Source organism: Streptomyces sp. NP-1717, assembly GCF_022695985.1.
In the GTDB taxonomy this organism is placed as follows: Bacteria; Actinomycetota; Actinomycetes; order Streptomycetales; family Streptomycetaceae; genus Streptomyces.
Genome location: NZ_JAAPBF010000013.1, coordinates 1 through 57,095 on the forward strand (window position 1 = coordinate 1; position 57,095 = coordinate 57,095).

General features: G+C 71.4%; 49 protein-coding genes, 1 tRNA gene, 1 pseudogene and 1 riboswitch (1 of these 52 running past the window's edge). Of the genes and pseudogenes, 21 read left to right on the forward strand and 30 right to left on the reverse strand.

The window, feature by feature from the left end; translation table 11 throughout:
- Positions 1-147: 147 nt before the first annotated feature.
- Complete coding sequence (locus GXP76_RS04625; protein ID WP_242570164.1) at positions 148-1,224, reverse strand: GNAT family N-acetyltransferase; 1,077 nt, start codon at positions 1,222-1,224, stop codon at positions 148-150.
- A 460-nt stretch (positions 1,225-1,684) separates the two neighbouring features.
- Here GXP76_RS04625 and GXP76_RS04630 point away from each other — a divergent pair, with 460 nt between their 5' ends.
- The 7 genes from GXP76_RS04630 (at position 1,685) to GXP76_RS04660 (ending at position 8,708) form a co-directional block, all read left to right on the forward strand.
- The gene (locus GXP76_RS04630) at positions 1,685-3,187 is read left to right on the forward strand and encodes an ATP-binding protein (RefSeq protein ID WP_242570117.1); all 1,503 of its coding nucleotides are present in this window, start codon (positions 1,685-1,687) and stop codon (positions 3,185-3,187) included.
- A gap of 8 nt (positions 3,188-3,195) precedes the next feature.
- Positions 3,196-3,642, forward strand: a complete 447-nt coding sequence (locus GXP76_RS04635) for a roadblock/LC7 domain-containing protein (RefSeq protein ID WP_242570165.1) — start codon at positions 3,196-3,198, stop codon at positions 3,640-3,642.
- Positions 3,639-4,001 carry a DUF742 domain-containing protein gene (locus tag GXP76_RS04640; protein ID WP_242570118.1) on the forward strand — a complete coding sequence of 121 codons (363 nt, stop codon included), beginning with the start codon at positions 3,639-3,641 and terminating at the stop codon, positions 3,999-4,001. Before GXP76_RS04635 ends, GXP76_RS04640 begins: the two co-directional genes overlap by 4 nt.
- Positions 3,979-4,629 carry an ATP/GTP-binding protein gene (locus tag GXP76_RS04645; RefSeq protein WP_374359820.1) on the forward strand — a complete coding sequence of 217 codons (651 nt, stop codon included), beginning with the start codon at positions 3,979-3,981 and terminating at the stop codon, positions 4,627-4,629. Before GXP76_RS04640 ends, GXP76_RS04645 begins: the two co-directional genes overlap by 23 nt.
- A 30-nt stretch (positions 4,630-4,659) precedes the next feature.
- Entirely contained in the window at positions 4,660-5,958 is a 1,299-nt protein-coding gene (locus tag GXP76_RS04650) for a cytochrome P450 (RefSeq protein ID WP_242570119.1), read from the forward strand.
- Between the two features lie 76 nt (positions 5,959-6,034).
- The gene (locus GXP76_RS04655) at positions 6,035-7,246 is read left to right on the forward strand and encodes a cytochrome P450 (RefSeq protein WP_242570167.1); all 1,212 of its coding nucleotides are present in this window, start codon (positions 6,035-6,037) and stop codon (positions 7,244-7,246) included.
- Between the two features lie 217 nt (positions 7,247-7,463).
- Positions 7,464-8,708 carry a family 16 glycosylhydrolase gene (locus GXP76_RS04660; RefSeq protein ID WP_242570120.1) on the forward strand — a complete coding sequence of 415 codons (1,245 nt, stop codon included), beginning with the start codon at positions 7,464-7,466 and terminating at the stop codon, positions 8,706-8,708.
- Positions 8,709-8,858: 150 nt separating this feature from the next.
- Here the strand turns inward: GXP76_RS04660 and hutI are convergent, their stop codons facing one another.
- The 4 genes from hutI to hutU all read right to left on the reverse strand — a co-directional run bounded on the left by hutI (position 8,859) and on the right by hutU (position 14,516).
- Entirely contained in the window at positions 8,859-10,046 is a 1,188-nt protein-coding gene (gene hutI / locus GXP76_RS04665) for an imidazolonepropionase (protein WP_242570121.1), read from the reverse strand.
- 17 nt (positions 10,047-10,063) lie between these two features.
- Positions 10,064-11,431 (reverse strand): formimidoylglutamate deiminase, encoded by a 1,368-nt coding sequence (locus GXP76_RS04670; RefSeq protein WP_242570122.1) that lies wholly within the window; start codon positions 11,429-11,431, stop codon positions 10,064-10,066.
- Entirely contained in the window at positions 11,422-12,612 is a 1,191-nt protein-coding gene (locus tag GXP76_RS04675; protein WP_242570168.1) for an allantoate amidohydrolase, read from the reverse strand. The genes GXP76_RS04670 and GXP76_RS04675 overlap by 10 nt, the downstream gene beginning before the upstream one ends.
- A gap of 230 nt (positions 12,613-12,842) precedes the next feature.
- Positions 12,843-14,516, reverse strand: coding sequence for a urocanate hydratase (gene hutU, locus GXP76_RS04680; RefSeq protein ID WP_242570123.1), 1,674 nt, complete (start codon positions 14,514-14,516; stop codon positions 12,843-12,845).
- Positions 14,517-14,631: 115 nt separating this feature from the next.
- Between hutU and GXP76_RS04685 the strand changes: the two genes are divergently transcribed.
- From GXP76_RS04685 to GXP76_RS04710, 6 genes are all read left to right on the forward strand, one after another.
- On the forward strand, positions 14,632-16,074 hold the full coding sequence (locus GXP76_RS04685; RefSeq protein WP_242570124.1) for a diaminopimelate decarboxylase: 1,443 nt from the start codon (positions 14,632-14,634) through the stop codon (positions 16,072-16,074).
- A 109-nt stretch (positions 16,075-16,183) separates the two neighbouring features.
- Entirely contained in the window at positions 16,184-17,596 is a 1,413-nt protein-coding gene (locus tag GXP76_RS04690) for an APC family permease (RefSeq protein ID WP_242570125.1), read from the forward strand.
- 180 nt (positions 17,597-17,776) lie between these two features.
- Positions 17,777-18,211 carry a hypothetical protein gene (locus GXP76_RS04695; RefSeq protein ID WP_242570126.1) on the forward strand — a complete coding sequence of 145 codons (435 nt, stop codon included), beginning with the start codon at positions 17,777-17,779 and terminating at the stop codon, positions 18,209-18,211.
- Positions 18,208-19,050, forward strand: a complete 843-nt coding sequence (locus GXP76_RS04700; RefSeq protein ID WP_242570127.1) for a transcriptional regulator — start codon at positions 18,208-18,210, stop codon at positions 19,048-19,050. The genes GXP76_RS04695 and GXP76_RS04700 overlap by 4 nt, the downstream gene beginning before the upstream one ends.
- Positions 19,047-19,505, forward strand: a complete 459-nt coding sequence (locus tag GXP76_RS04705) for a roadblock/LC7 domain-containing protein (protein ID WP_242570128.1) — start codon at positions 19,047-19,049, stop codon at positions 19,503-19,505. The genes GXP76_RS04700 and GXP76_RS04705 overlap by 4 nt, the downstream gene beginning before the upstream one ends.
- 108 nt (positions 19,506-19,613) lie before the next feature.
- Positions 19,614-19,988, forward strand: a complete 375-nt coding sequence (locus GXP76_RS04710; protein ID WP_242570129.1) for a hypothetical protein — start codon at positions 19,614-19,616, stop codon at positions 19,986-19,988.
- A 106-nt stretch (positions 19,989-20,094) separates the two neighbouring features.
- Here GXP76_RS04710 and GXP76_RS04715 read toward each other — a convergent pair.
- The 3 genes and pseudogenes from GXP76_RS04715 to GXP76_RS04725 all read right to left on the reverse strand — a co-directional run.
- Positions 20,095-20,661 (reverse strand): annotated as a pseudogene (locus GXP76_RS04715) (hypothetical protein); the annotation flags it as partial.
- 95 nt (positions 20,662-20,756) lie between these two features.
- On the reverse strand, positions 20,757-21,593 hold the full coding sequence (locus GXP76_RS04720; RefSeq protein ID WP_242570130.1) for a MurR/RpiR family transcriptional regulator: 837 nt from the start codon (positions 21,591-21,593) through the stop codon (positions 20,757-20,759).
- Entirely contained in the window at positions 21,590-23,158 is a 1,569-nt protein-coding gene (locus GXP76_RS04725; RefSeq protein ID WP_242570131.1) for an aromatic amino acid ammonia-lyase, read from the reverse strand. The genes GXP76_RS04720 and GXP76_RS04725 overlap by 4 nt, the downstream gene beginning before the upstream one ends.
- A 193-nt stretch (positions 23,159-23,351) precedes the next feature.
- Between GXP76_RS04725 and GXP76_RS04730 the strand changes: the two genes are divergently transcribed.
- Positions 23,352-23,777, forward strand: coding sequence for a hypothetical protein (locus GXP76_RS04730; protein ID WP_242570132.1), 426 nt, complete (start codon positions 23,352-23,354; stop codon positions 23,775-23,777).
- A 287-nt stretch (positions 23,778-24,064) separates the two neighbouring features.
- Here the strand turns inward: GXP76_RS04730 and GXP76_RS04735 are convergent, their stop codons facing one another.
- Positions 24,065-25,462: a cystathionine beta-synthase gene (locus GXP76_RS04735; protein WP_242570133.1), complete on the reverse strand. Its 1,398-nt coding sequence runs from the start codon at positions 25,460-25,462 to the stop codon at positions 24,065-24,067.
- Positions 25,463-25,651: 189 nt separating this feature from the next.
- Here GXP76_RS04735 and GXP76_RS04740 point away from each other — a divergent pair, with 189 nt between their 5' ends.
- The 3 genes from GXP76_RS04740 (at position 25,652) to GXP76_RS04750 (ending at position 29,735) form a co-directional block, all read left to right on the forward strand.
- The gene (locus GXP76_RS04740; RefSeq protein WP_242570169.1) at positions 25,652-26,662 is read left to right on the forward strand and encodes an SGNH/GDSL hydrolase family protein; all 1,011 of its coding nucleotides are present in this window, start codon (positions 25,652-25,654) and stop codon (positions 26,660-26,662) included.
- Between the two features lie 366 nt (positions 26,663-27,028).
- The gene (locus GXP76_RS04745) at positions 27,029-28,249 is read left to right on the forward strand and encodes an acetyl-CoA C-acetyltransferase (RefSeq protein WP_242570134.1); all 1,221 of its coding nucleotides are present in this window, start codon (positions 27,029-27,031) and stop codon (positions 28,247-28,249) included.
- 400 nt (positions 28,250-28,649) lie between these two features.
- A complete protein-coding gene (locus GXP76_RS04750; protein ID WP_242570135.1) occupies positions 28,650-29,735 on the forward strand; it encodes a hypothetical protein in 1,086 nt (361 codons plus the stop codon).
- Here GXP76_RS04750 and GXP76_RS04755 read toward each other — a convergent pair.
- Entirely contained in the window at positions 29,719-30,051 is a 333-nt protein-coding gene (locus tag GXP76_RS04755) for a hypothetical protein (RefSeq protein WP_242570136.1), read from the reverse strand. The two genes, GXP76_RS04750 and GXP76_RS04755, sit on opposite strands and share 17 nt — an antisense overlap.
- Before the next feature lie 101 nt (positions 30,052-30,152).
- Between GXP76_RS04755 and GXP76_RS04760 the strand changes: the two genes are divergently transcribed.
- Positions 30,153-30,383, forward strand: a complete 231-nt coding sequence (locus tag GXP76_RS04760; RefSeq protein ID WP_078079724.1) for a DUF4287 domain-containing protein — start codon at positions 30,153-30,155, stop codon at positions 30,381-30,383.
- 207 nt (positions 30,384-30,590) lie between these two features.
- Here GXP76_RS04760 and GXP76_RS04765 read toward each other — a convergent pair whose 3' ends face one another.
- Positions 30,591-31,481 carry a Bax inhibitor-1/YccA family protein gene (locus tag GXP76_RS04765; protein WP_242570137.1) on the reverse strand — a complete coding sequence of 297 codons (891 nt, stop codon included), beginning with the start codon at positions 31,479-31,481 and terminating at the stop codon, positions 30,591-30,593.
- A gap of 435 nt (positions 31,482-31,916) precedes the next feature.
- Positions 31,917-32,000 (reverse strand) — tRNA-Leu (locus GXP76_RS04770).
- A gap of 436 nt (positions 32,001-32,436) precedes the next feature.
- On the opposite strand from GXP76_RS04770, the gene GXP76_RS04775 reads away from it, so the two are divergent.
- Together GXP76_RS04775 and GXP76_RS04780 are read left to right on the forward strand one after the other, a co-directional pair.
- Entirely contained in the window at positions 32,437-33,195 is a 759-nt protein-coding gene (locus GXP76_RS04775) for an ABC transporter ATP-binding protein (RefSeq protein ID WP_277992995.1), read from the forward strand.
- Positions 33,196-33,351: 156 nt separating this feature from the next.
- Positions 33,352-35,892, forward strand: a complete 2,541-nt coding sequence (locus tag GXP76_RS04780) for an ABC transporter permease (RefSeq protein WP_242570139.1) — start codon at positions 33,352-33,354, stop codon at positions 35,890-35,892.
- 143 nt (positions 35,893-36,035) lie between these two features.
- On the opposite strand, the gene GXP76_RS04785 is transcribed toward GXP76_RS04780, so the two are convergent.
- From GXP76_RS04785 to GXP76_RS04850, 14 genes are all read right to left on the reverse strand, one after another.
- Positions 36,036-37,328 carry a cyclopropane-fatty-acyl-phospholipid synthase family protein gene (locus GXP76_RS04785; protein WP_242570140.1) on the reverse strand — a complete coding sequence of 431 codons (1,293 nt, stop codon included), beginning with the start codon at positions 37,326-37,328 and terminating at the stop codon, positions 36,036-36,038.
- A 255-nt stretch (positions 37,329-37,583) separates the two neighbouring features.
- Entirely contained in the window at positions 37,584-39,020 is a 1,437-nt protein-coding gene (locus tag GXP76_RS04790; protein WP_242570141.1) for an NAD(P)/FAD-dependent oxidoreductase, read from the reverse strand.
- A gap of 422 nt (positions 39,021-39,442) precedes the next feature.
- A complete protein-coding gene (locus tag GXP76_RS04795) occupies positions 39,443-40,369 on the reverse strand; it encodes a Ppx/GppA phosphatase family protein (protein ID WP_242570142.1) in 927 nt (308 codons plus the stop codon).
- On the reverse strand, positions 40,366-40,914 hold the full coding sequence (locus tag GXP76_RS04800) for a DUF501 domain-containing protein (protein WP_242570143.1): 549 nt from the start codon (positions 40,912-40,914) through the stop codon (positions 40,366-40,368). The genes GXP76_RS04795 and GXP76_RS04800 overlap by 4 nt, the downstream gene beginning before the upstream one ends.
- Positions 40,915-40,937: 23 nt before the next feature.
- Positions 40,938-41,411 carry a septum formation initiator family protein gene (locus tag GXP76_RS04805; RefSeq protein WP_242570144.1) on the reverse strand — a complete coding sequence of 158 codons (474 nt, stop codon included), beginning with the start codon at positions 41,409-41,411 and terminating at the stop codon, positions 40,938-40,940.
- Between the two features lie 177 nt (positions 41,412-41,588).
- Positions 41,589-42,875 carry a phosphopyruvate hydratase gene (gene eno / locus GXP76_RS04810; RefSeq protein ID WP_242570145.1) on the reverse strand — a complete coding sequence of 429 codons (1,287 nt, stop codon included), beginning with the start codon at positions 42,873-42,875 and terminating at the stop codon, positions 41,589-41,591.
- Positions 42,876-43,150: 275 nt separating this feature from the next.
- On the reverse strand, positions 43,151-43,828 hold the full coding sequence (locus GXP76_RS04815) for a transglycosylase family protein (protein ID WP_242570146.1): 678 nt from the start codon (positions 43,826-43,828) through the stop codon (positions 43,151-43,153).
- 3 nt (positions 43,829-43,831) lie between these two features.
- A riboswitch (cyclic di-AMP (ydaO/yuaA leader) is annotated at positions 43,832-44,008 on the reverse strand.
- 258 nt (positions 44,009-44,266) lie between these two features.
- Positions 44,267-45,232, reverse strand: coding sequence for a transglycosylase family protein (locus GXP76_RS04820; RefSeq protein WP_242570147.1), 966 nt, complete (start codon positions 45,230-45,232; stop codon positions 44,267-44,269).
- Positions 45,233-45,373: 141 nt separating this feature from the next.
- On the reverse strand, positions 45,374-46,627 hold the full coding sequence (locus GXP76_RS04825; RefSeq protein WP_242570148.1) for a cytochrome P450: 1,254 nt from the start codon (positions 46,625-46,627) through the stop codon (positions 45,374-45,376).
- Between the two features lie 200 nt (positions 46,628-46,827).
- The gene (locus GXP76_RS04830; protein ID WP_242570149.1) at positions 46,828-47,307 is read right to left on the reverse strand and encodes an NUDIX domain-containing protein; all 480 of its coding nucleotides are present in this window, start codon (positions 47,305-47,307) and stop codon (positions 46,828-46,830) included.
- Positions 47,308-47,481: 174 nt separating this feature from the next.
- Positions 47,482-48,462, reverse strand: a complete 981-nt coding sequence (locus GXP76_RS04835; protein WP_242570150.1) for a nucleoside triphosphate pyrophosphohydrolase — start codon at positions 48,460-48,462, stop codon at positions 47,482-47,484.
- A 69-nt stretch (positions 48,463-48,531) separates the two neighbouring features.
- The gene (locus tag GXP76_RS04840) at positions 48,532-49,191 is read right to left on the reverse strand and encodes a SurA N-terminal domain-containing protein (RefSeq protein ID WP_242570151.1); all 660 of its coding nucleotides are present in this window, start codon (positions 49,189-49,191) and stop codon (positions 48,532-48,534) included.
- 142 nt (positions 49,192-49,333) lie between these two features.
- A complete protein-coding gene (locus tag GXP76_RS04845; protein ID WP_242570152.1) occupies positions 49,334-49,765 on the reverse strand; it encodes a GtrA family protein in 432 nt (143 codons plus the stop codon).
- A complete protein-coding gene (locus GXP76_RS04850) occupies positions 49,762-50,766 on the reverse strand; it encodes a glycosyltransferase family 2 protein (RefSeq protein ID WP_242570170.1) in 1,005 nt (334 codons plus the stop codon). The genes GXP76_RS04845 and GXP76_RS04850 overlap by 4 nt, the downstream gene beginning before the upstream one ends.
- A gap of 124 nt (positions 50,767-50,890) precedes the next feature.
- Between GXP76_RS04850 and GXP76_RS04855 the strand changes: the two genes are divergently transcribed.
- Positions 50,891-53,371 carry a YfhO family protein gene (locus GXP76_RS04855; protein WP_242570153.1) on the forward strand — a complete coding sequence of 827 codons (2,481 nt, stop codon included), beginning with the start codon at positions 50,891-50,893 and terminating at the stop codon, positions 53,369-53,371.
- Here GXP76_RS04855 and GXP76_RS04860 read toward each other — a convergent pair.
- From GXP76_RS04860 to GXP76_RS04875, 4 genes are all read right to left on the reverse strand, one after another.
- A complete protein-coding gene (locus GXP76_RS04860) occupies positions 53,312-54,886 on the reverse strand; it encodes a serine/threonine-protein kinase (protein WP_308354095.1) in 1,575 nt (524 codons plus the stop codon). The genes GXP76_RS04855 and GXP76_RS04860 overlap by 60 nt on opposite strands.
- Positions 54,883-55,500: a hypothetical protein gene (locus GXP76_RS04865; protein ID WP_242570154.1), complete on the reverse strand. Its 618-nt coding sequence runs from the start codon at positions 55,498-55,500 to the stop codon at positions 54,883-54,885. The genes GXP76_RS04860 and GXP76_RS04865 overlap by 4 nt, the downstream gene beginning before the upstream one ends.
- Before the next feature lie 116 nt (positions 55,501-55,616).
- Positions 55,617-56,363, reverse strand: a complete 747-nt coding sequence (locus GXP76_RS04870) for an N-acetyltransferase (RefSeq protein WP_242570155.1) — start codon at positions 56,361-56,363, stop codon at positions 55,617-55,619.
- Positions 56,364-56,528: 165 nt separating this feature from the next.
- Positions 56,529-57,095 carry the 3' portion of a glycoside hydrolase family 6 protein gene (locus GXP76_RS04875; RefSeq protein ID WP_242570156.1) on the reverse strand. The gene runs 837 nt beyond the window's last position, so only the last 567 of its 1,404 coding nucleotides appear in the window; the start codon falls outside the window, past its right edge; its stop codon occupies positions 56,529-56,531.

Consider the following 57,095-nt stretch of genomic DNA (forward strand, 5'->3'; position numbering starts at 1 on the left):
GATCCAGGTCCAGATCCAGGTCTGCCACGCCGATGTCGCGGAGCGGCGAACGCGGACCCGGCTTCGGCGTCGAGGTCGGTCGAGGGGACGTGCTCGGAGTGTGCGGCATCATGCCTCCGCTCGTGTGCGCTGCGTACGACTCGCCGGTCACCGGTCCCGGAGCCGGCCCACCTGGTTCAGGGCGCGTTGGGCGTATCCGGCCAGCCTGGGCCGGTTCCGTACGAAGCTGTGCGCGCGGCGCGACGGTTCGCGGCCGAGCCGGTACAGGGCGGCCCGTGGCCCCGGCCTCACCGAGGCCCCCTCACCGACCCGCAGGTTCCCGGTCTTGAGCGCGTCCTTGTACTCGGCGGCGCCGCGTCCCAGGTCCAGCAGGCGGATCCCGGCGCCGGCCGCGGCCTCGGCCATCCGCAGATGAAGGACGAGACCCGGCGAGTACTTGGCGAAGTCGGTGTCGTACGCGGGGAACCAGCAGGAGAGGACCGTGCGCGAGCGGAGCCCGAAGTGCGCGGCGACCGGGCGGTCCCCGACGTACAGGACGGAGAGCACCCCCGAGCAGCCGGGCGTGCGCCCGGGAGTGTGGTCGGCCGCCAACTGCCGTACCAGCGTGCTGATCCACTCCTTCGCGAAGCGGTCGCGGCGGCCCGTCCTGCGGTACTGCGCCGACTTCCACTCCATGAGCGTGCGCAGCGCCGCCGGGTCGCGCTCGTCGAAGACGAATCTGACCTCGCCGGCCTGCCGGGCCAGTCTGCGTTCCTTGGCGGTCGTCGTCCGGAAGAACTTGGGCGATCCGGCGCGCAGGGCCTTCTCGTACGCCGCGTACCCCTGGCCGATGTCGAGGACAGGGGAGTCGAACTCCTCGGTGGCGTCCGGGGCGAACAGCGTCTGTCCCGCTTCGAGGTTGTCGAACTCCCAGCTGGCGAGCGAGCAGGCGCGCAGCAACTCCCGTGCGGTGAGGCCGTGTTCGGGGGCCAGCACCGGCCCCTGGCAGTCGGACACCCCGAGCCCGATCGCACGGCCCTGCCCCAACGGCCCTCTCTCGTACGGGAAGAAGCCCAAGACGGTATCTCCCGCCCCCTCGACGACCGCGACCCGGGCGCCCGGCCGGACGCGTCCGACGGCCCGGGTGAACTCGGGTTCCATGAACGGGTTGGCGGGCGTGCCGGACAGCGCCCGTAACTCCCGCCAGCGTTCGATGTGGCCCGCGTCCAGCGCCCCCGGCCGCATCACCCGGATGCGCGCGGCTGCCCCGCCACGTACACGTACGTCGCTCAACTCGACCCCCCGGTCACTCGAACAGGACGGTACCGGGCCAAATCACTCCGGTACAGGGCCAGTCGGCCATGTCATGACGGATACGAAACGCGACCGACATCGCGGAGCGACCTGTACACGGGGCGGGTGAGGTGGGGGATTCCGGTGTGCGGGACGGGTTCACACGCGCGGCCAGCACATATGCCCGGCGGCCGGTCTCCGGCACGTGTGCGGATGGTGCCCGGCTCGTGCCGTCGAGTGACAGGAGTTGCGCAACTCCTGCCCTAATCACGCTTATTGCTCGTAGTATCTGGGTGCTCACGATCACGCGAGTCGATCAACCCTCGCCACCCCCACGTGTCCGACGAGTCCCTGGAAGAGGCCCGGTCCCCGTGTCAGCCCTAGCCACGCCTGCCATGTCGGGGTCACCGTGTTGAGCCGGCAGCCGAACAGACGGAAACAACAGGCGCTCTGGTGGCTGGGGGCCCTCGTGGCCGCCGCCGTCGCCGCGGTGCTGATCGGACAGGCGTCCACGGCGGAGTGGCGACAGACACTCGCGAGCGCCTGCGCGGCCCTGGCGGTGCTGCTCGTGGCCTGGGTCCTGGTGCTGCACCGGCGGCTGGGCGCGGAGCGCGCCGAGCGGGACCGGGAGCGGCGGACCGCGACCGCGCGGGGCGCCGAGGTGGCCCATCTGGCCGCCGTACGTGTCCCCGCCATCGCCGAACGGGTGCGCACGGGACGGCGGTTGGACGGAGTCCCCGGACCTGTCGCCCCCGAGGCCGACACCGGCGAGGACTTCGCGCGGGCGCTGGCCGCGGTTGTCGCCGCGCTCGGCTCGGACGAGGGTGTACGGCGCGAGCGCGGGCTGCGCGACTCGGTGCAGACGGCCTTCGAGTCGGTCGCCCGCAACATGCACGCGATGGCCACGGTGCAGCAGCAGGTGCTCGACCACGTGGAGCGCGCCATCGACGACCCGCGTCTGATGGCGGACGTGATGAAGGCCGACCACGCGGCCTCGCAGATGACCCGCAAGGCCCAGACACTGCTGGTGATGTGCGGGATCTGGCCGGCCAGGCGCGAGTCGCAGCCGGTCTCCCTGTACGACTGCGTGCGCGGCGCACAGTCGCGGATCGTGGAGTTCGGGCGGGTGGAGGTGCACGGCGGGCAGACGCTGTTCGTGGTGCCCCCGGCCGTCGAGGGGCTGATGCACGCGATCGCCGAACTCCTGGAGAACGCGACCGTGTTCTCGCCCTCCCGCACACAGGTGATCGTGACGATCCGCGAGGTGGGCGCGGGGGCCGTCGTGGAGATCGACGACGCGGGCCTCGGTATGCCGCCGGACGTACTGCACCAGGCGATGTCCCAGCTCAGGGACGAGCTGGACCTGACACGGCTCGGGGCCGTGCCCCGGCTTGGGCTGGCGTGCGTGGGGCGCTGGAGCCGGGAGATGGGCTTCAACGTGGAGCTGACGGGGGCGTCGGCGTACGGCGGGACCCGGGCCGTCACCTTCGTACCGCACCGGCTGCTGACCGAACCGCTGTCGCACTTCCCGGCGGAGCCGGTGCCGGTACGGGAGACGGCGCCCGCGACGGCGGGCGACCCGGTGGCGCGAAAGTCGTCCGCGGGCGCTTCGCCGTCGGGCGGCGAACGCGAGCACGAGCGGCCGGGCGTCGCCGTACCCGCGGAGGACGAGCCCGGCGCGCTGCCGCGCCGCCGCAGCCGGCGCCGGACCCCCGCCACCGCAGCGGACCAGGACCGGACGCAGGAGCGGGACGCGCAGGAGCAGCAGCCGCAGCAGGCACCGCCCGACCGCCCCTGGACCCCCGAAGCGGCGCGCGCCTCGATCACCAGCGTGCTGTCCGGCTCGCGTCGTGGCCGTGCCGAGGCCGTCCAGGACACCGAAGTGCCCGACCAACACGACGGAGGCCGGCAGTGACCGGAAGAGTGACCGGAACGATCTCCCGACTGCCCGACCTGGGATGGATGCTCCGCCCCTTGACGGACATCCCCGGGGTCAGACACGCGGTGGTCGTCTCCGAGGACGGGCTGCGGCTCGGCCACGCGTCCGCCGAGAATCTGAAGGGCGCCGTGTCCGAACTGAGCGTCGCGGAGGCGGAATCGCTCGCCGCCGCGTCCGCCGCGCTGACCATGACGGGCCGGTCGACGGCGGGACTGATGTTCGGCGGCGGAGCGGGTGTACGGCAGCTGATGCTGGAGTCCGACCACGGCTTCATCCTCTTCACGTCGGCGGGCGTGGGCGCGCAGTTGGGCGCCGCGACCGAGACCGACGCCGATGTGGGCCTGGTGGCCCAGCAGATGCAGCTCCTCGTCGTGAAGATCGGCAGCCACCTGAGCAGCCAGCCCCGGGATCCGGTGAGCCCGTCGTCATGACGGAGCGTTCCGACGACCGGGCCACCACGTCGGCGGTACGCCCGTACGTGATCACGGGTGGCAGGACGGACGCCGGCGGCGAGCCACTGTCCCTGGAGTCGCTGGTGGTGGCCAGGGAAGCGGACCCGCCGACGACGCTCCAGCCCGAGCACCGGACGATACTGACGCACTGTCAGGGGCTGCTGTCGGTGGCCGAGGTGTCGGCCCATCTCGGCCAGCCCGCTTCCGTCGTCCAGGTGCTGCTCGCCGATCTCATCGACTGGGGACTCATCGTCACCCGTCCGCCCATACCGCCGGCCGAACGTGCCGATGTGACCATGCTGAGAAAGGTCCTCCATGGCCTCGAAAGCCGCCTCTGAGGCCGAGGCGTCCGCGCTGAACACCGCCGGCGACACCGCCGCCGGCCAGGTCGACACGGCCGGCAAGTACGTCAGGTCCAGCGTCGCCGGCGCGGCCAAGATCATGGTCGTCGGGCCGCTGGGCGTCGGCAAGACGACGTTCATCGGTACGGTCTCCGAGATCAAACCGCTCAGCACCGAGGCGGTCATGACCCGGGCCGGCGCCTCGGTGGACGTACCGGTCGACCGGACCAAGGCCACCACCACGGTCGCCCTGGACTTCGGCCGTATGACACTCGACGGCGAGCTGGTCCTCTACCTCTTCGGTACGCCGGGGCAGCAGCGCTTCCTGCCCGCCTGGCGTGATCTGGCGCACGGCGCGCTCGGCGCGCTCGCCCTCGTGGACACCCGCGACCTGACGGCGTCGTTCGACGCGCTCGGTCATCTGGAGGACCTGGGGCTGCCGTTCGCGGTCGCCGTCAACGTCTTCCCGGGCAGCCCCCTGCACAGCGACGGCGAACTGCGCGCGGCGCTCGACCTGCTGCCGGAGACACCGCTGGTCTCCTGCGACGCGCGGGACGAGCGGTCCTCGGTCATGGCGCTCATCGCCCTCGTACGCCACCTCGTCCTCGCCGCCGAGTCCTCATGACGACGGAGCCCGCATGACCACGGAGTCCACATGACCACGCCCACGCCCACCCCGGCACCCGCGCACGGGAACGGGTACGCGCCCACGCCGCTGTCGCCGGACTCGCCCGCGACGGCGATCTACGGGGACCAGCTCGACGGTGACGGGATGCCGCGCCTGTACGAGCGGCTGCGCGCCGAGCACGGTTCGGTGGCCCCCGTCACCGTCGCGCCGGGCATCGAGGCGTGGCTGGTGCTCGGGCACCGCGAGGTGCTGCGGCTGACCCGTGAGGAGCAGGACTTCTCGCACGACCCGCGCCGCTGGAGCCTGTTGCGCGAGGGCCGGGTGCCAGCGGACTCGCCGATCCTGCCGATGGTCGGCTGGCGGCCGGCGCTGCTGTTCGCCGACGGTCAACAGCACCGCCGGATGCGGGCGGCCGTGTCGGACGCGCTCGGCCGGATCAACGGTCACGAACTGCGGCGCGGCGTACGGGCGACGGCCGAGCGGCTCATCGCGGAGTTCGCCGACGGCAGGCAGGCGGATCTGGTGTCCGACTACGCGCGCAAGCTGCCGCTGATGGTGATCACCGGTCTGCTCGGGCTCGACGGGCCGACCGGGGAGAAGCTCGTCCAGGCGATCGCGGGGCTGGTCGTGGCGAACGCCGACTCCGCCGACGCCAGCAAGCGGATGGGCGCGATCCTGCTCGCCCTGATCGAGGAGAAGCGGCACCGTCCCGGCAATGACGTCACGTCCGCGCTGCTGCACCATCCGGCGCGGCTGACGGACGAGGAGGTGCTGCACAACCTGGTGGTGATGTTCGTCGCGGGCAACCAGACCACGGTGAACTGGATCGCCACCACCCTGCGCATCCTGCTGTGCGACCCCGCGTTCCGGTCCTCGCTCAGCGGCGGTCATCTGAGTGTCGACGACGCGCTGGACCTGGTGCTGTGGCGCTTCCCGCCGACACAGAACTTCCCCGCCCGGTACGCCACCCGCGATCTGCGCTTCGGCGGCCGTGACATCCGGTCCGGGGACATGCTGATCCTCGGTCTGGCGGCGGCGAACGCCGACCCCGACATCCTGCCGGAGGACGGTACGCCCGTCGTCGGCAACCGGTCCCATCTGGCGTTCGGGGCCGGGCCGCACACCTGCCCGGCCCAGGACCCGGCCAGGCTGATCACGCGAACCGCGGTCGACACGATCAGGCACCGGCTGCCGGATCTCGAACTGGCCGTCCCCGAGAGCGAGTTGGCCTGGATCAAGTCGCCCTGGAGCAAGGGCCTGGCGGCCCTGCCCGTCCGCTTCACCGAGCCGCAGTTGCCGCGTGACCCGCGGGCGACGCGGAATTGAGGAGAGCCTGTTGAGCCCCGAGCCGAGCACGACCCCCGACACGTCCCCGGACGTTTCCGCCGCGGCCCCGCACCGGATGGATCCGGCCGGCGGCTGCCCGCACGCCGCCAACGCGCGCCTGCTCGCGCGGGGCGCGGTGGCCCCCGTCGTACTCCCCGGCGACGTCGAGGCCATGGCCGTCATCGGGCACGACGCGCTGAAGGAGTTCCTGTCGCACCCCGATGTCGCGAAGGGCGCCACACACTTCACCGCCCTCCAGGAAGGGCTGATCCCCGACGGATGGCCGCTGAAGACGTTCGCCACCGTGCAGGGCATGACGACGGCGGACGGCGACGACCACCGGCGGCTGCGCTCACTGGTGAGCAAGGCGTTCACGACGCGGCGGGTGGAGGCCCTGCGCGGCCGGGTGGAGGAGGTGACGGCGGAGCTGCTGGACGGTCTGGAGGCGGCCGGCGCCAAGGACGGGGGGCACGCCGTCGATCTCCGCGAGCACTTCGCGCTGCCGCTGCCGATGGGCGTGATCTGTGAACTGCTGGGCGTGGACCCGCAGTACCAGGACCAGCTGCACCATCTGTCGAACCAGATCGTCGCGACCGACATCTCCCCCGAGGACGCGATGGCGGCCAACCGGGACATCGTGGCCGTACTGGGCGCGGTGGCCGCCTCCCGTACCGAGCGGCCCGGCGAGGACCTGACGAGCGCGCTGATCGCGGTGCGCGAGGAGGACGGCGACCGGCTGAGCGGGCACGAACTCATCGGCACCCTGCTTCTGATGATCATCGCGGGGCACGAGACGACGCTGAACCTGATCACCAACGCGGTGCGCGCGCTGTGCCGCCACCGCGATCAGCTCGAACTCGTCCAGAACGGCAAGGCGAGCTGGGCGGACGTGGTCGAGGAGACCCTGCGCTGGGACAGCCCGGTGAGCTTCTTCCCGTTCCGCTACCCGACCCGGGACCTGACCGTGGACGGCACGGTGATCCCGCAGGGGACGCCGGTCCTCGCGGGCTACTCGGCGGCGGGCCGCGACAAGGCCGCGCACGGCGCGGACGCGGACGTGTTCGACCTCACCAGGTACACGGGGCCCGCCACCCGTCATCTCTCGCTCGGGCACGGCGCCCACTTCTGTCTGGGGTCGTCGCTGGCCCGGATGGAGGCGACGATCGCGCTGGAGCGGCTGTTCACGCGCTTCCCGGACCTGGACGTCGCGGTCACGGAGGCGGAACTGCCGCGCCACGCGAGCTTCGTGGGCAACAGCGTGCAGCAACTTCCGGTGACTCTGGGGTAGTTGGCCGGGGCGCCGGAGGCCGCCCCGGTGGCAGTCGGTGACGAGCCGTCAGGACTTTGGTCCATACCAACGCCTTGACGGCCCCACCCGCCCTCCCTTAAATCAAGTATTGAAATAACCGCGTCGAACTCCGTGTTCCGTTGTCCCGAATGTCATGCTCATGCCTCCACACGAAGTGAAGTGATGACCTGTGCGAACCCCCCTGCGGCGTCGTGTGATGCTGTACGCCCTGGCTCTCCTCTGCTGTACGAGCGTGGCCACCGCCGTGCCCGCCGGAGCGGCGGCGCCCTCCCCCGAGCCCCGTACCGGCGCCGCGAGCGCCGCGCCCATGGCCGTGACGTTCGACGAGAACTTCGACGGACCCGCCGGATCGGCCGTCAACAGCGGTAGATGGCAGATCGAGACCGGCGACAACGTCAACAACCACGAACGGCAGTACTACACGCCGGGCAACAACAACGCCGCCCTCGACGGCCAGGGCAATCTCGTCATCACCGCCCGCAAGAACAACCCCGGCAACTACCAGTGCTGGTACGGCCGTTGCGAGTACACCTCCGCCCGGCTCAACACGGCCGGCAAGTTCACGGCACAGTACGGCCGGGTCGAGGCCCGTATGAAGATCCCGCGCGGCCAGGGCATGTGGCCCGCGTTCTGGATGCTCGGCAACAACATGGGCCAGGTCGGCTGGCCCAACAGCGGCGAGATCGACATCATGGAGAACGTCGGCTTCGAGCCCGGCACGGTGCACGGCACCCTGCACGGCCCCGGTTACTCGGGCTCCGGCGGCATCGGCGCCGGCTACAGCCTCCCCGGCGGCCAGGCGTTCGCCGACGCCTTCCACACCTTCGCCATCGACTGGTCGCCCAACTCCATCCGCTGGTCGGTCGACGGAAACGTCTTCCAGACCCGTACGCCCGCCGATCTGGGCGGCCGGGAATGGGTGTTCAACAAGCCGTTCTTCCTGATCCTCAACCTGGCCGTCGGCGGCTACTGGCCCGGCGACCCCAACAGCAGCACACCCTTCCCGAGCACACTGACCGTCGACTACGTGCGGGTCACCACCGACGGCGGCGGGGGCACGGGCGGCTCGATCACCGGTCTCGGCGGCAAGTGCCTGGACGTCGCGGGGGCGAATCCCGCCAACGGGACGGCCGTTCAGCTCTACGACTGCAACGGCTCCGCCGCGCAGCAGTGGAGCAGGGGCGCCAACGACTCGCTGCGGGCGCTCGGCAAGTGCCTGGACGTGAAGGACAACAGCACCGCCGACGGCGCGCAGCTCCAGCTCTGGGACTGCGCGGGCACGGGTAATCAGCGCTGGGCCGTGTCGGGCGCCAACGATGTCGTGAACATCCAGGCGAACAAGTGCATGGACGTGACCGGCGGCAGTTCGGTGAACGGGGCGCGGGCGCAGATCTGGACGTGTACGGGCGCCCCCAACCAGAAGTGGTCGGTGAACGCGTAACACCCCGGCTCCATCCGCTCACGGACCCCGGCGGCGCGGCAAGTCCCTTGCCCGCCGCCGGGGTTCGCGCGTTCCGGATCCCTAGGGCCTGTCTTCAAAGTCCCGCCTGGCCCACCCTGCGGGCGGACGGCGCTACTTTGAAGTCAGGCCCTAACGCACGCGTTCGCCGGCCTTCCAGACCGCGTGTGTCAGCGGGACTCCCGGCCGGTAGGCGAGATGGACATGGCTCGGGGCGTCGAGCAGGACGAGGTCGGCCCGGGCGCCGGGGACGAGGCGTCCGACGTCGGTGCGGCGCAGCGCGGCGGCGCCGCCCGCCGTGGCCGACCAGATCGCCTCGTCGGGTGTCATCCCCATGTCGCGTACGGCGAGGGCGATGCAGAAGGCCATCGACGAGGTGAAGGACGAGCCGGGGTTGCAGTCGGTGGACAGCGCGACGGTGGCGCCCGCGTCGAGCAGGCGACGGGCGTCCGGCCACTGGGCGCGGGTGGAGAACTCGGCGCCGGGCAGCAGCGTGGCGACCGTGCGGGAGTGGGCGAGCGCGTCGACGTCCGCGTCGGTGAGGTGGGTGCAGTGGTCGGCGGACGCGGCGTCCAGCTCGACGGCGAGCTGGACGCCGGGCCCGTACGACAACTGGTTGGCGTGCACGCGCGGGACCAGGCCCTTCGCCCGGCCGGCGGTGAGGATCGCGCGGGCCTGGTCGCCGTCGAAGGCGCCCTTCTCGCAGAAGACGTCCACCCAACGGGCGTACGGGGCACAGGCGTCGAGCATGTCGCCGGTGACGAGTGCGACGTAGGCGGCGGGGTCGTCGGCGAGTTCGGGCGCGACGATGTGGGCGCCGAGGTAGGTGACCTCGTCCGTGTGCCGGGCCGCGACGCGCAGCGCGCGTGCCTCGTCGGCGACGGTGAGGCCGTAGCCGGACTTGGTCTCCTGGGTGGTGGTGCCCTGGCGGAGCGCTTCCGCGAGGTACTTCGCGACGTTGGCGCTCAGCTCGTCGTCGGTGGCGGCGCGGGTCGCGGCGACGGTGGTGCGGATGCCGCCGGCGGAGTAGGGGCGGCCCGACATGCGGGCGTTGAACTCCTGCGTGCGGTCGCCCGCGAAGACGAGGTGGGAGTGGGAGTCGACGAAGCCGGGGACGGCGGCCCGGCCGCCCGCGTCGACCGCGTTGTCAGTGGCGGGTGCTTTGCTTGACTCACCGACCCAGATGACACGGTCGCCGCCGATGACGACGGCCGCGTCCTGGATCAGACCGATGGGGGATCCGTCACCGAGGGAGGGATCGTTGGTGACCAGAGCGGCGATGTTGGTGACGGCGGTGGTGGGCGCGTTGGTGGGCGTCATCGTGGGGGCGCTCTCCTTCAGCCGCGTACGGCCGCGATGGACCGGGCGAGGGCTTCTGGTACGTCGGGGATCAGGGTGTGCGCACCGTCGCGTACGAGATGGCGGCCGGCGACGACCGTGTGGCGCACGTCGGCGGCCGTCGCGGCGAATACGGCGGTCTCCGCGGCCAGTCGGGGTACTTGCCCCACTGTTCTGACGGAGTCCAGGGCGACGGTGACGAGGTCGGCGAGCGCTCCCCGCTCGATCCGGCCCCCGTCGGGCCTGCCGAGGGCCGCGTGACCGTCGGCCGTGGCGGCGGTGACGAGCGCGGCGGCCGTCCAGTGGCCGCGCGTGCGGGAGCGCAGGCGTTCGTTGAGTTCCAGGGCGCGGGCCTCTTCGAGGATGTCGATCACGGCGTGGCTGTCGCTGCCCAGCGACAGCGGGGAGCCGGCCTGCTGGAGGCGCGCGGCGGGGCCGATGCCGTCGGCGAGGTCGCGTTCCGTGGTGGGGCACATGCAGGTGCCGGTGCGGGTGGAGCCCAGCAGGGTGATGTCGTCGTCGGTGAGGTGGGTGTTGTGGACACCGGTGGTGCGGGGGCCGAGGACGCCGTGGTCGGCGAGGAGCGCGGCGGGGGTGCGGCCGTGCGTGGCGAGGCAGGCGTCGTTCTCGGCGGTCTGTTCGGAGAGATGGACATGGAGCGGGGCCTGCCGGTCCTCGGCCCATTCGGCGACGGTGGACAGCTGCTCGGCGGGCACGGCGCGTACGGAGTGGATGGCGGCGCCGATCCGCACGAGGCCGTCGTCCTTGGCGTACCGGGCGGCGAGGTCGGACACGCGTTCCGCCCAGGCGTGCGCGGTGCCGTCGGAGAAGCGGACCTGGTGCCGGTCCGGGGGCTTGCCGCCGCGGCGCTTGGAGATGCCGGAGGAGAGATAGGCGGTGTCGAGGAGGGTGATCCGGATCCCGGCGTCGGCGGCGGCGGCGATCAGCGCCTCGCCCATCGCGTTGGGATCGTCGTAGGGCGTTCCGCCGGGGGCGTGGTGCAGATAGTGGAATTCGCCGACGGAGGTGATACCGGCCAGCGCCATCTCGGCGTACACGGCGCGGGCGAGCGCGTGGTAGTTGTCCGGGGTGAGCCTGGCCGCGGCCCGGTACATCATCTCGCGCCAGGTCCAGAAGGTGCCGGAGCCGACCTGGACCTTGCCGCGCAGCGCGCGGTGGAAGGCGTGCGAGTGGGTGTTGGCGAGGCCGGGGAGCGTGATCCCGCGCAGGACGGTGGCGCCGGGCGGCGGGGTGTCGTCCCCGGTGCGGACGCCGGTGATCCGGCCGTCGGCGACGGTCACGCTCACGCCGGGTTCGACGTGCGTGCCGAGCCAGGCGTGCTCCAGCCAGTACGTGGTCACGTGCACGCCAGCCCTTCCAGTACGTCGGCGAGTGCGAGGACCCCGGCCACGCAGTCGTCCTCGGCCGCGAACTCGGCCGGGGAGTGCGAGACGCCGGTGGGGTTCCGTACGAACAGCATGGCGGTCGGAATGGATCCGGACAAAATACCCGCGTCGTGACCGGCACCCGTGCCCAGCACAGGGATCCCGCCGCCGAGGATCCTGCCGAGTTCGTCGCGCAGGGTGTGCGCGAATTCGACGACGGGCGTGAAGGACTCCCGTACGACGCGCAGGTCGATGCCCGCGCGTTCGGCGTGCTCGTGGGCCGCCGCCTCGATCGCGGTGACGACGGTGTCCAGGGTGGCCTGGTCTGCGGCGCGGGAGTCGAGCCAGCCGCGTACCAGGGAGGGGATGGCGTTGACACCGTTGGGCTCGACGGCGATCTTGCCGAAGGTGGCGAGGGCACCGGCGAGTTCCGCCTCGCGGCGGGCGGCGAGGACGGTCTGCGCGTAGCTGAGCATCGGGTCGCGGCGGTCGGCGAGGCGGGTGGTGCCCGCGTGGTTGGCCTCGCCGTGGAAGTCGAAGCGCCAGCGGCCGTGCGGCCAGATGGAGGAGGCGATACCGACGGGGTCACCGGTCAGGTCGAGCGCGCGCCCCTGCTCGACGTGCAGCTCGACGAACGCGCCGATCCGGGCGAGGCGTTCGGGGTCGGGTCCGATGGCGTCCGGGTCGTATCCGGCGGCCTCCATGGCGCGCGGCAGCGGGACGCCGTCGCCGTCGCACAGGGCGTGGGCCTGCGCGACACCGAGCTGTCCGGCGGTCAGCCGGGAGCCGACGCAGGCGAGCCCGAAGCGGGCGCCCTCCTCGTCACCGAAGTTGGTGACGGCGACCGGACGGGTGAACCGGACGCCTCTGCGGCGGAGTTCGTCGAGGGCGGCGAAGGAGGACACCACGCCGAGCGGCCCGTCGAAGGCGCCGCCGTCGGGCACGGAGTCCAGATGCGATCCGACGACGACGGCGTCCCCGCCGTGGGGGTCACCGAGCCACCCCCACTGATTGCCGTTCCGGTCGGTCTCGTACACCAGCCCGCGCGCCTCGGCCTGCCCCCGGAACCACTCCCGGCAGTCCCGGTCCGCACCGCTCCAGGCGTAACGCCGGTACCCGCGAGTTCCGGCGTCCCGCCCGATGGGCGCCAGCTCCCGCCACATCTCCTGGAAGGACACCCCGGCAGGAACCGGCCTGGCGTCCGGCGCCGGGCCGGCCGCCCGACCGCCCGGCAGGGATCGCCCGGAACCCGCGCCGGGCCCGGCGCCCGGGGCTCCGGCCCCGGCGTCGGCGTCCCGCCCCGCCGCCGCAGCGCCCGAAGCGTGGTCCGAGGCCGTCGGCGCGGCCGGGCGCCCGTCCGGGGCGGGGGACGGGCCGGGGGCGCCCGGCGTCGTCACTCGCCCTCCCGCATCGGGACGCGGACACCGCGGTCGGCGGCGGCGGACTCCGCGAGGTCGTAGCCCGCGTCGACGTGGCGGATGACGCCCATGGCCGGGTCGTTCGTCAGGACGCGGCGGATCTTCTCGCCGGCCAGTTCCGTGCCGTCCGCGACCGTCACCTGGCCGGCGTGGATCGAGCGGCCCATGCCGACACCCCCGCCGTGGTGGACGGAGACCCAGGTGGCGCCGGAGGCGACGTTCACCATGGCGTTCAGCAGCGGCCAGTCCGCGATCGCGTCCGAGCCGTCGAGCATCGCCTCGGTCTCGCGGTACGGGGACGCGACCGATCCGGCGTCCAGGTGGTCGCGGCCGATGACGACCGGCGCGGCGAGTTCCCCGCTCGCGACCATGTCGTTGAAGCGCTCACCGGCCTTGTCGCGCTCGCCGAGGCCGAGCCAGCAGATGCGCGCGGGCAGACCCTGGAAGTGGACGCGTTCGCCGGCCATCTTGATCCAGCGGTGCAGGGACGCGTTCTGGAGGGAGTCGCCCTCGGGGAAGAGCTCCAGGATCGCCTTGTCGGTCTTGTGGATGTCCGACGCCTCCCCGGACAGCGCCGCCCAGCGGAACGGTCCCCGCCCTTCGCAGAACAGCGGCCTGATGTACGCGGGTACGAACCCGGGGAAGGCGAACGCCCTGTCGTATCCAGCCAGTTGGGCCTCGCCCCGGATGGAGTTGCCGTAGTCGAAGACCTCGGCCCCCGCGTCCATGAAGCCGACCATCGCCTCCACGTGCCGCGCCATGGACTCGCGGGCCCGCAGCGTGAAGTCGGCCGGCTTCTCCGCGGCGTACGACGCCATGTCGTCGAAGTCGACGCCGAGCGGCAGATAGGCCAGCGGGTCGTGCGCCGACGTCTGGTCGGTGACGATGTCGATCGGCGCGCCCTGCGCGAGCATCCGGGGCAGCAGTTCCGCCGCGTTGCCGAGCAGCCCGATCGACAGCGGCCTGCGTGCGTCACGGGCCTCGGTGGCGAGCTGGAGCGCGTGCTCCAGGGAGTCGGCCCGCACGTCCAGGAAGCGGTGCTCGATACGGCGCTCGATGGCGCGCGGGTCGCAGTCGATGCAGATCGCGACGCCGTCGTTCATGGTGACGGCCAGCGGCTGCGCGCCGCCCATCCCGCCGAGCCCGGCGGTGAGCGTGATCGTTCCCGCGAGGGTGCCGCCGAACCTCTTGGCGGCGACGGCCGCGAACGTCTCGTAGGTGCCCTGGAGGATGCCCTGCGTGCCGATGTAGATCCAGGAGCCCGCGGTCATCTGGCCGTACATGGTGAGGCCGAGCTGTTCCAGCCGGCGGAACTCCTCCCAGTTGGCCCAGTCGCCGACGAGGTTGGAGTTGGCGATCAGCACGCGCGGCGCCCACTCGTGGGTCCGCATGACGCCCACCGGGCGGCCGGACTGGACGAGCATCGTCTCGTCCTGCTTCAGGGTCCGCAGCGTGCGCGTCATCGCGTCGAACGAGCGCCAGTCCCGGGCGGCCTTGCCCGTGCCGCCGTAGACGACGAGCTGGTCGGGGTGTTCGGCGACCTCGGGATCGAGGTTGTTCTGAAGCATGCGGAGGGCGGCTTCCTGCTGCCATCCCAGGGCGCTCAGTTCCGTACCGCGCGGTGCCCGTACGGGCCGGGGTCCTGACATGGCGGTGCCTCCTCCGTCGCTGCTCCACTGTTGGTCAAACTATTCACATCCTCGCCGGGTGAATAGATGTAGTCAACAGTGGAGTAACCGGCGGCCGGATGATTGGCTGACACGCATGGTCGAGTACACCGGCAGGGACGCGGAAGCAGGCGACGACTCCGAGGGACAGGGGCGAGCGCGAGCCGCCGGCAGGCGCGATCTCGCCGTACGGGCGGCCGTCGAGCAGGGGCTCCTCACCGAGGCCGCCCCCGTCGTCGCGCTCTTCGACGTGGCGGGCATCCGCGCCTCGGCCGCCGCGCTGCACGCCGCGTTCGCCGCCGTCGGCGCACCCGGCACCCGCGTGCTGCACGCCTTCGCCGTGAAGGCGTCGCCCCTCGTTCCCGTCCTGCGCCTGCTGCACGCCGAGGGCATCGGCGCCGAGGTCGCGAGCCCCGGCGAGCTGGGGCTGGCCCGCGCCGCCGGGATCCCGGCCGGGAGCACCGTCCTCGACTCGCCCGCCAAGACGCCCGCCGAACTGCGCGAGGCGCTGGCGCTCGGTATCGCCGTCAACGCCGACAACCCGCAGGAGCTCACCCGCCTCGACTCGCTCGCGCGCTCGGCGCCCACCCGCTCCCCGATCGGTCTGCGGGTCAACCCGCAGACCGGCAGCGGCTCCATCGGCGCCCTGTCGACGGCGACGGCGACCTCGAAGTTCGGCGTCGCGCTGCGCGACGAGGGTGCCCGCGCGTGGGTCGTACAGGCGTACCTGGACCGGCCCTGGCTGACCCGGCTGCACGCCCACTCCGGTTCCCAGGGCGTCCCGCTCGCCCTGATGGCGGAGGGCGTCCGCGCCGTCTACGAGCTGGCCGAGGAGATCAACGCGGCGGCCGGCCGGCAGCAGGTCGACACCGTCGACATCGGCGGCGGCCTCCCGGTCAACTTCGCCTCCGACGACGAGACCCCCACCCACGCCGAGTACGCGCGGCTGCTGAAGTCCACCGTCCCCGGCCTGTTCGACGGCCGCTACGGGCTCGTCACCGAGTTCGGCCGCTCCCTGCTCGCCAAGCACGGCACGGTGCTGGCCCGCGTCGAGTACGCGAAGTCCGCCGGCGGCCGTCCCATCGCCGTCACCCACGCGGGCGTGCAGGTCGCCACCCGCACCGTCTACAACCCGGAGTCGTGGCCGCTGCGCATCGCCGCGTACGGTGCCGAGGGCCGGCCCAAGGACGGCCCGGACGTCGCCCAGGACATCGCGGGCCCGGCGTGCTTCGCGGGCGACGTGCTGGCCACGGACCGGCCCCTGCCGCTGCTGGAGCGGGGCGATCTCGTCGCGGCGCTGGACACCGGCGCGTACTACTTCGCCAACCACTACGCGTACAACAGCCTCGCCCGGCCCGGCGTCTACGGCTTCACGGCGCCGGCGACGGACACGGGGACGCCCACCGGCACGGACATCCCGACGGACACGGACAGGGCGGCGCGGGGCGTGCGGTTCGCCACCGTACGGGCGCCGCAGACCGTGGCGGAGATCGTCGCCGAGTCGGGCGGCGGGCACCCGGACGCGCTCGTGCGGGACTGACCACCGGGCCCGGTTGAGGCGAATGGGGGGCGGAGCGGGACGGGAGAGGAATCAGACCGGCCGCACCGGGCAGAACACTTCCCACCATCGATCGGGGGAAGGTCATTCCATGTCCGCATCCGAAACACCGACGGCGTCGGACACAGCGGCACCGGCACCGGCACCGCCCGGCGAGACGCCCGAACTCAAACGCGCCCTCGGCCCCAAACTGCTCATCCTCTTCGTCATCGGCGACATCCTGGGCACCGGCATCTACGCGACCACCGGCCAGGTCGCCGGCCGCGTCGGCGGCGCGCTCTGGGTGCCGTTCGCGATCGGCTTCGTCGTCGCGGTCCTGACGGCCGCCTCGTACGTGGAACTCGTCGGCAAGTACCCGAAGGCGGCCGGCGCCGCGCTCTACACGCAGAAGGCGTTCAAGGTCCCGTTCCTGACCTTCATCGTCGCCTTCATGGTGATGTGCTCGGGCCTGTCGTCGGCGAGCGCCGCGGCCCGCGCGTTCAGCGGCGACTACCTGGCGGAGTTCACCGACGCGGTGCCGCCCACCCTGATCGCGATCCTGTTCATCCTCGCGCTCGCCGCGCTGAACCTGCGCGGTGTCTCGGAGTCCGTGAAGACCAACGTGGTACTCACACTCGTCGAGTTGAGCGGTCTGGCGATCATCCTCGGCATCGGCGCGTACGCCGTCATGTCCGGCGACGGCGAACCGTCGCGGCTCACCGACTTCGAGGCGAGCGGCACCGGCTTCTCCCTGATGACCGGGGTGCTCGGGGCGACGGCCCTCGCCTTCTTCGCCTTCGTCGGCTTCGAGGACTCGGTCAACATGGCCGAGGAGACGAAGGACCCGAGCCGTACGTTCCCGCGCGCGATCTTCATCGGCGTCACGGTCACCGGCACCATCTACGTCCTGGTCGCCCTCGTCTCGTCGCTCCTGGTCGACCACAAGACCCTGGGGGGCTCCAGCGGCCCGCTGCTGGAGGTCGTGAAGGCCGGCGGGGTCGACTTCCCACCGAAACTCTTCGCGCTGATCGCGCTCTTCGCCGTCACCAACTCCGCGCTGATCAACATCATGATGGCCTCGCGGCTCTGCTACGGGATGGCCAACGAACGCATCCTGCCCAAGGCCATGGGCCGGGTGCTCCCCGCGCGCCGTACGCCCGTCGTCGGCATCGTCTTCGTGTCCGTCCTGGCCATCGGACTGGTGTCGACCGGTGAGATCCAGGGACTCGGCGACACGACGTCGTTCCTGCTGCTGTGCGTGTTCTTCGTCGTCAACGTCGCCGCGCTCGTACTGCGCCGCGACCCGGTCCCGCACAAGCACTTCCGCGCGCCGACGATCGTGCCCGTGCTGGGCGCCGTCACCGCGCTGATCCTGGCCAGTCCGCTCGCCGACCGCGCGGCCGACGTCTACGTCAGGGCCGGCGTGCTGCTCGCGATCGGCATCGCGCTGTGGGCGGTCAACAAGCTGGTGCTCAAGGCGCGTTCGGAAGACCACGCCAAGACCGGCGGTGAGGTGACGAAGTAGGGCGGGCAGCACCGCGCACGGGGCGCCCACACGGGCGCTCCGTGCGCCGACCCTATCCCCGCGGGGCATGTTCCAACGGAAAATGCCCGAAATCCCTTCCACACCAAGGACGTTGCGTAATCTCTCCGTCACTGCCGCACGACGGTGCCTTACGCACGACCGGCTGGGAGGGAAGTCCGCGTGCCCGGAATCGACGCATGTCTGCACGAGATCATGGCCCTGCCCGGCGCCCGCGGAGCGGCGATCGTCGACTGGACCAGCGGCCTGGCGCTCGGTACGGCGGGCGAGTCACCCAACGGTGATCACGAGACGACCGCCGCCGAGACCGCCGAACTGGCGCGGGCCGCCGCCGAGTACCCGGCGTTCGCGCCGGACGCCGGGCCCGCGCCCGCCCCGGCCGGCCCCGCGACACGGGAGGCGGCGGATGACGGCAAGGGCCCGCCGGTCGAGGACCTGATCGTCACCTCCCGGACCGGCTACCACGTCCTGCGTTTCGTCGAGACGACCTTCGACAGCAGCGTCTTCCTCCATCTGTGGCTCGACCGGGACACGGGGAACCTCGCTCTCGCCCGGCTCCGGCTCCAGCAGCTCGCCGAACGGCTGGTACTCGCATGAACGCCGACACGGCGGCTCCCGTCGCACCGCACGTCTCCCCGATCCCTTCCGCCTCCCCCGTCTCGCCCATGCTGCTCCGGCTGGCCGACGAGCGCGCCACCGGCGCCCTCCTGCGCGACCACGGCACCCTGTATCTCGCCGAAGGGCGCGTCGTGCACGCCGAGAGCCCCGCCGCGCCCGGCATCGACATCCTGCTGACCACGGGTGGCCGGCTGCCGCACGAGGGGTGGCAGCGGGCGATCGACGAGGCGGGCGCCCGGCGCGAGGTCGGGCGGTACCTCGTCGACAGCGGCCGGATCGGCGGCGGTGAGTTGGAGATCTGCCATCTCGGCGCGCTGTACGACGCCGCGTTCTTCGCGCTGGCGCCGGGCAGCGGCCCCACCCGGTTCCGCTACGGCGTCGGCCACTGGATCGGTCAGGTGCGCCCCGTCCCGGCGGCGGCCGTCGAACGCGAGACGCTGCGCCGCCGTGAGCTGCTCGACCAGGTCTGGCCGTATCCGGCGGTCGACACCGCGCCGGTGGTGCCCCGGTCGCCCGCGCCCGGCCAGTCGGTCACCCGCCGGCAGCGCGCGCTGCTGGAGCTGGCCGACGGCTTACGGACCCCGGCGGGCATCGCCTGGGCCCTGGGCCGCCCCGCGTTCCACACCCTCCTGGAGGTACGGCGACTGGCGGCGGCCGGGCTGATCGACACGCCTCCCGATCCGCCGCCGGGGGCCCGCCCGGGCCGCGCGGGCCGTCCCGCCCGCCCCGTCCTTCCCGCCTGGATCGCCGAGGTCTCGGCCGACCCGGACATCGCCCTGCTCCGCCGGCTCCGTGACGCGTTGGAGGCAAACCTGTGAGACGCGCCCTGCGGCTGCGCAGCGAGAGGAGACAGCTGATGACGGCGGAGGCCGAGGTCCTCGGGGAGCTGCGGCGCCTGCGGGCCCGGCTCCCCCAGCTCACGGGCGCGCTGGCCGCGAGCACCGACGGTCTGGTCCTCGCCGAGGAGCTGACCGGCGCGGGGAGCGCGGGCGCCTCCGGCGCGGAGCCCGAGGGCGTCGCCGCCCTGACCGCCGCCGCGCTCGGCGTCTCCCTGCGGCTGACCGACAGCACGGGACAGGGCGGCTTCCGCGAACTGCTCATCAGGGGCGAGCGCGGCTATGTGGCCACGTACGCGGCCGGCGGCTCCGCCGTCCTCACCGTGCTCGCCGAGCCGCGGATCAACGTCGGCCGGCTCCATCTGGAGGCCCGCCGGTCCGGCGCCCGCATCGGGGCCCTGGTCGACAGCGCCCTCGAACGACCGGAGAACGCCTGACCCATGGCCGCCGGCAGAACACCCACCCCAACACCCGCCGCCCGTACGACCGGGCCCCGGACAACCCAGACCCGGACAACCCAGAGACGAAAAGGAAGTGCGACGTTCATGGCCAACACCGAAGCGGCTCTCAAAGAAGCGACGACCTCCATCGAAGGCGCCGTCGGGGCCGCCCTCGTCGACTACACCAGCGGTATGGCGCTGGGCACCGTCGGCGGCGGCAAGGACCTCGATCTGACGGTCGCCGCCGCCGGGAACACCGATGTGGTGCGCGCCAAGGTGCGCACCATGGAAATGCTGGGTCTCAAGGACGAGATCGAGGACATCCTGATCACCCTGGGCGGCCAGTACCACCTGCTCCGGCTGCTGAAGGGGCGCGGGAACAACGGCCTGTTCCTCTATCTGGCGCTGGACAAGCAGCGGGCGAATCTGGCGATGGCCAGACACCAGCTCAAGAAGATCGAGAACGAACTGGAGGTGTGACGGGAGTCCCCTCCCCGGCCTTCACGGGCCCGGCCGCCTCGGCGCCCTTGGCGGCCCTGGGGCCCTTGGCGGCCTTGACCGGCCCGGCGCCCCCGGCCTTCTTGTCGCGGGGGCGCCGCGCCCCACCGGGCACGGCGTCCCCGGCTTCGAGTCCGGTCGTACGGAAGCCCTTGACCTTCGCGCCGACGGGGCTGCCACGCCCGGCCCAGTCGGTGCGGACCCACAGCAGTTCCTCCCTCGCGCGCTCACCGCGGCCGAGCAGCAGGGCCTTGAGCCACAGTCCGGCGCCGGCGCCCGCGAGGGCCGCGCCACCCGCGACCGGTACGGCGAACGAGAGGGCCACGGCCGCGAGGAACCCGCCCACCAGCCACCACACACGGGCCCGCCGCCAGACCCGCAGCGTCACCGAACGGTCCTGGAGGTAGTCGGACTTCGCGGCGCGCGAGGCCGCTTTCGCCCAGCCGTCGTAGCGGCGGCGCCGTCCGAAAGCGACGGCCGCGGCGGTCAGCACGAACAGCGCCGCCCCCGTGTACAACCCGACCCAGCGGCCGGTCAGTCCGGGGATCAGCGCCCCGGTCGCGGCGGCCAGGATCCCGAGCCACCACATCGGGGCCGCACCGGCCCTCACGATCACCGTCACCCGTGCCAGCGACTGCTGTCCTCCGCGCCCCACGGCCGCCTCCTCTTCACAGAAGCTCACAGAAGTTTTGGCGGGCAGATTAATGCCGTTTCCTGAACATTTCCTGAGAACGGCGAAGCGGGAGGGCCCTATTCGACGAACAGGCCCCGGGCGGCGGCCCGTGCGTCGAAGTCCTCCAGGCGCGCCTGCGCGTCCGGCAGGTCGTCGCACATCGCCTCCAGCAGCACCCGCCCCAGGAGCATCGGCGCGCACGCCGTGTCGAAGGCGAGGCCCGTGCCGACGGCCGCCGGGATCAGCAGGTCGCTGTGGGCGGCGACGGGCGCGAAGGCGGAGTCGGCGACGGTGACCACGTACAGTCCGGCCTCGCGCGCGTGGTCCAGCGCCTCCACGACCTCCTTGGGATGGCGCGGCAGCGCGAAGCAGAGCAGCGCGCTCGCACCGGCGCGGCGCGCGGCGTCGAGCCGGTCGGCGAGCATGGTGCCGCCCTCGTCGAGGAGCCGGATGTCCGGATGGACCTTGGCGGCGAAGTAGGCGAAGCCCGTGGCCTGGGCGGAGGCGGCGCGCAGACCGAGGACGGGCAGCGGGGTGGACGCGGCGAGTACGCGGCCGGCCCGCTCGACCGGTCCCGGATCGGCGAGCAGCTCGGCGAGCTGGCGCAGATTCTCCAACTCGGCGTGTACGGCCTGCTGGTACTCGTTGTACTCGGACGTGCCCGCGGCCCGCCCGGCGGGCGCGACCTCCCGCAGATGCCTGCGCAGCGCCGGGTAGCCGTCGAAGCCGAGCGCGACGGCGAAACGCGTCACCGAGGGCTGGCTGACACCGGCCAGTTCCGCCAGTTCGACGCTGGACAGGAACGGCGCGTCTGCGGCCCGGCGCACCATGCTGTGCGCGATGCGCCGCTGGGTGGGCGTGAGCCGGTGCCCCTCGAAGAGCTGCTGGAGCCGGGCGGCCGGACTGTCGCTCACGCGATCCCCCTTGTGGTGCCTGTCATGCCGGTGCCACCCACCGTGCTCGTGGGTGTCATGTCGTCCGCCGTGGTGGCGAGTCGGTCCAGCAGCCGAGTCGCCGCCGTCACGTCGTCGGTCAGCGGCCGGTCGGCGACCTCCGCGTCCAGTACGGACTCGGCGAGGACGAAGGCTCTGCCGACGGGCAGTCCGGCCTCGGGCCGGAGCCCTCGCTGGCGCAACGCCCGGACGGCGGCGACGAGTTCGCACCCGACGACGAGACGGTACGCCTCGCACGCCCGCAGCGTCTGCCGCGCGGCCAGCGAGGCGAAGCTGGCCTGCTCCTCCACCCCACGGGACAGTACCGCGTGGCCGAGCGAGGCCGGTGCGGAGAAGGCGCGCAGGTCACCGAGGGCGGCACCGGCGGCGTACTCCAGGATCATCACGCCGGAGCTGGCGGGCTCGGCGTCGGCGAGGAAGGGGCGCAGCCGGGTGAAGCCGGGTTCGTTCAGGGCGGAGAGCCGGGAGGTGGACAGCCGCGCGGTCTGGGTGACCGCGAGTCTGAAGTGGTCCAGGGCGAGGGCGAGTTGGGCGAGGTAGAAACCGCCGTGGTGGTAGGCGGCCGGTGCCAGGTCGTCGTCCGTGCCGGGGCAGATCAGCGGGTTCTCGGCGGCGGAGTTGATCTCGACGGCGAGCGCCCTCTCCAGCGCGTCGGCGGCGTCCCTGGCCGGCCCGTGGATCTGCGGGACGCAGCGGAAGCCGTACGGGTCCTGGATACGGCCGAGCGGCGGGGTGGGGCGCTCGGGGGCGCCGAGGATGTGCCGCATCCGGGTGGCGACGGCGTACGAGCCGGGGTGCGGGCGCGCGGCGTGGACCGGTTCGGCGTACGTCTCGTAACTGCCGTCGACGGCGAGCAGCGAGAGCGCGGCGACGAGTTCGGTGGCCGTGATGAGACGCCCCAACTCATCCAGCGCGAGGGCGGCCTGACCGAGCGTCAGCGCGTTGCTGCTGATGAGGGCGAGCGCGTCGTTGTTGTCGAGGGGCTGCGCCTCGGGCGGCGGGCCGCTCTGCCACGGGTGTTCGCCGACGAGGGCGAGGCCCAGCTGGGAGAGGGCGGCGATGTCGCCGGTGCCGACCGAGCCGAACTCGTTGACCACCGGGTGCGCGCCGGAGGTCAGTGCGTCGCAGAGCGCGGTGACGACGGTGGGGCGCAGTCCGGCGCCCCCGGCGAGGAGCTGGTTGGCCCGTACCGCGAGCATGGCGCGGACCTCACGGGCGGGCAGCGGACGCCCGATCGCGCCCGCGTGGCTGCGCAGCAGTCGCAGCCCGTGGTCGGCGGCGGTTTCGGAGGGAACGGTCTCGGTGCGGTTGGCTCCGACACCGGTGGAACGCCCGTAGACCCGCCCGGAGGCGGCGAGTTCGCGCGCGGTGTGCCAGGACTGCTCGACGCGCTTCATGGCATCGGTACCGGGCACGGGCCGGGCGGTCCCGTCGGCCAGCCGGACGATGTCGGCGACGGGGAGGCTCTGGCCGTCGAGGACGACGAGGGCGGGGTGTACGGGGACGGCGGCACGGTCGTCCGGCATGGGTGTCGCCCTCCTCGGGACTCCGGGCATCGACAAAGTATTCAGTCAACGAGAACTCTGCATGACGATATGCAGCCCGGCAAGAGCTGTCCCGGCGGGGAGCGCGACGGCGGCCGGCCTGAGGGACCCCGCAGGTAAAGAGGGGGGATAACCCCAGTGTTCCGGGGGCCCTCGGCTTCGTACCGTTGGGGTCATGGAAGCCCGCGACCCTGAGCTCAAGAAAGAGCTCGACGCCACCCTTCAGGCCCGCCGAGAGCTGGGGCCGGAGTACGAGTCCGCGCTCATCGAGTCGTTCCTGGAGAAGCTCGATCAGCGCCTCGACAGCACGACCGACCGCCGTGTCCGGCGTCAGCTCGCCGAACAGCAGATGGTCGTCGCCCGCGGCGCCCGCCCGCGCACCGCCGAGGAGACGTTCGCCGCGCGGTACGGCTTCGGCGTCATCTCGCTGGTGCTGGCCATCCCGCTCTCCGCGATAGCCGTGGTGCAGGCCGACTTCGCCGGTCTGTGCGTGGCCTGGCTCGGCATCGTCGGGGTGAACGTGGCACAGGCGGCCGGCGGTGTGCCGTGGGCGCGCGGGCGCTCGCGCGATTCCAAGCAGTCGTCCGACTGGGAGTCCTGACCCCGCCGCACGCCATCGGCCGGTCCGCGGGCGGACCGGCCGATGGCTGACGGGTTTGGTCGCGAGGACCGCCGCACCCCCGTTTCCGGAGGGCGGGACGACGGCGGTCCCCGCGAGGGACCCGGGGCCGGGTCAGTACCGGCACCGTGTCCTGGGCGTCCATGTGGGTCCGGGAGCCGCTCCGGAGATCACTGACGCCGACAACACCTACTGTGGCCGAGCCGTGTTAAGCGCGTGCTGCGCGTAGATGTCGCGCTGGTACCACTTTCACGAAGGCCCGCACGGCCCTACTTGGCATCCTTCGCGAGGAACGCGAGCAGGTCCTGACGGCTCACCACGCCCGTGGGCTTGCCCTCCACCAGCACGATCGCGGCCGCGGCGGCGTTGGCGCCGCTCAGCGCGGTCATCAGGTCGGCCACGGGCTCGCCCGAGCCGACCTGCGGCAGCGGGCCCGACATGTGCTTCTCCAGCGGGTCGCCGAGCGAGGCGCGCTGAGCGAAGAGCGCGTCGAGCAGTTCGCGCTCCACGACGGAGCCGATGACCTCGGCGGCCATGACGTCCGGGTGCCCGGCGCCGGGCTTCACGATCGGCATCTGCGAGACGCCGTACTCGCGCAGGACCTCGATCGCCTGGCCGACCGTCTCCTCCGGATGCATATGGACGAGGGAGGGAAGGCTGCCGCCCTCCTTGTACCGCAGGACGTCACCGACCCGCGGGGCGTCCCCGGCCTGCTCCAGGAAGCCGTAGTCGTTCATCCACTCGTCGTTGAAGATCTTGCTGAGGTAGCCCCGGCCGCTGTCGGGCAGCAGCACGACCACCACGTCGTCGGGGCCGAGCCGCTCCGCGACCCGCAGCGCCGCCACGACCGCCATGCCGCAGGAGCCGCCGACCAGCAGGCCCTCCTCCTTGGCGAGGCGGCGCGTCATCTGGAAGGAGTCCTTGTCGGACACGGCGACGATCTCGTCGGTGACGGTCCGGTCGTACGCGCTCGGCCAGAAGTCCTCGCCGACACCCTCGACCAGATACGGCCGGCCCGAGCCGCCCGAGTAGACGGATCCCTCGGGGTCGGCGCCGACGACCGTGACGCGCCCCTCGCTGACCTCCTTCAGATACCGGCCGGTGCCACTGATCGTGCCGCCCGTGCCGATACCGGTGACGAAGTGGGTGATGCGCCCGTCCGTCTGCTCCCACAGTTCGGGACCGGTGGTCTCGTAGTGCGAGCGCGGGTTGTTCGGGTTGCTGTACTGGTCGGGCTTCCAGGCGCCCGGAGTCTCACGTACCAGCCGGTCGGAGACGTTGTAGTACGAGTCGGGGTGCTCGGGGTCGACCGCCGTGGGGCAGACGACGACGTCCGCGCCGTACGCCCGCAGCACGTTGATCTTGTCCGTCGAGACCTTGTCGGGGCAGACGAAAATGCAGTGGTAGCCCTTCTGCTGGGCCACGATCGCCAGTCCGACACCGGTGTTGCCGCTCGTCGGTTCGACGATGGTGCCACCGGGCCGGAGTTCGCCGCTCTCCTCCGCCGCCTCGATCATGCGCAGGGCGATCCGGTCCTTCACCGAACCGCCCGGATTGAAGTATTCGACCTTGGCCAGGACTGTCGCCTGGATGCCCGAGGTCACATTGCCCAGCTTCAGCAGCGGGGTATTGCCAACCAGACTGATCATCGAGTCGTGGAATTGCACCGTTGTCTCCGGGGTCTCCGTGATGGTCCGGCCAGCGTATGCGTACGCGGAAGAGATTGGGCCACGCCCGTTACGGGGCAATTACCTCTTGCTGGTCTCATACCGGTGAGCGAATCGCTACATCGTGTGTACGGCCAGGGGTACTGGCGGGACGAGAGGGAGGTGACCCGGACTGTGTCGAGAGCGAGGGTGGCTCGGCGGATCGCGGCAGGTGCCGCCTTCGGCGGTGGAAGTGTCGGTCTGCTGGGAGCGGCGGGGGTGGGTCTCGTCCTGGCCGAGGTCCAGCTGGCGAAACGGTCGGTCGGTGGCGGTACGGCGCCGATCCCGCCCCGCGGCAACGGCTGGTACGGGCTGGCGTACGGGCACACCGATCCGCTGCGGATGGGCATCCTCGGTGACTCCACGGCGGCCGGCCAGGGCGTGCGGCGGGCGGGCCAGACACCCGGAGCGCTCCTCGCCTCGGGCCTCGCGGCGGTGGCGGAGCGCCCGGTCGACCTGCGGAACGTGGCGCAGCCGGGGGCGCAGTCGGACGATCTGGAACGCCAGGTGACGCAGCTGCTCTCGGACACGTTCCGGACCCCGGACGTCTGCGTGATCATCGTCGGCGCGAACGACGTCACCCACCGGATGTCGGCGACCGCCTCGGTCCGGTATCTCGCGACGGCGGTGCGGCGGCTGCGGACGGCGGGCGCGGAGGTCGTCGTCGGTACATGCCCCGACCTGGGGACGATCGAGCCGGTGTACCAGCCGCTGCGCTGGCTGGCCCGCCGGGTGAGCAGGCAGCTCGCGGCGGCCCAGACGATCGTGGCGGTCGAGCAGGGCGCCCGTACGGTCTCGCTCGGCGACCTGCTGGGGCCGGAGTTCGCGGCCAATCCCCGGGAGATGTTCGGCGCCGACAACTACCACCCGTCGACGGAGGGGTACGCGACGGCGGCGATGGCCGTCCTGCCGACGCTCTGCGCGGTGCTCGGTCTGTGGCCGGAGACGGACCATCTGGACTCCTCGCGCGACGAGGACATGCTGCCGGTGGCGAAGGCGGCGTCCGCCGCGGCGGCGGAGGCGGGTACGGAGGTCACGGGCGCGCGGGCGCCGTGGGCCCTGCTCAAGCACCGCAGGCGCCGGCGCCTGCCCGCGCCCGAGCCGGCCCAGACGGAGCCGGCCCCGCCGCCGCCGTCGAAGGAGAACGCAAACCGCCGCTGACGCGCAACGGTGGGCCCACGGGCCGGCCCCGGCACCGGGGCCGGGCGCCCGGTGCCGGCGCCGGTGTCGGGGCCGGGGAGCGCCGGACGGGTCGCGCGGCCTGCGGGCCGCGCCTGTCCTCAATCGCCGGACGGGCTGCATTCGCAGCCCGTCCCGGCGAGCATTGCAAGCGCGTCCGGCGAGCAATTCAAGCCCGTCCGGCGATTGAGGACACAGCCCGTCGCGCCTGAGCGCTTGCTTAGCAGCTTCCGGCGCGGCACGCTGCGGCACTCGTCACACGTCCGGCCCGGTGACCCGAGCCGTACGTGCGGGTAACTTCACCAGACGGCACTTCCGCCGTACCGCACCCGCCCCACTGGAGCCGTGATGCCCGAAGCCGTGATCGTCTCTGCCGCCCGCTCCCCCATCGGCCGGGCCTTCAAGGGCTCCCTGAAGGAGCTGCGGCCCGACGACCTGACCGCCACCATCATCCAGGCCGCGCTCGCCAAGATCCCCGAACTCGATCCGCGCGACATCGACGACCTGATGCTCGGCTGCGGCCTCCCCGGCGGCGAGCAGGGCCACAACCTGGGCCGGATCGTCGCCGTACAGATGGGGATGGACCATCTCCCCGGCTGCACGATCACCCGTTACTGTTCCTCCTCGCTCCAGACCTCCCGGATGGCGCTGCACGCCATCAAGGCCGGTGAGGGCGACGTCTTCATCTCCGCCGGTGTCGAAATGGTGTCCCGCTCCGTCAACGGCTCCAGCGACGGCATGCCCGGCACCCACAACCCGGTCTTCGCCGACGCGGAGGCCCGTACGGCCACCGTCGCCGCCTCCGAGGGCGCCGGCTGGCACGACCCCCGCGAGGACGGCCTGCTCCCCGACGCGTACATCGCGATGGGCCAGACCGCGGAGAATCTGGCCCGTCTCAAGGGCATCACGCGGCGCGACATGGACGAGTTCGGCGTACGGTCCCAGAACCTCGCCGAGGAAGCCATCAAGAACGGCTTCTGGGAGCGCGAGATCACCCCCGTCACCACACCCGACGGCACGGTGGTGTCGAAGGACGACGGCCCCCGCGCGGGCGTCACGCTGGAGGGCACCCAGGGCCTCAAGCCCGTCTTCCGCCCCGACGGACTGGTCACCGCCGGCAACTGCTGCCCGCTCAACGACGGCGCCGCCGCGCTCGTGATCATGTCGGACACCAAGGCACGCGAGCTGGGCCTGACCCCGCTGGCCCGGATCGTCTCCACCGGCGTCTCCGGCCTCTCGCCGGAGATCATGGGGTACGGCCCGGTCGAGGCCAGCAAGCAGGCGCTGCGCCGTGCGGGCCTCGGCATCGGCGACATCGACCTGGTGGAGATCAACGAGGCGTTCGCCGCGCAGGTCATCCCCTCCTACCGGGACCTGGGCGTCGACCTCGACAAGCTGAACGTCAACGGCGGCGCCATCGCCGTGGGCCACCCCTTCGGCATGACGGGCGCGCGGATCACGGGCACGCTGATCAACGGGCTCCAGTTCCACGACAAGCAGTTCGGCCTGGAGACCATGTGTGTCGGGGGCGGACAGGGCATGGCGATGGTCATCGAGCGGCTGAGCTGAGCCGGAGCGGAGGGTAGGGGTCGCCCGAGGTACGAGGGCGGCACCTGCCCACAGCGGTGGCGAAGCGAACGCGACCACAGACGCCCGGCGGCTGAGCTGAGCCGGAGCGGAGGGTAGGGGTCGCCCGAGGTACAAGGGCGGCACCTGCCCCACGCCCACCAGCGGCTGAGCTGAGCCGAATCCCGTCGAGGTCCAGTCGTGACTCAATCTCCCCCAGGATGTGACCTAACTCCTGGGGGAGACCCATTTACGCTGGTCACAGCAGTATTGAGGCTGGCCCTCGGGTCGAAAGACCTGTCCAATTCATGACGTAATGCACTGCCGACGTGCGCGCCCCCGCGACAAGCTGATGTAGGAAGTCGGGGGACCATTGAAGACCGGGAGTAAGTCAGTGAGCGCCATGTCTATTGCCCTGCTGCTTACCACGGCCGCCGCCACGGCCGTGGGCGTCGCCGCCCTGCACGCCGCTCATGGGCTGCGGCGAGAGGTCACGGCCCTGCGCGGCGAGCTGTCCCTGGCCAATCCGGGCGGCCACGCCGCCGTACCGCAGGCCCGCTCCGGCGAATCGGCACCGGCCGCCGCTTCCACCGAGGACATACGGCTCGCGGTGGCCGAGGCCCTGGCCGAGGAGCGCGAGCGGGAGCTGGCCGAGGCGCGCGCCTTCTGGGCCGCGCAGGAGGCCCGCGACGCGGGCGACGCACCGTCGCTGCTGGGCGGCCTGACCGGCCCCGGCACCGATGACGGGCCGTTCTACGTGCCGCGCCAGGCCGACTTCGTGGGCCTGGAGGCACTGGACCTCGACGCCCTCGACCGCGCCGACCGGGCCCGCCGGATCACGGACGACGACTACGACGACCTCACGGAGCTGGCCGAACTCGCCGAGCTGCGGGAGCACGGCGAGCTGGACGACCGGGCCGACGCCGCGGGCCTCGCCGGCTTCGACAACCTGGACGAGCTGGACGAGCTCGCGGACTACGACGGACTGCCCGAGCTGAGCGAGGTGAGTGAGGTCAGCGAGATCGGTGGCGAGTTCGCCGATGACTCCCCGGAGCTGGCCGCCGCCCGCCGCAGGCACCCCTCGCACCCGGACTTCGTCCCGGTCCGCACCCCGGTCGTCACCGACCACGAGCGCACGGTCGCGCGGCTGGAGGAGCTGGCCGACGCCCGTACCGCGCTCGCCGACGTCCGCCCCGGCCCGCTGGGCACGCTGGACGTGTACGTCTTCACGGACGGTACGACGCTCTGCATGACCCCCGGCCACCGCGAGACCGCGGAACGCCTCGCGGGCGCGCTGCGTGACGGCGGTACGCCGTTCCTGCTCGGCGGCTCGGGCATCTCGGGGGCGTACGCCCTCACGTTCTCCTGCGGCGCGAACACCGGCGCGGACGGTGCCGACAGCGCCGGGAACACGGATGCGACGGGTGAGAGCACCGCGGCCGACGACCACATCTACATCCTCGCCGACCGGGTCATAGCTTCGCTCTAGCCACCGCCCGCTCCACCGCCCTCACGGCCTCGTCCAGTTCCGCCACGGACGGGGCCGTTCTCAGCGCCTCGGCCAAATCACCCGCCGCGACCGTCAGTTGATCGGCGACGACGAAGACACCGACGTCCGGCATGATCCGCGGCGGCTGCGGCGCACCGCCGCCCACGGCTTCCAGGCGCTGGGCCGTCGCGGACAGTTCCCTGGCCAGAGCCAGCCCTTCGGCCGCGGCCCCTCGCTGCAACCTGCTCTGCGGGGCTGCCCGCAGCCGGTCGGCGAATCGGTCCACGGCGGCGGTCAGGCGCGTCGTATCAAGCACGCCGCGACCCTACGCGCCCTTGCCGAACTGTTGCCAACGGACGAACGCTCAGGCACGGTGACGTGAAGGACCAGTACGTGAAGCAGCGTCCGGAGGCGCCGATGTCCCTTGTTTTCTCCGAAGAGACCCATCGCAACCTGCTGTCCCGCATCCCACACTGCACCGGTCGCGAGATCTCCGACTGGCTCCGCACGGTCGACGAAGGTCCCGCCCTCGTCCGTTTCGACGAGAAGGTCGCCTGGCTCCGCGGCGAGCACGACCTCGCGTACGGACACGCGAAGGCGATCATCCACGAGCACGACCTGAGGCGGGCGGCGCGCCGCCTCGGCTGAAACCCGGCCGCACGATGAAAGACGGAAGGGGTCAACGGGCGAGAGCCCGTTGACCCCTTCGTCATACCTGCGTCGACCAGCTTGCGCGGCTCTTGGGCCGCGCCTGTCCTCAATCGCCGGACGGGCTGCATTTGCAGCCCGTCCGGCGATTGAGGACGAACCGGCCACCGGGCGGACCCGGTGAAACCGATCCAATCAACGCACCAGCTAGTCGTTGCCGCTCAGGATCGAGAACAGCCGCAGCATCTCCAGGTAGATCCACACCAGGGTCATGGTGAGGCCGAAGGCCGCCATCCAGGACTCCTCGCGCGGCGCGCCGTAGGTGACGCCGTCCTCGACCTGCTTGAAGTCGAGCGCCAGGAAGCACGCGCCGAGGATGATGCCGATCACACCGAAGAGGATGCCGAGGCCGCCGCTGCGGAAGCCGAGGCCGTCACCGCCACCGAAGACGCTGAACAGCAGGTTGGCGACCATGAGGAGCACGAAGCCCATCGCGGCGGCCATCACGAAGCCGTAGAAACGGCGCGTGACGCGGATCCAGCGCATCTTGTAGGCGATCAGCACACCGGCGAAGACCGCCATCGTGCCCATCACCGCCTGGACGACCACGCCCGGTGAGAGATACGTGCTCACCGCGCTGCTGATCACGCCGAGGAAGACACCCTCGAACGCGGCGTAGCCCAGGATCAGCGCCGGGACCGGCTTGCGCTTGAAGGACTGGACGAGCGCCAGGACCAGGGCCACGAGGGCCGCGCCGATGGCGATGCCGTACGACTTGCCGACGTTGTCCTGGTCGACCGGGAGCAGGACCCAGGCGAGGACGGCGGTGAGGACGACCGTGCCGAGCGTCGACGCGGTGCGCGTCACGACGTCGTCGATCGTCATGACCCCGGCGCGTGCGGGCGCCTGCGGTCCGGCGCCGCCGTACTGGCCGTCGGCCTGCGGGGCGTAGGGGTTGGTGGCGTACGGGTTCGTCGCGTACGGGTTCTGCGCGGTTCCTACGGCGGGGCCCCCGGCCTGCGGCGCCGCGTTGAAGCCCGCTTGGCCGTTGTCGCGGCTGAAGCCCCGTCGCGAGAAGACCGGGTTACTGCTCCTCATCTCACTCCTCCATGGCGGCCACCCTGCGCGGCCTTGGCACAAGAGTAATGCGGGAGCAAAGGGAACACCCTAGTGCCCCAGGAGGATCTTTCCTCGATCGTGACGCGAGGGGTGCGAGCCGGGGACGGCGGGCCGGCCCGGAGTGTCGTCCGGTGGCGTGTCCGCGACTCTCCGGGGATCTTCGGAGAGCGCTCCCGCCGGTGACCGGTCCGGAGTGCGGGATTCAGCAGATTGACGCGCACTCGACAAGATGATCATGGCCCTGAGCTGCGACTTCTTCGCGTTTTTGAGCTGACTATTCGTCAAGAGCTTTACACTTCAACCGAGTTGGTCGATCGGAACGATCTGCAGGCACGTTTCAGCAGCACTGCGCCCCAAAGGCAGGAAAAGCGGGGAAGAATCGATCTTCGCAGGTCAGCACACGTTCAGAGAGTGTGCCCGGAACCGGACTTGAACCGGTACGCCCCATTTGGGGCAGCGAGGTTTAAGCTCGCCGTGTCTGCATTCCACCATCCGGGCGTACGCGGCTCCGCGTTGGCTTACGAGCCTATCCGGGAGGACCCCTCGGACAGCCGAGTACCTGGGCGATCCTGTCTGATTTTATTGGCACCTGAGGGAGTGTCAGCCCTGGTAACACGCCATCGGCACATGCCGGAAGCAGGACGAAGGTCTTGATACGCCCCTTGGGATATGACGGAAAGTCGCCGCTCTCTGTCTACTATTCGCCACTCCCCGCACACGGATTGCGTGGAGCCGTCGGTCACGCGACAGAACGACGACCGGATGAGACGAGTAGGGGGCGACGTCATACCCGAGGAGGACGGAGCGGCGTTCCGGTCCGACCCGAGAGGGCCACAGGAACGGGCATGCGGAGTGACGACCGGGCGCCGGACGGCGGAGAGGATGAAGTCAATCCGAAACGCGTCCCCCGACAGGAGCCCCACCCGTGACGACCATGCCTCTCCTCCGCGCCAGCGCCGTGGCGGCCCACGCCTCCGCCTTGTCCAAGGTCTACGGGCAGGGCGAGACGCAGGTCGTGGCCCTCGACCAGGTGACCGTCGACTTCCGGCAGGGCCAGTTCACCGCGATCATGGGCCCCTCCGGGTCCGGCAAGTCGACCCTCATGCACTGCGTGGCCGGGCTCGACAGCTTCAGCAGCGGCTCGGTGCGCATCGGCGACACCGAGCTCGGCACGCTCAAGGACAAGCAGCTCACCCAGCTCCGCCGGGACAAGATCGGCTTCATCTTCCAGGCGTTCAACCTGCTGCCGACCCTGACGGCCCTGGAGAACATCACGCTCCCCATGGACATCGCCGGCCGTAAGCCCGACAAGCAGTGGCTGGACAACGTGATCACGATGATCGGCCTCAAGGACCGGCTCCACCACCGTCCCACCGCGCTCTCCGGCGGCCAGCAGCAGCGCGTGGCCGTCGCCCGCGCGCTGGCCTCCCGGCCCGAGATCATCTTCGGCGACGAACCGACCGGCAATCTGGACTCACGGGCCGGCGCCGAGGTCCTGGGCTTCATGCGCAACTCCGTACGGGAGCTGGGCCAGACCGTCGTCATGGTGACGCACGACCCGGTGGCCGCCTCGTACGCGGACCGGGTGATCTTCCTCGCCGACGGCCGGATCGTCGACGAGATCCAGAACCCCAGCGCCGAGGCCGTCCTCGACCGCATGAAGGCCTTCGACTCCAAGGGCCGTACGAGCTGACGCCGGGCGCCCGGCACCCCTGACGCCCCACGCCGGCCCACGCCGGCCGTCAGCACTCCACCGCGACCGGTCCCGCATTCCACCGCGGCCGGTCAGCCCTGCCCTCACGCGGCTCCGCCGTCCGTTCGCCCTGCCCACTTCACCTGGACTCCCACCATGTTCCGTACCGCCCTGCGCACCGTGCTCGCGCACAAGGCCCGGCTGCTGATGACCGTGCTCGCCGTGATGCTCGGCGTGGCCTTCGTCTCCGGCACGCTGGTCTTCACCGACACCCTCGGCAACGCCTTCAACAAACAGTCGGCCAAGAGCTACAAGGACGTAGCCGTCTCCGTCTCCAGCTACGCCTCCAACGAGACGGGCTCCGACGGGAAGAAGCCGGAGCCGGGGCTCAGCCCGAAGACCCTCGACAAGATCGGCGCCATCGACGGCGTCGCCTCCGTCACCGGACGCGTCGACGGCTTCGCCGGCGTGGCCGACCCTGACGGCAAGCTGATCGGCAACGGCTGGTCCAACACCGGCACCAACTTCTCCCCCGGCGCGAACGGCAAGGACACCGCCTACGACTTCACCGACGGGTCGGGCCCCACGAAGGCCGACGAGATCGCGCTCGACAAGTCCACCGCGTCGCGCGGTGAGTACGAGGTCGGCAAACCCGTACGGGTCTCGACCAACGGGCCGGTGAAGGAGTACACCCTCTCCGGCGTCTTCACCACCGAGGACGGCGCGGTCAACGCGGGCGGCAGCCTGGTGCTCTTCGAGACGGCGGTCGCCCAGAAGCTCTACCTGGAGCCCGGCTTCTTCCAGGACGCCACCGTCACGGCCGACCCCGGCGCCTCCGAGACGAAGATCCTCGACGCGGTCGAGCCGTTGCTGCCCGAGGACGCCGAGGCCCAGACCGGCACGCAACTGGCCGCCGAACAGGCGGACCAGATCGAGCGCCAGCTCAGCGGCATCAACCAGATGCTGCTCGCCTTCGCGGCCATCGCCCTGTTCGTCGGTATCTTCCTGATCTCCAACACCTTCACCATGCTCGTCGCCCAGCGCACCAAGGAGCTGGCGCTGCTGCGCGCCGTCGGCGCCTCGCGCCGCCAGGTCAAGCGCTCGGTGATGATCGAGGCGCTGGTCGTGGGTCTCTTCGCGTCCGCCGTCGGCTTCGTCCTCGGTATCGGTCTCGCGGTCGGGCTGCGCTCGGCCATGGGCTCGTTCGGTGCGAAGGTGCCCGCCGGACCGCTGATGATCACGCCGGTCGCCGTCGCCGCCGCCTTCGGTGTCGGCGTGGTGATCACCCTGATCGCCGCGTGGCTGCCCGCCCGCCGGGCCGCGAAGATCCCGCCGGTCGCCGCCATGAGCAGCGTGCACGCGGTCGCCACGGTGAAGTCGCTCGTCCTGCGCAACTCGATCGGCGCCGTACTCACGCTCATCGGCGCCGCGGGGATCGTCGCGGGCGCCTCGGCGGGGAAGGACGGCAAGCTGATCATCGGCGGCGGCGCCTTCTTCTCGCTCGTCGGCATCATCGTGCTGATCCCGCTCCTGTCGCGCCCGGTCATCGCGCTCGTACAGCCGCTGCTGAACCGTCTGTACGGCGTCGCCGGCAAGCTGGCCGGGCAGAACGCGGTGCGCAATCCGCGCCGTACGGGTGCCACCGCCTCCGCGCTGGCGATCGGCCTCACGCTGGTCACCGGTCTGACCGTCATCGGTGTGACGCTCGGGCAGGCCATCGACAAGATGACCACCGACAACATCAAGGCCGACTACATGGTCACGATGGCCAGCGGCGGCGGTCTCGACGAGTCGGCGGTCGAGGCGCTGGAGAAGGCGCCGGGCGTCAGCGCGGTCTCCCCGCAGCGGGCGTCGTACCTCCGGATCAAGGGCGAGGACACCTCCGTCTCGGGCGTGAACCCCGGGGACATCGAGCGGGTCCTCGCGCTGAAGACGGAGAGCGGTTCGCTCGACTCGCTGAGCGGTGACGCGATCGCGATGGCCTCGGACACCGCGAAGTCCCGGGGTCTGAAGACCGGCGACACCGTCTCGGTGAAGTACCAGGACGACAAGACGGCGCGGCTGAAGATCGGCGCCACGTACGAGTCCAACGAGTTCGTCTCGCCGGTCCTGATCTCGACCGATCTGGTGGGCCCGCACGAGGCGAAGCCGTACACGCCCGAGGTGTACGTGGCGATGGACGGCGGCATGACCGAGGCCAACGAACAGGCCCTGGTGAACGCGCTCGGCGACAACCCCGCCATCAGCGTCTCCGACCAGCAGGACATCAGGAACATGTTCGGCGGCATGATCAACACCGCGCTGAACATCATGTACGGGCTGCTGGCGATGGCGCTGATCATCGCGGTGCTCGGTGTCGTCAACACCCTGGCGATGTCCGTCTTCGAGCGTCAGCAGGAGATCGGCATGCTGCGGGCGATCGGTCTGGACCGCCGCAGGGTCAAGCGCATGATCCGCCTGGAGGCCGTGGTGATCTCGGTCTTCGGCGCGCTGGTCGGCGTCGGGCTCGGTACGTTCCTGGCCTGGGCGATCGGCGAGACGATCCGCTCGTCGATCCCCGGCTATGTGCTGGTCATGCCGTGGGAGCGGATCGGGATCTTCCTGGTGCTCGCCGGTCTGGTGGGTGTGCTGGCCGCGCTCTGGCCGGCGCGCAGCGCGGCGAAACTGAACATGCTGACGGCGATCAAGACGGAGTGAGTGCGGGTTGTGCCGTCGGGCGCCGGGTGGGCCGCGATCGCGCGGTCCGCCCGGCGCTTGCGTTTGCACCGCAGCCGCAGCCGGTACCGGCGCCCGTGCGGTGCCCGTCCCGGAGCGTCGGCGCGCGGGCCGCCCGGCTCGTGTCAGTTCCAGGTTCGCGCGCGCAGCGGAAGGGCCGAGTCGCCCGACTCCCGGGGCCGTACCGCCAGGATCTGGTTGACGCCGATCCTGTTGTGCTCGAAGGACAGCGCCGAGGCGGCCATGTAGAGGCGCCACACGCGGGCGCGGCCGGGTGAGGTGAGCCGGACCGCCTCGGGCCAGTGCCGCTCCAGGTTCCGCACCCACTGACGGAGCGTCAGCGCGTAGTGCTCGCGCAGGGCCTCGACGTCCCTCACCTCGAAGCCCGCCTCCTCCAGCGTGCCGACGGTGCGCCCGAGCGGGGCCAGTTCGCCGTCGGGGAAGACGTACGCGTCGATGAAGTCGTCGATGCGGTACTCGGATTCGTCCCGCTCGGGACGGCGCGCGATCTGGTGGTTGAGCAGCCGGCCGCCGGGCTTGAGGAGGGCGAAGAGGTCGTCGGCGTACTCGCGGTAGCGGACCGAGCCGACGTGTTCGGCCATGCCGATGGACGAGACGGCGTCGTACGGGCCGTCCTTGACGTCCCGGTAGTCCTGGACCCGGATCTCGATCCGGTCGGTCAGGCCCTCGTCCGCGATGCGCTTGCGGGCGTACGCGGCCTGTTCGCGGGAGAGCGTGACCCCGGTGACCTGGACGCCGTACTCGCGCGCCGCGTGGATGGCCATGGAGCCCCAGCCGCAGCCGACGTCGAGCAGCCGCTCGCCCTCCCTCAGCCCGAGCTTGCGGCAGACGAGGTCGAGCTTGTCGCGCTGCGCGGACTCCAGCGTGGCGCCGGGCTCCTCGAAGTAGGCGCACGAGTAGACCATCGACGGCCCGAGGACCATCTCGTAGAAGTCGTTGCCCACGTCGTAGTGGTGGCTGATCGCCGCCCGGTCGCGGTTCCTGGTGTGCAGGGCGCCGCTTCTGCGCCGTACTTCCTCGGGCGGCGGCGGGGGCGGCGGCCAGGGCCCGGCGATCTCCATGAGGCCCTTGGCGGCGGCGCGCATCCGCGGGTCGCGCAGCGGGTGCACCGCGTCCTTGGCGTCGGCGCCGCGCTCCCAGAGGAGTCCGGCGATCAGTGACAGGGCCGCGTACAGATCGCCGTCGATGTCGATCTCGCCGGCCACCCAGCCGCGGGCCAGCCCCAGCTCTCCCGGCTTCCACAGCAGACGGCGCAGCGCCCTGCGGTGCCGGACGACGAGTGTCGGCGCGCCCGGCGGGCCCGACTCGCTGCCGTCCCAGGCCCGGATGCGTACGGGGAGGGGGCCTCCCAGCAGTTCCTCGGCGAGAGTGGTCAGCCGCAGTGCGGCGTCGGCCATGGCGCACACCTCCGTGAAAGGGGATCCCAGAAATGCTCAACTCACACGTGAACACCGCCGACGGGGTGTCGCACTCCCGGCGGCGCGCAATGGGTGGGCAAAGATAGCTGCACAGGCCATGGATTTTGTACCGACTTCTACCGATGCGCACCCTTACCTGTTATGTCGTACCCATCTTCTGGCCGGGCGCACGCGAAAGGGCCGCCCGCACCACGGATGGCGGGCGGCCCTTTCGGGTCTGCGGGGAGCGCGCGGTCAGGAGGCCTTGGCGCTCGTCCCGGCCTCGGCCTTCACCTTCTCCGAGTCCGGCTCCGAGCCGGATCCGGACTTCGGCGCGACGGCGGCCCGACCCGCCGGGGCGGGCTTGGCGGCCTCGTAGAACTCCTCGCGCGGTGTCTCCATCGCGCCGAGCGAGACGACCTCGCGCTTGAGGAACGCCGAGAGCGTCCAGTCGGCGAAGACGCGGATCTTGCGGTTCCAGGTCGGCATCGCCATGCCGTGGTAGCCGCGGTGCATGTACCAGGCCAGCCGGCCACGGAACTTGATCTTCATCTTGCCGACGACGATCATCGCGACGCCCTTGTGCATGCCGAGACCGGCGACCGCGCCCTTGTTCGCGTGGCTGTACTCCTGCTGCGGGAAGCCGCGCAGACCGGAGATCACGTTGTCGCCGAGGACCTTCGACTGACGCAGCGCGTGCTGGGCGTTCGGCGGGCACCAGGCGTTCTCGACACCGGCCTTGCGGGCGGCCATGTCCGGGATCTGGGCGTTGTCGCCGGCGGCCCAGATGTAGTCGGTGCCCCGCACCTGGAGCTTGGCGTCGGTGTCGACGTGTCCGCGCGGCCCGAGCGGCAGACCGTAGCGGGCGAGCGCCGGGTTGGGCTTGACGCCCGCGGTCCACACGATCGTGTTGGAGTCGACCTCCAGGCCGTTGCCCAGCACGACACGGCCGTCGACGCAGGACTCCATGCCGGTCTTGAGGTAGACCTCGACGCCGCGGCTCTCCAGGTGCTCCTTGCCCCAGGAGCCCAGCTTCGGGCCGACCTCGGGAAGGATCTTGTCGGCGACGTCGACGAGCAGGAAGCGCATGTCCTCGCGCTTGACGTTCGTGTAGTACTTCGCGGCGTCGCGCGCCAGGTCCTCGACCTCACCGACGGTCTCGGCGCCGGCGAAACCGCCGCCGACGAAGACGAAGGTCAGCGCCTTGCGGCGGACGTCCTCGTCGGTCGTGGAGTCGGCCTTGTCGAGCTGTTCGAGCACGTGGTTCCGCAGGCCGATGGCCTCCTCGATGCCCTTCATGCCGATGCCCTGCTCGGCGAGGCCGGGGATCGGGAAGGTACGGGAGACGGCGCCGAGCGCGACGATCAGATAGTCGAAGGGCAGCTCATAGGCCTCACCGACGAGCGGGGAGACCGTGGCGACCTTGCGGTCCTGGTCGATGGTCGTGACCCGGCCGGTGAGCACCTCAGCCTTGGGCAGCACGCGTCGCAGCGGTACGACGACGTGCCGGGGCGAGATGTTTCCGGCGGCGGCTTCGGGGAGGAAGGGCTGGTACGTCATGTACGAGCGGGGGTCGACGACGGTGACCGTCGCCTCCCCGTAGCGCATCTTCTTCAGAATGCGACGAGCTGCGTACAGGCCTACGTACCCTCCGCCTACAACAAGGATCCTGGGACGCTCCGTGGTGCTCATGCCATCGAGTATCCACCTGCCCAGGAGGGGGTGCTCGTGAGCCCCTTCACAAGCACCCCCCATACCTCTGCTACACTGCGCGGCCCGCTTGATCCACCCCCTGGTCCCGCAGGCGGACCAGAGGGTGTCGCGGGACCTTCCGCACCCCTCGTGAGCTGGCCGTTGAGAGGTCCGACGGTGGTGGACCACACGGTGGTTCACACGCCCGCAACACGGCCGGTACGGCCCGTTGACCGGCCGTTCGCAGGCCCCGGACCGGTGCCGGCGGCCCCCGGAGAGTGATGTGCGCCCAACCCGGCGTTTTTCCTTGTGAAGAACTTCACGAACTTGGTTCCGGGATGTGGCGCAGAGAGCCCGTAAGACCCCCGTAAAGACGCTCGGGGAGCCCTGGAAGGCCCCCGCGACAGCCTCCCGTCACCCGCTCAGGCGATCGACCAGCCGATGCCGTCGAGAATGTCGTGTTCGCTCACGACGACCTCCTGCGCACCGGTCCGCTCCATGACCGTGAGCAGGATCAGCGCACCCGTCACGATCACGTCCACCCGGCCCGGATGCATGACCGGGATCGTCGCGCGCTCGGCGTGGGTGGAGCACAGCAGCGTCGTGGTGATCTCCCGGACCACCTCGAAGGGGATGCGCGAGTGGTGGATCGCCTCCGAGTCGTACGCCGTCAGACCCAGCGCGATCGCCGCGACCGTGGTGACGGAGCCGGCGAGGCCCACGAGGGTGCGGGCCTCGCCGAACGGGACGTCCCGCGCCGCGGTGTCGAGGGCGGCGGAGATGTCCGCGCGCAGGGCGGTGATGTCGGCGGGGGTGGCCGGGTCGGCCGGACGGTGCCGTTCGGTCAGCCGTACACAGCCGATGTCGACCGAGCGGGCCGCCGAGACCCGGTCGCTTCCGACCACGAACTCGGTGGAGCCGCCGCCGATGTCCACGACCAGGTACGGCTTCTCCAGGTCGGCGCGGCCGGCCAGCTCCTTCGTGGCCCCGGTGAAGGAGAACTCCGCCTCCTGGTCGCCGGTGATCACCTCGGGTTCGACACCGAGGATGTCGAGGACGCCGCGCACGAACACGTCGCGGTTCTCGGCGTCGCGGGAGGCGGAGGTGGCCACGAAGCGGACCCGCTCCACCCCGTGTTCCTTGATGACGGCGGCGTACTCGCGGCAGGCCGCGAAGGTGCGCTCCAGCGCCTCGGGGGCGAGCCGGCGCGTCCGGTCGACGTCCTGGCCGAGCCGCACGATCGTCATCCGCCGGTCCAGGTCGACGAGTTCGCCGGTGGCGGGGTCGGCGTCGGCCACCAGGAGCCGGATGGAGTTCGTACCGCAGTCGATCGCCGCGACCCTGGTCATACGGTCTCTCCCTCGGCGGGTTCGTCGTTTGTGAACGGGATCACACAGGGGCCCTTGCGCCACCACTCGGGCAGCATCGCCAGCGCCTCGTCACCCAGCGGGTTGACTCCCGGGCCCGCCGCGAGCGAGTGGCCGACCAGGACGTGCAGGCACTTCACCCGGTCCGGCATACCGCCCGCGCTCGGGAAGCCCGCCAGCAGCTCGATCGCGTCGCGGCGCGCGAGGTAGTCCTCGTGGGCCTTGCGGTACGCGGCGGCCAACTCGGGGTCGGACGCGAGGCGTTCGGACATCTCCTTCATGACGCCGTTCGCCTCCAGCGTGCCGATGGCCGAGGCCGCGCGGGGGCAGGTCAGGTAGTAGAGCGTCGGGAACGGCGTGCCGTCCGGCAGCCGCGGGGCGGTCTCCACCACATCGGGCTGCCCGCAGGGGCAGCGGTGCGCGATGGCGCGCAGACCGCGCGGGGGCCGGCCGAGCTGCTGCCTGAACGCCGCGACGTCCGCCTCGGTGGGTTCGGTGCGTGCGGTCTGCGGAGGGGGCGTTTCCATACCTGCGTCGGTTTCCTTGGTGTCTATCTGTCCGTCCGGTCGGCGCTGTCGACGCCGTCCAGGAGATTGGAGTACCAGGGCCGGTCGGCCGCGCCCTGGTCGGTGCGGCGCTCCTCGGCCGCCCGGGGGTCGGACATGATGTAGCCGGTCTCCCCCGGCATCACGTAGTGCAGATGCTCGCGCGCCAGGCGCTGGATGTACGCGTCGTCCTGGAGGCGGGCCCTCTCGTCGCGCAGCTCCTCGACCCGCTGCCGGGCCTCGTGCGCCAGCCGCTGCTGCTCGGCGATCTCGCCGCGCTGCGACACGTACTGCCGCATCGGGTAGGCGAGCGCCACGATCAGCGAGCAGACGACGAGCACGAGGAACGCGGCGCGTCCGGTGAGCCGGGAGCGGCGGGCCTGCCTGCGGGTCTGCGAGCGGTAGACCCGGGCGGCGGTCTGCTCGCCCAGAATCCTGATCTTGGTCGCGGTGGAGAACCGGTCCCGGTTCGCGGCCATGGTCCCGCCTCCCTCAGAGGTGAGCGGGCCTCGTACCTCTGGTCCTGCCGTACTGCCTCTGTACGCGCGTACGTCCCCGGACACGGTACGGGACCGGGGACGGGGACGTACGCACGACTGGCGGTGCCGGACCGTGCCGCGGACCGGATCAGGTGCTCGCGGACCGGCCCGCGCGGATCAGTCCTTGAAGCGGGGGAACGCGCTGCGGCCCGCGTACACGGCCGCGTCGTCCAGGATCTCCTCGATGCGCAGGAGCTGGTTGTACTTGGCGACGCGCTCGGAGCGGGCCGGGGCGCCGGTCTTGATCTGGCCGCAGTTGGTGGCGACGGCCAGGTCGGCGATCGTCACGTCCTCGGTCTCGCCGGAGCGGTGGGACATCATGCACTTGAAGCCGCTGCGCTGCGCCAGCTCGACGGCGTCCAGGGTCTCGGTCAGCGAACCGATCTGGTTGACCTTGACGAGCAGGGCGTTGGCCGAGCCCTCCTCGATACCGCGGGCGAGACGCTCGGGGTTGGTGACGAAGAGGTCGTCGCCGACGATCTGGACCTTGGTGCCCAGCTTGTCGTTGAGGACCTTCCAGCCGGCCCAGTCGTCCTCGAAGAGCGGGTCCTCGATGGAGACCAGCGGGTACGAGGCGACGAGCTCCTCGTAGTACTCGGTCATCTCGGCGGCCGAGCGGGATTTGCCCTCGAACTCGTAGGAGCCGTCCTTGTAGAACTCGGAGGCCGCCACGTCGAGCGCGAGCGCGATGTCCTTGCCCGGGGCGTAGCCGGCTTCCTTGATGGCCACGAGGATCAGGTCGAGCGCGGCGCGGTTGGAGTCCAGGTTCGGCGCGAAGCCGCCCTCGTCGCCGAGGCCCGTGGAGAGCCCCTTCTCCTTCAGGACCTTCTTCAGCGTGTGGTAGACCTCGGCGCCCCAGCGCAGGGCCTCGGAGAACGACTCGGCGCCGATCGGCGCGATCATGAACTCCTGGATGTCCACGTTGGAGTCGGCGTGCGACCCGCCGTTGAGGATGTTCATCATCGGCACGGGCAGCAGGTGCGCGTTCGGGCCGCCGAGGTAGCGGAAGAGCGGCAGGTCGGAGGCCTCGGAGGCGGCGTGCGCCACGGCGAGCGAGACACCGAGGATGGCGTTGGCGCCGAGCGAGGACTTGTCGGGCGTCGCGTCCAGGTCGAACATCGCCTGGTCGATCAGCCGCTGCTCGGTGGCGTCGTAGCCGACGAGCTCCGGGCCGATCTGCTCGATGACGGCGAGGACGGCCTTCTCGACACCCTTGCCCTGGTAGCGGTTCGGGTCACCGTCGCGGAGTTCGAGGGCCTCGAACGCGCCGGTGGACGCACCGGAGGGGACAGCAGCACGACCGGTGCTGCCGTCGTCGAGGCCGACCTCGACCTCGACCGTTGGGTTGCCTCGGGAGTCAAGGATTTCCCGGGCTACGACGACGTCGATGGACGGCACGAGCATCTCCTTCTGGGATGTGACGCGTTGGTGCGGGGCCTCATTGGCCCTGCGGCATGAGCCTAACCGGCTCCCGGGTGCCGGTCGGCAGATGCCCGCCCGCTGGGACGAAAAGAGTCCGGAATGCGTGGTGAGCGACGAATGTCGCATGGTGGGCGGGGCATTCACGCGGCGGAGGGAGGCGCGGTGGACGGACACCGGGCCCGGGACGGGCCCGGCCCCGGACCGGCGCGTCCGGGGGGAGTGAGGCGCGCCGGGCCGGGGCCGGGTTCCGGGAAGGGTCAGCTCAGGTGGAGCTGCTGACCCGGGAAGATGACATCGGCCTTCTCGATGATGTCCTTGTTCAGCTTGAACAGCTTCTTCCAGCCGCCGTCGACCTTCTTGGCCTCGGCGATCTTGGAGAGGGTGTCGCCGGCCTTGACCTTGTACTCGCCGTCGCCCTTCTTGACCGGGCCGCGCGTCTCACCACGCGAGGCGGGCTGCTCCTGCTCGGCGCGCGGCTCGGACTTCTGCGGGGCCGGCTGCTCCTTCGGGGCGGCCTCCTGCGGGGCCGGGTCGGCGGAGCCGGCGTCGTTCGAGGCGTTGGACAGGCCGACGCCGCAGCTCGGCCAGGCACCCTTGCCCTGGCCCGCCAGGACCTTCTCGGCGATCTGTATCTGCTGGGACTTCGACGCCTGGTCGGCGCTGGAGGCGAAGGCGCTGCCGCCGTACGCGGCCCAGGTGGAGGCCGAGAACTGGAGACCGCCGTAGTAGCCGTTGCCGGTGTTGATCGACCAGTTGCCGCCGGACTCGCACTGGGCGACGGCGTCCCACTCGGAGGTGGTGGCGGCGGAGGCGGAGGTGGCGCCGATCAGCGGGACCGCGACAGCGGCACCGGTGATGCCGGCGAGCGTGGCGTAGCGGACGGTCTTGGAGGGACGGCGGTGCTTGCCCTTGCCGGAGTTGCTGGAAAACAGCATGCGTGATCTCCTCACCGACGCCTGCGAGGTGAGCTGTCGGGTTCGGGCCAAGTGAGTTGCCCGGCCGTGCGGCCCGGGAACGTCTTCACGTCCCCCCGCGCACGGCTGCACCCCGAGCCGGCCGTGATGACCGGCACTTACCTGTGGGTCCCCCGCTCCTGCCTTCGGCGCTTGACGCGACGAGTACTCCCCCCGACCGACGGCAGGATTCGGCGTGACGGTCGACGGTGCCCGCGGTGCGAGCGGTTCAGACCGTAAACACAGACATCCCGGATGTTCAAAGACGGAACATCCGGGATGATTCGCCCATCCTGCCCCGAGGAAACCTCTGTTTACGCAGGTCGGGCAGGGCCCGGGGTGAGCCGCCGGGCAGACCGTGTCAGTTGGGACGAAGAGACGCTTGTCTCACTTGCGCAGATGCGGACATAGCCCGCCTGACTACCCCTGGTTCGCGGTGAGATCGAGGCTCTGGCCCGGCAGGATCAGATCGGCGTCGGCCCCCACGACCTCACGGTTCGCCTCGTAGAGGGCGGGCCAGCCGCCGTCCACCTTCTGCTCGTCGGCGATGGCCCACAGATTGTCGCCGGAACGGACGGTGTACGAGCCGCCGTCGGCGGCGTCGTCGCGTGCCGAACCGTCACCCCGTGAGGCATGACGACCGCTTTCGCGCGCTTCACCGGACTTGCCCGGCTCGCCCGCTTCGGTCGACCCCTCCGCGCCGTCCGTGCCGTCCGCGTCCGCGCCCGCGTCCGCCTCGGCCGAGTCGCCCGAACCGGCCGTCGCGCCGCTCTCGGGGGCCGGCTCGCCGCGGTGCTTGCCCTGGCCGGCACCGGCCTCGGTGCCCGCCTCCGCGCTCGACTCCCGCGTGGCGGGCTTCTCGGCCCCGGAGGCGGAGTCCCGGCCGAACTGCCCGGAAGGGGGCGTCGACTCGGGAGCGGCGGGAATGACGGCCGTCTCGCTCGGCTCGGGCTCCGCTTCCGCCTCGGGCTTCTGGGTGGCGTCGCCGGAGGACCCGCCGTCCGCGCCCGCGTCCGCGGTGAGGCCGGTGATCAGCGCGCACGTCGGCCACGCGGCCGGCCCCTGCGCGGCGAGGATCTTCTCCGCGACGGCTATCTGCTGGCTGCGACTGGCCTGGTCGGCGGTGGGGGCGTACGCCGTACCGCCGAAGTCGGCCCAGGTCTCCTGGGAGATCTGGAGTCCGCCGTAGTACCCGTTGCCGAGGTCGGCGCTCCACATGCCGCCGCTCTCGCACTCGGCGACCCGGTCCCAGGTGGTGGCGTCGGCCGCGCCGGCGCCGGTCGCGCCGAGCAGCGGGATGGCGATCGCCGAGCCTGTCACCCCTGCCGCGACGACAAGTGCGGGGGCCTGGCGGGGCCGACGGTGCCGGCCGTTCCCGGAGCGCATGCGGTTGCCTTCCTTGAGACTGCTGAAACGTGAATTCCGAACACGTGACTGCTGAGACCGTCGTGAACGTAGCGGTACTCGAACGTCTGTCACAAGTCGATGCAGCGGAGATCACGTGAAAGTCACAGTGCTGACGTCGCGTCAGTCACGCACCGCTGTGAACTGCACCGGGAGCGTGCGCAGTCCCCGCATGATGAGCCCGCCACGCCACCGCAAATCGGATGGATCGACCGCAAGTCGCAAGTCGGGCAGGCGGGTCAGCAGGGTGCGGAGCGCGGTCTGCCCCTCCAGCCGGGCGAGGGGCGCGCCGAGGCAGTAGTGGATGCCGTGGCCGTACCCGAGGTGTTTGTTGTCACCGCGCGACAGGTCGAGCCGGTCCGGGTCGGCGAAGCGTTCCGGGTCGCGGTCGGCGGCGGCGAGTACGACGAGTACGGGGTCGCCCACCGCGACGCTCTGCCCGCCGAGTTCGACGGGCTCGGTGGCGTAGCGCCAGGTGGCCAGCTCCACCGGCCCGTCGTAGCGCAGCAGTTCCTCGATCCCGGTCGCGAGCAGCGCGCTCTCGCCGGCGTCGAGCGAGCGCTGGAGCCGGGCGCGCTGTTCGGGGTTGCGGAGCAGGGCGTATGTCCCGTTACCCACCAGATTCACGGTGGTCTCGAACCCCGCGAAGAGCAGGATGAACGCCATCGCGGCGGCCTCGTTCTCGGTGAGGTGCTCGCCGTCGTCGCTCGCCCGGATGAGGCCGGAGATCAGGTCGTCGCCGGGGGCGTCCCGCTTGCGGTGGATGAGTTCGGCGAGGTACCCGCGCATCTTCCTCACGGACCGCGCGACCCCGCCGCGCGGCCCGCCGCCGTGCCGGATCATCATCCCGGCCCAGTCGCGGAAGTCGTCCTGGTCCTCGCGCGGGACGCCGAGGAGGTCGCAGATCGCGTAGATGGGCAGCGGGAAGGCGAAGTCGTGGATGAGGTCGGCCTCCCCCTTCGCCGCGAAGGCGTCGATCAGTCCGTCCGTCAACTCCTGTACGCGGGGGGCGAATTCGGCCACCCGCCGGGGCGTGAACGCCTGCGAGACCAGCCGCCGCAGCCGGGTGTGGTCGGGCGGGTCGATGTTCAGCAGGTGCGTCATCAACTCCGCGCCGCGCTCCCCCGGGATCCCCGTCTTCCCCTTCGCGTGCGCCTGCTCGGCGTGGTGCAGGGGGTTCTTGGACAGCCGGGGATCGGCGAGCGCGCGCCGGGCGTCCGCGTACCGCGTCACGAGCCACGCGTCGACCCCGCTGGGCAGCCGGGTGCGGTGCACGGGGGCGTGCTCGCGCAGCCAGGCGTAGGCGGGGTAGGGGTCGGTGGCGAACTCCCAGGTGAAGAGTTCGGGCGCGGCGTCGGCGGGTGGCGGGTTCTGCATGCGACGACCGTACGCAACCGGGCGCGCCCCGCCGCGTACGGGCCACGCTCACCGCTCCGGCCGAAGACGCCCTTCTCCAATCGCGGCAGCCACCGGCCCAGTTCGGCCGGCCACGCGGGAGTGCAGAGCTGCGGGCACAGCAGCAGTCCGATCCTCCCGCCCAGCGAGAGCGCGGGGTGGTCGGCCCGCGGCAGGGAGCCCTACCGGCGCGTGAGCCGGGCGAGGTGGGCGTCCAGGGGCTGGACCCGCCCGGGGAGGGCTTCCCGGAGATCCCACCAGCGGATGGCCGCGATCTCCTCGTTGGGCCGGAAGTCCTGGACAGTGGTGGTGTGGCCCGCGAAGAGTGCGGCGTACTCGGCCCGCTGGTCGGGCGCGAGTACGAACCGCGCGTAGCCGATGAACCGTAACGGTCCATCGGCACCCTGGCCGCTCTCCTCCAGCAACTCGCGGACGGCTGCCTCACGAGGGGTCTCACCGTCCTCCGTACGCCCGCCGGGAAGCTCCCAGCGCCGGCGGAAACGGTCGAAGACCATGAGGACACGGCCGGCGTGCCAGAGGGCGACAAGTGCCGTCGGCAGGGGTGCGTCACCCGGCGGCGCGCCTTCCGCCCCACGCGCGAAGGCGACCAGGGCGTTTCCGTGACCGTCGACAACGAGCGGCGGGACGGTGGAGTCGAACACCTCGTATCACCCGCTCCTACGCAGACGTGGACCACTTCCCCACGGGGGATGCGGTGTTGAACGCTCCGCAGACTCTACGAGGCTGTGTGTACTTCGCCCGGATGCGGCCGCGTACCGAGGAACGCGGCCCCGTGATCGATGTCGAGTCGGACGGTGCCCGGCCGGCCCGGCCGGCTATCCCGCCGACGCGCGGTGTTCCGCCGCGCGGATCGCGTCGCGGTAGATGCGGGCCGTCGCGCGCAGGGCGGCTTCCGGGTCCACGCCCGACTGTTCCGCGCGGGCGGCCAGGGCGAGGAGTTCGTAGCCGATGCCCTCGCCGCGCGGGAGCGGGACGTCCAGGGGCGCGGCGGTGGCGCGGGAGGTGAGTTTGGCGGCCAGGGCGAGCGCCGGCTGGCCGAGCGGGACGCCGTCCGTGACGGAGTCGCGCTGCTTCTCCTCCGCCTTCGTACGCAGCCAGTGCGCCTTGACGTCGGCGGGGGTCTCGGCCGTCTCGTCGCCGAAGACATGGGGGTGGCGGTGGATGAGCTTGTCCACGATCGTGGCGGCGACGTCGTCGATCGAGAAGGGTTCGTCGTCGTCCTCCTCCGCGATGCGGGCGTGGAAGACCACCTGGAGCAGTACGTCCCCCAGCTCCTCGCGCAGTTCCTCGCGGTCGCCGTTCTCGATCGCCTCGACCAGTTCGTACGCCTCCTCGATGGCGTACTTGGCGAGGCCCTCGTGCGTCCGGGTGGACGACCACGGGCATTCGGCGCGGATCCGGTCCATGACCTGGACGAGGTCGAGGAGCCGGGCGCCCGGAAGGTCGTAGGAGCCGGGGAGCAGTTCCAGGTCGGGCATCCGCACCCTGCCCGAGCCCGCGAGGCGGGAGAGGCCGTCGGTGAGGGCCTGGTCGCCCTCACCGGAGGGCAGGACCACGACCGTACGGCCGCCGGAGCAGGCGTCGACCAGCTCCGCGGCGGTGGGGGCGGAGATTTCGACGGTGACGCCTGCCTCGCGCAGATACGGCAGCTGGGGGTGCGCGGGGTCCGCGCACAGGACCTGGTCGGCCTCGTGGAGCGTCTGCCAGGCGGGCCAGGACAGCACACCGGGCGCGACCCGGTGGCTGACGGTCAGCAGGACGATACGGCCGGGGTCGACGGCGGGTTCTTCAGTCACCCGAAGCAACCTACCCCCGGCCGCCGGCCGTCCCTCACGCGCGGGCGCGCTCAGCCCGCGCGCGGGCGCTCACGCCCCGGCGGGGACCTGCTCCGGCGGCGCTTCCTTCGTGACCTGGGTGAGCCACGGCGTCTTCGTCTCGCCGAGCCTGACCTGCTTCACGTCCCAGGCGCCGTACCGGGGGTTGACGTCGATGCCGAGCTTCTCGGACGTCTTCACCAGCGTGCCGAGGACCTGCTGCTGCCCCTCCGGCGTCGTCGTGTTGGCGCCGAGCGACTCCGCCAGCTTCGACATCAGCACCTCGCGGCGGATCGCGGTGTCGATCTGGTCCGGGGTGAGCGCGCCCTGCTGGAGCAGCATCGCCGCGAGCTGGTCCTCGCCGCCGGACTGCTGGGCCGCCACCTGCCGGGTGGTCTGGATCTCCTTGCGGGACACCGTGACGCCCGCGTCGTCCGCGGCCTTCTCCAGGATCCGGTCGAAGATCATGCTGTTGAGCTTGACCTGGCCGAGCTGGCCGGTGTTCTTGATGAGCTCGGCCGCCTGCGGGGACGCCTCCTGCGCGTCGCGTACGTCCCGTACCTGGGCCTGCAGCGCGGACACCTCGATGCGCTCGCCGCCGACGACGGCCGCGGCGCCGGGGTGGGCGTCGTTGCCGCAGGCGGTGAGGAGCGGGGCCGCTGCGAGGAGCGCGGCTGTGAGGGTGAGCGCTGTGCGACGGCGGCGGTGCAAAGGGTGCCTCCTGGATCGTGACAACGACCGTGCGTTGATCGATGTTAGGCAGTGGCGGTGGATCCGATCCAGTCAGCCGGAGTTTTTTCGAAAACTTCGCCGAATTCGCGATCGCGTTTACGACGGGCGGGCCCGGCCACCGTTATCCCTCGATACGGGCCGGGGCCGGACCCGCGGCGACGGGCTCCGGTGCCGGATCGTCCCGGTCGGGGCGGAGCATGATCGTGCGGGAGACCGCGAAGGTGATCGGGACGGCCGCGGCGGCGGCGATCAGCGGCGCGTACCGGCTGCTGAGGTGGAGCACGTCGACCAGCAGATAGACGCCGCTGGTGGTGATGGTGAAATTCGCCGCGTTGGTGAGCGGGAAGAGCAGAAACTTCCGCCAGGTCGGCCGGGTCCGGTAGGTGAAGCGGGAGTTGAGGAAGAAGGAGCCGGTCATGCTGAGCGCGAAGGCGACGACATGCGCGGCGACATACGGCAGCCAGGTCAGCAGCACGAGATAGCAGGCGTAGTACGTACCGGTGTTGACGACTCCGACGAGCGCGAATCTGATCAGCTGGCCCCGCACCGTCATGTGCCCACGAGCTCCTGCTCCTGATCCTGATCCGTCGCCGCGTCCGCCGTCGGACGTGTCCCGCGCGGCCGGTCCGCGTCGGTCGCCGCCACGAGATAGTGGGGGCGCCGTTTCACCTCGTAATAGATGCGGCCGACGTACTCGCCGACGACTCCCACCATCACCATCTGTACGCCCGACAGCGCCGTGACGGCCACCAGAAGTGTGACATAGCCGGGGGTGTCGACCCCGTTCACCAGCGCGACGCCGACAATCCACGCCGCGTACAGGGAGGCGAGCGACAGCAGCAGCAGTCCGAGATGGAGCGCGGCACGCAGCGGTTTGTCGTTGAAGGAGAGCAAGCCGTCGAGTCCGTAGTTGAGCAGCTTTCCGAAGCTCCATTTGGAACGGCCCTGTTCACGCGCCGCGTTCTCGTACTCGAATGTGGTGGAGCGGAATCCGACCCACGCGAAGATTCCCTTGGAGAAGCGGTTGTACTCGGCGAGGGCGAGCACCGCGTCCACCGCGCGGCGCGAGAGCAGCCGGAAGTCACCGACGCCGTCGACGAGTTCGACGTCGATCAGACGGTTGATGAGCCGGTAGTACGCGCGGGCGGCCAGCGTGCGGGTGACACGGTCGCCGGTGCGGGTGCGGCGGGCGATGACCTGCTCGTAGCCCCGCTCGTGCAGTTCGAGCATGCGGCGGACCAGCTCCGGCGGATGCTGGAGGTCCGCGTCCATGATGACGACGGCCGCGCCCTTGGCGTACTGGAGTCCGGCGAGCATCGCCGACTCCTTGCCGAAGTTGCGGCTGAAGGAGACGTACCGGGTGCGGGGGTCGGCCGCGGCGATCCGCTCCAGCCGCTCCAGAGTGCCGTCCCGGCTTCCGTCGTCCACATAGACGAGCTCGAATTCATGCCCGAGTTCCCCTTCGAGCAGCGCGAGTTCACCGGTCACACGGTCATGGAAGCGGTCGACGATCCCCGCTTCGTCGAAGCACGGGACAACTAAGGAGATCAGCACCGTAGAACGGAATCCCACCGGAATGTCACCGGTGGAGTCCCTTGGTGAATGACAAGCGGCCATCGAGTGAACTGAAGCGTTAATGGACCTTTTGTCGGCATCCACGCTGACATATTCGATCACTATGCCGACCCTGCAATCCTTACGTGGCCGGGCAGCCGTGTTCGCCGCCCTCGTCACCGTGACCGCCGTCTGCGCCGGTGACGCCGCCGCCCGGAGCTTTCCGTTCGGTGCCGGCACCCGGAGCGTCAATGACCTGGGCAACCAGTTCGTGCCCTTCCACGCCAAGCTGTGGGACCTGCTGCACGGGCGCGGGGACGGCGGGATCCTGCTCAACTGGCAGTCCGGGTACGGCACCGCGTTCCTGCCCGACCTCGGTACGTATCTGACGAGTCCGTTCGCCCTGCTCGTCGGTCTCTTCCCCCGGGACCGGATCGATCTCGCCGTCTATGTGATCACCGTGCTGAAGATGGCGGCGGCGGGCGCGGCGATGGCGTGGCTGCTGCCGGCCTCCGTACGGGAGCGGCACGGCACCGGGCAGGAGCGGTTCGCCGCACCGTGGTGGGCCGCCGGGGTGCTCGGCGCCACGTACGCGCTCTGCGGATGGTCCGTCATCGAGGCGTCGTACAACCCGATGTGGCTCGACGGGCTCATCGGCTTCCCGCTGCTCTGTCTGGTCGGCGAGTGGGTGCGGGCAGGCCGCCGGCCGGTCCTCGGACCGCTGGTCGTCGCCCTCGTGTGGGTCGCGAACTTCTACACCGCGTACATGGCGACCCTCGGCGCCGCACTCGTGCTCGGCGTCCAGCTCCTGCTCACCCGACAGGTCTTGCACGCGCGCCTGCGTGTCCTGCTGCGCGGCGCGACGACCGTGCTGCTCGGCATCGGGCTCGCCGCGCCCGTGCTGCTGCCGGTGGTCATGGGGACGCGGCACGCCTATCCGGGCTGGACGACGGAGTTCGAACGGGCCGCGTGGAGCGAGGTGTTCGCGCGGGCGCTGCCCGCGACGTACGACTTCTTCACGCCCGCCGTCTTCCTGGGCGGGGGCGCGCTGCTGCTCGCCGCCGCGCTGCCGTTCAACCGGGCGGTGCCGGGGCGCGAGCGGCTGGCGTGGGCGGGGCTCGCGGGCGCCGTCGCGCTCTCCCTCCAGTGGGGGCCGACCCATCTGGTGTGGCACGCCTTCGCGACACCCAACGGCAGTCCGTTCCGGCAGACGTTCGTGCTGTCGGGGCTGCTGGTGATCGCGGCCTGGCGGTGTCTGGCGTACGGCCGGCCGGGCCGCCGCGCGCTGCTCGGCGGTACGGGTGTGCTTCTCGCGCTCGGACTCGTGGCCGCGACCGGCGCGGCCGGCGCGCCGGCCGGGCGCCGTGCCCTCGCGCTGTTCGTGTGCGGGACCATGGCGGCGGGCGCGGCGCTGCTGGTGATGCGGCTGAGGGGCCGGAAGTACGCGGCGCTCGCCGCGCTGCTCCTCGTGGGCGGGCTCGTCGGTCAGGCGGCGGCGACCACCGCGTACGCCGACCGGGAGCGGCTGAAACGGCTGGACAGCTACCCCGCGTGGGCCGGGGCCCACGACAGGCGCGCCGCCGCCCTGGCCGCCGCCGACGGGTGGCCGCGCTACCGCACCGATCCCGGGCGCGCCCAGATCACCGCCAACGACCCGCTGCTGCTCGGTGGGCAGGGCGCCTCCTACTACAGCAGTCACACGCCCGAGGTGCTGACGCGCACCCTCGGCGCGCTGGGCGCCGGCTGGACGTCGAACGGGCGGGCCGTACAGAGCCTGGACAACCCGGTCGTGGACGCGGTGTTCGCGGTCGGCGCGCGCTTCCGTACGGAGGCGGATGGGTCCCTGGAGCCGAGCCGCGCGGACGTCCCGCCGCTGGTGACCGTACGGCCGCCTCAGAGCGCGCGACCGCGGTACGGAGGTTCCCCCTTCCGTAACCAGGAGCTGCTGCTCGGCTCGCGCGTCTACTCCTCCCCCGTGGCCGGCGCCTGTCCGGCCGGCCGCGAGGTCTTCCTCCGGGCTCCGGATTACTACGGCACCGCCCGCCTCGGCGACGCGCCGCCGGTCATGCTGCGCGGCGACAAGCCGCGCTGGCGCGCGGCCGTGACATCGCTCGGGACCGCCGGACGGGCCGGTGAGCGGGTCACGTTCGACCGCGCGGCGCCGGACGCGTGGTCGGTGGCCTGTCTGGACCGGACGCGGCTGGCCGCCGCCGTGGACCGGCTGACGGAGACGGGCGCCGTCTCCGTGCGGGTGTCCGGCGACGGCGTACGGGCCCAACTGCCGCCCGGCAGCACGGGAACGGCCGTCCTCGCCGCTCCCCGGATCGCCGGCTGGAGCTGCGCCGGGCGGCCGGCCGACTCGTACCTGGGCCTGGTCGCCGTCCCGCTGGACCCGGACGGCACGACCACGTCGGTCGACTGCTCGTTCCGGCCGCCGGGGCTGCGCTCGGGGGCCGCCGCGGGAGGGGCCTCCCTGCTGGTGCTGCTGGGCGTCGCCGCGCTCTCCGTGAGGAGGCGACGTCGCGAACGGCCGGTACCGGAGGAGCTACTTGCGCCGGGTGGTGCCGCCCCTGAACTGCTGCCGTCGGTCGAGTCCGCGCCGTAGTTCGACCGGCAGCGGATGGTACGGGCCGTAGACCCGCTCCGCGTCGTACAGCAGGTACTGCAACTGCTGCTGCGCCGCCGCGTGGTCGCCCACCGCGAGCAGCAGATGCCCGATGCGGTGTCTGATGTCGAAGGCGCGCGACTGGTCGCCGCCCGGCTGCCCGGTGCCTTCGTAGTAGGGCAGCACCGCGCGGTACTCCTCCAGCGCCGCGCCCGCCTCGCCGAGCTGTTCGAGGCACTGCGCCGCGTCGTAGCGGAACTGGAGCGTCTGCGGGTCGCCGGGACCGGCCTCGGCCGCGCGGTCGTCGGCGAGCCGGCGCAGTTCGGGCAGGGCGCGGCGGTACTGGCCGTCGTCCATCAGCGTCGTCGCGTACTGCTTGCGCAGGATGCGCACGACCGGTGAGCGTTCGCCGTGCTCGGCCGCGGCCGCGGGGAGGATGCCGCCGAGGATGTCGACGGCCTGGGTGATGCTGCCCTCGCCGAGGAGGCGCTTGGCCTCGTCCACGGCCGCCGCGACGTCCGGGCGCCGCGCGGGGACGTGCTCCGGCTTGGGCGGCGGCAGGGGCGCGGACGGCGGGGCGGTGGCGCGGTCGGGCCAGGGCGCGTGGGGGCGCAGGAAGGGCCGGGTCGGGTCGAGCGGGGTGCCGGCGCTGCCGGAGCCGGGCGCGCCGACCACGCCGCGCGTGGGCAGCAGCGGGGCGAGCGCCTCGTACACCTCCTGCGCTCCGGCCGGGCGGTGCTGCGGGTCCTTGGCGAGCAGGCGCAGGACGAGCGCCTCCAGCGTCTCGGGGATCTCCGGGCGGATCCGGCGGACCGGCATCGGCGGTTCGTACAGATGCCGGTGCAGGACACCGAGGGCGGTCGCGCCGGGGAACGGGACGGTGCCGCTGAGGAGTTCGTGCAGGACCACGCCGAGGGCGTAGAGGTCGGTGTACGGGCCGACGGCGCCGCCCATCACCTGCTCGGGGGCCATGTAGGCGGGGCTGCCGATGACCGATCCGGTGTGGGTGAGGCGGGTGGTGTCGGTGTCGATGACGGAGGCGACGCCGAGGTCGAGCACGAGGACCGTGCCGTCGGGCTTGACCATCACGTTCCGCGGCTTGAGGTCGCGGTGGACGATGGGCACCGCGTGCACGGCGGCGAGCACGGCGCACAGTTGGGCGGCGACCGAGGCCGCCCACTGCCACGGGTAGGGCGCGTGCGTGGTGAAGTGGGCCGCGAGGTCGGTCCCCTCGACGTACTGCATGATCAGGAACAGCTCGTCGCCGTCGCTGCCCGCGTCGTGCACGGTGACCAGACCGGGGTGGTTGACCTGGGCGGTGACCCGGCATTCGCGGATGAAGCGGCGGCGCATGTCCTCGGCGCCGGTGTCGGCGGCCATCTTGTCGGGGCGCAGCAGTTTCACGGCGACGCGGCGGCCCAGGCGCTGGTCGTACGCCGTCCAGACCTGGCCCATGCCGCCCTGGCCGATGAGCGTGGCCATCTCGTAACGGCCCGCGACGACGCGGGCGTTCACCGCTTGTTGTCCTCGTCGCTGTCCCGGCGCAGGAGATCGCTGAGCTCGTCCAGTTCGGCGCGCACCTGGTCGATGCGGGGCGGCGCGGTGTGGTTGGGCTGCGCCGGTCCCGTGTTGGCGGGGCGGGGCTGCGGCTGGGGCTGTGGCTGCACCTGCGGGCCGGTCATGGGCCGGGTGGGGCCGCCGTACCCGTAACCGGTGTTGGCGGGCGGCTGGTACCCCTGCTGCGGTGTGACCTGCGGCGGGTAGTAGCCCGCGTACACGTGCCGCTGGGGCCCGTAGTGCTTGAAGTCCGCGTACAGGTAGTAGGCGATGGCGGCGGCGCCGGTCATCAGCATGCCGCCCATGCCGGTGTTGCCCGCCGTGCTGCTGAAGTCGTCGGTGTCGTCGTGGGCGAGGAAGACGACCCACAGGATGTTGAGGGCCACGTTGCCGATGAACAGCCACCAGTTCAGGGCGGACCGGGTCACGATCGCGAGCCGCAGCGTCGCCGTCCAGGCGAGAAAACCACAGCTGATCAGCGGCAATCCCACGAAGATCACTCTTATGAAGGCGAGCATCCCCGGCGAGGACGTGCCGTTCGGCGGAGGCTGCGCTATTCCGGGGCCGTGCATGCTGCTCCTGACAGGCCAGGGGGGACGACTGCGAAAGCGTATCGAGGGTATCCAGCGGCACGACCTGCCGAACCCGCATCCATGGATCCCCCTGCCCCCGGACCTGTCCCCATCGCTCAGATCCGGTGACGCACCCACACATTGGGTTCGACGTAGACACCGTATCCGCGTGTGGCCTCGCAGTGCACGGGCAAGAGCGCTCCCGGTACGACGACGGACCCGTCCGTGTCGAACGGGAGCCCCGTCCACTCGCGCCACTGTCCGACCGAACCGGTCACCGTCATGGAGGCGGGCGCCACCGAGTCGATGACACCGCCCGCGCGCACATGGACGCGGAGCCAGGGGTCGTACGGCAGTCCGTCCTCGTCCCGTACGCGACGGGCGTACTCCTCCATCGGGGTGTGCGGCTCCCGGTGCTTGGCGCTGGGCCGTACCGGGGCGACGAGTTCGGCGAAGCCGCGGCTCCGGGCGTTCTCGCGCATCGCGGCGAGCATGGTGCCGGACAGTCCCCGCCCCTGCCGGCCGGTGGCGATCGTGATCTCGATCGCGCTGACGGTGTCGGGTGTCCTGCCGTGCCGCAGATCGGAGAACGCCCACAGCAGGGCCTGGTCCCAGCCGGTCGCCGGCAGGGTCTCACGTCCCTCGGCGCGGAGTTGGAAGGGGACGCTGAAGGCGCGCGCCACGACGGTCCCCTCCTCGTCCGTGCCGACGAGGGTGAACTCGGGCAGTTCGGCGACGATCCGGCCGATGTTCGCCCAGCCCACCGGGTCGTGGAGCATGAACTCCGGCCAGGTGTCGGCCATCCGCCACATCGGGTCGACGAGGTGGGGACGCTCGGCGAGCGTGGTGACTGTCAGCTCCATGGGAGCACGTTAACGGCATGCGGCCCGGCGCCCCACTGATTTGGTACGGCCTCCGGGACGGGGAGGCCGTCAGCTCGGGAAGGGTGCGGGCCCGGTCGGAGACCGGGCCCGCACCCTTCCTCTTTCGCGCGGCGGCATTGCTGCCGCAGTTGCCCGGGGCGTCGGTCAGAGCGCCGGGTAGGCGTTCCTCATGAGCTCCTGGAACTGGGCCGGGAACCAGTGGCCGGAGAGCGGCGCGTCCGGCAGGGCGCCGGACATGTTGTGCCCGTTGCGGGGGTTACCGGTGTACGTCGGGTCGCACATCCGGTCGAAGCCCTTGCCCTCGTCGTTCGGGATCACCTTGCTGGCGCCGTCCGACTCACCCGGGGGCTTGACCCAGACGTACGCGTCGATACCGGGCGCCGGGGCCGCCTGGGGCCGTGCGCCGAGACCGGCGCCCTTCTGGTTGCACCAGTTGCCCAGGTGGATCCGGCGGTCGGTGCGGCCTCCGTCGACGTACGTGTCCGAAGTGGTCTTCGGGCCCGCGGCGGTCGGCCGGGCCGCGCCGCCCCAGCCGTTGCGGGAGGTGTCGATCAGCATCCCGACATCTGAGGAGAAGCCTTCCTTCTGGGCCTCGGTGCGGAACGCCTGGGCGAACGACTGCTCGTCCACATAGCGGTTCCAGTCGATCCACTTGGCCTTCTCGCGGATCGGACCGTCGTTGGCGGTGTCGCCGATCTTGAAGAACGGCTC

What these genes read in the sequence shown, in the direction of transcription:
- GXP76_RS04655 (WP_242570167.1), top strand. Translation starts at nt 6,035, where the DNA reads ATGGATCCGGCCGGCGGCTGCCCGCACGCCGCCAACGCGCGCCTGCTC.
- GXP76_RS04815 (WP_242570146.1), bottom strand. Translation starts at nt 43,828, where the DNA reads ATGCTGTTTTCCAGCAACTCCGGCAAGGGCAAGCACCGCCGTCCCTCC.
- GXP76_RS04650 (WP_242570119.1), top strand. Translation starts at nt 4,660, where the DNA reads ATGACCACGCCCACGCCCACCCCGGCACCCGCGCACGGGAACGGGTAC.
- eno (WP_242570145.1), bottom strand. Translation starts at nt 42,875, where the DNA reads ATGCTCGTGCCGTCCATCGACGTCGTCGTAGCCCGGGAAATCCTTGAC.
- GXP76_RS04645 (WP_374359820.1), top strand. Translation starts at nt 3,979, where the DNA reads ATGGCCTCGAAAGCCGCCTCTGAGGCCGAGGCGTCCGCGCTGAACACC.
- GXP76_RS04795 (WP_242570142.1), bottom strand. Translation starts at nt 40,369, where the DNA reads ATGACCAGGGTCGCGGCGATCGACTGCGGTACGAACTCCATCCGGCTC.
- GXP76_RS04725 (WP_242570131.1), bottom strand. Translation starts at nt 23,158, where the DNA reads ATGCCGGACGACCGTGCCGCCGTCCCCGTACACCCCGCCCTCGTCGTC.
- GXP76_RS04845 (WP_242570152.1), bottom strand. Translation starts at nt 49,765, where the DNA reads ATGACGGTGCGGGGCCAGCTGATCAGATTCGCGCTCGTCGGAGTCGTC.
- hutI (WP_242570121.1), bottom strand. Translation starts at nt 10,046, where the DNA reads ATGACGCCCACCAACGCGCCCACCACCGCCGTCACCAACATCGCCGCT.
- GXP76_RS04855 (WP_242570153.1), top strand. Translation starts at nt 50,891, where the DNA reads ATGCCGACCCTGCAATCCTTACGTGGCCGGGCAGCCGTGTTCGCCGCC.
- GXP76_RS04745 (WP_242570134.1), top strand. Translation starts at nt 27,029, where the DNA reads ATGCCCGAAGCCGTGATCGTCTCTGCCGCCCGCTCCCCCATCGGCCGG.
- hutU (WP_242570123.1), bottom strand. Translation starts at nt 14,516, where the DNA reads ATGTCAGGACCCCGGCCCGTACGGGCACCGCGCGGTACGGAACTGAGC.
- GXP76_RS04685 (WP_242570124.1), top strand. Translation starts at nt 14,632, where the DNA reads ATGGTCGAGTACACCGGCAGGGACGCGGAAGCAGGCGACGACTCCGAG.
- GXP76_RS04625 (WP_242570164.1), bottom strand. Translation starts at nt 1,224, where the DNA reads ATGCGGCCGGGGGCGCTGGACGCGGGCCACATCGAACGCTGGCGGGAG.
- GXP76_RS04825 (WP_242570148.1), bottom strand. Translation starts at nt 46,627, where the DNA reads ATGCAGAACCCGCCACCCGCCGACGCCGCGCCCGAACTCTTCACCTGG.
- GXP76_RS04675 (WP_242570168.1), bottom strand. Translation starts at nt 12,612, where the DNA reads ATGTGGCGGGAGCTGGCGCCCATCGGGCGGGACGCCGGAACTCGCGGG.
- GXP76_RS04780 (WP_242570139.1), top strand. Translation starts at nt 33,352, where the DNA reads ATGTTCCGTACCGCCCTGCGCACCGTGCTCGCGCACAAGGCCCGGCTG.
- GXP76_RS04640 (WP_242570118.1), top strand. Translation starts at nt 3,639, where the DNA reads ATGACGGAGCGTTCCGACGACCGGGCCACCACGTCGGCGGTACGCCCG.
- GXP76_RS04785 (WP_242570140.1), bottom strand. Translation starts at nt 37,328, where the DNA reads ATGGCCGACGCCGCACTGCGGCTGACCACTCTCGCCGAGGAACTGCTG.
- GXP76_RS04700 (WP_242570127.1), top strand. Translation starts at nt 18,208, where the DNA reads ATGAACGCCGACACGGCGGCTCCCGTCGCACCGCACGTCTCCCCGATC.
- GXP76_RS04760 (WP_078079724.1), top strand. Translation starts at nt 30,153, where the DNA reads ATGTCCCTTGTTTTCTCCGAAGAGACCCATCGCAACCTGCTGTCCCGC.
- GXP76_RS04820 (WP_242570147.1), bottom strand. Translation starts at nt 45,232, where the DNA reads ATGCGCTCCGGGAACGGCCGGCACCGTCGGCCCCGCCAGGCCCCCGCA.
- GXP76_RS04730 (WP_242570132.1), top strand. Translation starts at nt 23,352, where the DNA reads ATGGAAGCCCGCGACCCTGAGCTCAAGAAAGAGCTCGACGCCACCCTT.
- GXP76_RS04800 (WP_242570143.1), bottom strand. Translation starts at nt 40,914, where the DNA reads ATGGAAACGCCCCCTCCGCAGACCGCACGCACCGAACCCACCGAGGCG.
- GXP76_RS04750 (WP_242570135.1), top strand. Translation starts at nt 28,650, where the DNA reads ATGTCTATTGCCCTGCTGCTTACCACGGCCGCCGCCACGGCCGTGGGC.
- GXP76_RS04690 (WP_242570125.1), top strand. Translation starts at nt 16,184, where the DNA reads ATGTCCGCATCCGAAACACCGACGGCGTCGGACACAGCGGCACCGGCA.
- GXP76_RS04865 (WP_242570154.1), bottom strand. Translation starts at nt 55,500, where the DNA reads ATGCACGGCCCCGGAATAGCGCAGCCTCCGCCGAACGGCACGTCCTCG.
- GXP76_RS04710 (WP_242570129.1), top strand. Translation starts at nt 19,614, where the DNA reads ATGGCCAACACCGAAGCGGCTCTCAAAGAAGCGACGACCTCCATCGAA.
- GXP76_RS04765 (WP_242570137.1), bottom strand. Translation starts at nt 31,481, where the DNA reads ATGAGGAGCAGTAACCCGGTCTTCTCGCGACGGGGCTTCAGCCGCGAC.
- GXP76_RS04660 (WP_242570120.1), top strand. Translation starts at nt 7,464, where the DNA reads ATGCTGTACGCCCTGGCTCTCCTCTGCTGTACGAGCGTGGCCACCGCC.
- GXP76_RS04775 (WP_277992995.1), top strand. Translation starts at nt 32,437, where the DNA reads ATGCCTCTCCTCCGCGCCAGCGCCGTGGCGGCCCACGCCTCCGCCTTG.
- GXP76_RS04805 (WP_242570144.1), bottom strand. Translation starts at nt 41,411, where the DNA reads ATGGCCGCGAACCGGGACCGGTTCTCCACCGCGACCAAGATCAGGATT.
- GXP76_RS04790 (WP_242570141.1), bottom strand. Translation starts at nt 39,020, where the DNA reads ATGAGCACCACGGAGCGTCCCAGGATCCTTGTTGTAGGCGGAGGGTAC.
- GXP76_RS04870 (WP_242570155.1), bottom strand. Translation starts at nt 56,363, where the DNA reads ATGGAGCTGACAGTCACCACGCTCGCCGAGCGTCCCCACCTCGTCGAC.